At 63.4% G+C, this 55540-nt stretch carries 54 protein-coding genes (2 of these 54 running past the window's edge); 25 read left to right on the forward strand and 29 right to left on the reverse strand.

Annotated features, from left to right (window positions below):
* Both OOT43_RS09415 and OOT43_RS20680 read left to right on the forward strand, forming a co-directional pair.
* Positions 1 to 28: the 3' end of an addiction module protein gene (locus OOT43_RS09415; protein WP_266024651.1), read on the forward strand. It extends 173 nt beyond the left edge of the window; only the last 28 of its 201 coding nucleotides appear in the window; its start codon lies beyond the left edge, outside the window; it ends in the stop codon at positions 26 to 28.
* Between the two features lie 1505 nt (positions 29 to 1533).
* Positions 1534 to 1806: an HVO_A0114 family putative DNA-binding protein gene (locus OOT43_RS20680; protein WP_449406836.1), complete on the forward strand. Its 273-nt coding sequence runs from the start codon at positions 1534 to 1536 to the stop codon at positions 1804 to 1806.
* Here OOT43_RS20680 and OOT43_RS09420 read toward each other — a convergent pair.
* Positions 1713 to 2531, reverse strand: a complete 819-nt coding sequence (locus tag OOT43_RS09420; RefSeq protein WP_266024652.1) for a shikimate dehydrogenase family protein — start codon at positions 2529 to 2531, stop codon at positions 1713 to 1715. The two genes, OOT43_RS20680 and OOT43_RS09420, sit on opposite strands and share 94 nt — an antisense overlap.
* Positions 2532 to 3090: 559 nt before the next feature.
* Here OOT43_RS09420 and OOT43_RS09425 point away from each other — a divergent pair.
* Complete coding sequence (locus OOT43_RS09425) at positions 3091 to 4041, forward strand: cyclase family protein (protein ID WP_266024653.1); 951 nt, start codon at positions 3091 to 3093, stop codon at positions 4039 to 4041.
* Positions 4042 to 4420: 379 nt separating this feature from the next.
* On the opposite strand, the gene OOT43_RS09430 is transcribed toward OOT43_RS09425, so the two are convergent.
* Positions 4421 to 5578 (reverse strand): GGDEF domain-containing protein, encoded by a 1158-nt coding sequence (locus OOT43_RS09430; protein WP_266024654.1) that lies wholly within the window; start codon positions 5576 to 5578, stop codon positions 4421 to 4423.
* 434 nt (positions 5579 to 6012) lie between these two features.
* Between OOT43_RS09430 and OOT43_RS09435 the strand changes: the two genes are divergently transcribed.
* From OOT43_RS09435 to OOT43_RS09465, 7 genes are all read left to right on the forward strand, one after another.
* Positions 6013 to 6369: a hypothetical protein gene (locus OOT43_RS09435; protein WP_266024655.1), complete on the forward strand. Its 357-nt coding sequence runs from the start codon at positions 6013 to 6015 to the stop codon at positions 6367 to 6369.
* A 24-nt stretch (positions 6370 to 6393) separates the two neighbouring features.
* On the forward strand, positions 6394 to 6552 hold the full coding sequence (locus OOT43_RS09440; RefSeq protein ID WP_266024656.1) for a hypothetical protein: 159 nt from the start codon (positions 6394 to 6396) through the stop codon (positions 6550 to 6552).
* Between the two features lie 152 nt (positions 6553 to 6704).
* Positions 6705 to 7238 (forward strand): winged helix-turn-helix transcriptional regulator, encoded by a 534-nt coding sequence (locus OOT43_RS09445; RefSeq protein WP_266024658.1) that lies wholly within the window; start codon positions 6705 to 6707, stop codon positions 7236 to 7238.
* Positions 7235 to 8509 carry a beta-ketoacyl-ACP synthase II gene (gene fabF / locus OOT43_RS09450; protein ID WP_266024659.1) on the forward strand — a complete coding sequence of 425 codons (1275 nt, stop codon included), beginning with the start codon at positions 7235 to 7237 and terminating at the stop codon, positions 8507 to 8509. Before OOT43_RS09445 ends, fabF begins: the two co-directional genes overlap by 4 nt.
* A gap of 194 nt (positions 8510 to 8703) precedes the next feature.
* Entirely contained in the window at positions 8704 to 9114 is a 411-nt protein-coding gene (locus OOT43_RS09455) for a GFA family protein (protein ID WP_266024660.1), read from the forward strand.
* Positions 9115 to 9214: 100 nt separating this feature from the next.
* The gene (locus tag OOT43_RS09460) at positions 9215 to 10120 is read left to right on the forward strand and encodes an alpha/beta fold hydrolase (protein ID WP_266024661.1); all 906 of its coding nucleotides are present in this window, start codon (positions 9215 to 9217) and stop codon (positions 10118 to 10120) included.
* Positions 10121 to 10264: 144 nt separating this feature from the next.
* Complete coding sequence (locus tag OOT43_RS09465) at positions 10265 to 10909, forward strand: LysE family translocator (protein WP_266024662.1); 645 nt, start codon at positions 10265 to 10267, stop codon at positions 10907 to 10909.
* 114 nt (positions 10910 to 11023) lie between these two features.
* On the opposite strand, the gene surE is transcribed toward OOT43_RS09465, so the two are convergent.
* Positions 11024 to 11995, reverse strand: a complete 972-nt coding sequence (gene surE, locus OOT43_RS09470) for a 5'/3'-nucleotidase SurE (RefSeq protein WP_266024663.1) — start codon at positions 11993 to 11995, stop codon at positions 11024 to 11026.
* Positions 11996 to 12460: 465 nt separating this feature from the next.
* Between surE and OOT43_RS09475 the strand changes: the two genes are divergently transcribed.
* The 4 genes from OOT43_RS09475 to OOT43_RS09490 all read left to right on the forward strand — a co-directional run bounded on the left by OOT43_RS09475 (position 12461) and on the right by OOT43_RS09490 (position 15160).
* A complete protein-coding gene (locus tag OOT43_RS09475) occupies positions 12461 to 13141 on the forward strand; it encodes an NnrU family protein (protein ID WP_266024665.1) in 681 nt (226 codons plus the stop codon).
* A gap of 126 nt (positions 13142 to 13267) precedes the next feature.
* Positions 13268 to 13612, forward strand: a complete 345-nt coding sequence (locus tag OOT43_RS09480; RefSeq protein ID WP_266024666.1) for a 4a-hydroxytetrahydrobiopterin dehydratase — start codon at positions 13268 to 13270, stop codon at positions 13610 to 13612.
* Positions 13613 to 13678: 66 nt separating this feature from the next.
* The gene (locus tag OOT43_RS09485) at positions 13679 to 14581 is read left to right on the forward strand and encodes a TIGR01777 family oxidoreductase (RefSeq protein ID WP_266024667.1); all 903 of its coding nucleotides are present in this window, start codon (positions 13679 to 13681) and stop codon (positions 14579 to 14581) included.
* A gap of 6 nt (positions 14582 to 14587) precedes the next feature.
* Positions 14588 to 15160, forward strand: coding sequence for an SRPBCC family protein (locus tag OOT43_RS09490; RefSeq protein WP_266024668.1), 573 nt, complete (start codon positions 14588 to 14590; stop codon positions 15158 to 15160).
* Here OOT43_RS09490 and OOT43_RS09495 read toward each other — a convergent pair.
* The 4 genes from OOT43_RS09495 to OOT43_RS09510 form a co-directional block, all read right to left on the reverse strand.
* Positions 15096 to 15956: an isocitrate lyase/PEP mutase family protein gene (locus tag OOT43_RS09495; protein WP_266024669.1), complete on the reverse strand. Its 861-nt coding sequence runs from the start codon at positions 15954 to 15956 to the stop codon at positions 15096 to 15098. The two genes, OOT43_RS09490 and OOT43_RS09495, sit on opposite strands and share 65 nt — an antisense overlap.
* Before the next feature lie 364 nt (positions 15957 to 16320).
* Entirely contained in the window at positions 16321 to 17229 is a 909-nt protein-coding gene (locus OOT43_RS09500; RefSeq protein WP_266024670.1) for an alpha/beta hydrolase, read from the reverse strand.
* Positions 17226 to 17987, reverse strand: a complete 762-nt coding sequence (locus OOT43_RS09505; RefSeq protein ID WP_266024671.1) for a hypothetical protein — start codon at positions 17985 to 17987, stop codon at positions 17226 to 17228. Before OOT43_RS09505 ends, OOT43_RS09500 begins: the two co-directional genes overlap by 4 nt.
* A 159-nt stretch (positions 17988 to 18146) precedes the next feature.
* Positions 18147 to 19322 (reverse strand): porin, encoded by a 1176-nt coding sequence (locus tag OOT43_RS09510; protein WP_266024672.1) that lies wholly within the window; start codon positions 19320 to 19322, stop codon positions 18147 to 18149.
* Between the two features lie 343 nt (positions 19323 to 19665).
* Between OOT43_RS09510 and OOT43_RS09515 the strand changes: the two genes are divergently transcribed.
* Together OOT43_RS09515 and OOT43_RS09520 are read left to right on the forward strand one after the other, a co-directional pair.
* On the forward strand, positions 19666 to 20961 hold the full coding sequence (locus tag OOT43_RS09515; protein WP_266024875.1) for an ammonium transporter: 1296 nt from the start codon (positions 19666 to 19668) through the stop codon (positions 20959 to 20961).
* Positions 20962 to 20980: 19 nt separating this feature from the next.
* Positions 20981 to 21307, forward strand: coding sequence for a hypothetical protein (locus tag OOT43_RS09520; protein WP_266024673.1), 327 nt, complete (start codon positions 20981 to 20983; stop codon positions 21305 to 21307).
* A 21-nt stretch (positions 21308 to 21328) separates the two neighbouring features.
* On the opposite strand, the gene OOT43_RS09525 is transcribed toward OOT43_RS09520, so the two are convergent.
* The 3 genes from OOT43_RS09525 to OOT43_RS09535 all read right to left on the reverse strand — a co-directional run bounded on the left by OOT43_RS09525 (position 21329) and on the right by OOT43_RS09535 (position 22308).
* A complete protein-coding gene (locus OOT43_RS09525; protein ID WP_266024674.1) occupies positions 21329 to 21643 on the reverse strand; it encodes a hypothetical protein in 315 nt (104 codons plus the stop codon).
* Between the two features lie 177 nt (positions 21644 to 21820).
* Positions 21821 to 22066, reverse strand: a complete 246-nt coding sequence (locus OOT43_RS09530) for a PIN domain-containing protein (RefSeq protein ID WP_266024675.1) — start codon at positions 22064 to 22066, stop codon at positions 21821 to 21823.
* Positions 22063 to 22308: a FitA-like ribbon-helix-helix domain-containing protein gene (locus OOT43_RS09535; protein ID WP_266024676.1), complete on the reverse strand. Its 246-nt coding sequence runs from the start codon at positions 22306 to 22308 to the stop codon at positions 22063 to 22065. Before OOT43_RS09535 ends, OOT43_RS09530 begins: the two co-directional genes overlap by 4 nt.
* Before the next feature lie 247 nt (positions 22309 to 22555).
* Between OOT43_RS09535 and OOT43_RS09540 the strand changes: the two genes are divergently transcribed.
* Positions 22556 to 23188 carry a class I SAM-dependent methyltransferase gene (locus tag OOT43_RS09540; protein ID WP_266024677.1) on the forward strand — a complete coding sequence of 211 codons (633 nt, stop codon included), beginning with the start codon at positions 22556 to 22558 and terminating at the stop codon, positions 23186 to 23188.
* A gap of 4 nt (positions 23189 to 23192) precedes the next feature.
* Complete coding sequence (locus tag OOT43_RS09545; RefSeq protein WP_266024678.1) at positions 23193 to 24044, forward strand: aldo/keto reductase family protein; 852 nt, start codon at positions 23193 to 23195, stop codon at positions 24042 to 24044.
* A gap of 15 nt (positions 24045 to 24059) precedes the next feature.
* Here the strand turns inward: OOT43_RS09545 and OOT43_RS09550 are convergent, their stop codons facing one another.
* The 10 genes from OOT43_RS09550 to OOT43_RS09595 all read right to left on the reverse strand — a co-directional run bounded on the left by OOT43_RS09550 (position 24060) and on the right by OOT43_RS09595 (position 36151).
* The gene (locus OOT43_RS09550) at positions 24060 to 24797 is read right to left on the reverse strand and encodes a class I SAM-dependent methyltransferase (protein ID WP_266024679.1); all 738 of its coding nucleotides are present in this window, start codon (positions 24795 to 24797) and stop codon (positions 24060 to 24062) included.
* A 52-nt stretch (positions 24798 to 24849) separates the two neighbouring features.
* On the reverse strand, positions 24850 to 26283 hold the full coding sequence (locus OOT43_RS09555; protein WP_266024680.1) for an amidohydrolase family protein: 1434 nt from the start codon (positions 26281 to 26283) through the stop codon (positions 24850 to 24852).
* A gap of 50 nt (positions 26284 to 26333) precedes the next feature.
* The gene (locus OOT43_RS09560; protein WP_266024681.1) at positions 26334 to 27266 is read right to left on the reverse strand and encodes an AraC family transcriptional regulator; all 933 of its coding nucleotides are present in this window, start codon (positions 27264 to 27266) and stop codon (positions 26334 to 26336) included.
* Between the two features lie 88 nt (positions 27267 to 27354).
* The gene (locus tag OOT43_RS09565; protein WP_266024683.1) at positions 27355 to 28542 is read right to left on the reverse strand and encodes a collagen-like triple helix repeat-containing protein; all 1188 of its coding nucleotides are present in this window, start codon (positions 28540 to 28542) and stop codon (positions 27355 to 27357) included.
* Positions 28543 to 28680: 138 nt separating this feature from the next.
* Positions 28681 to 29883: a hypothetical protein gene (locus OOT43_RS09570; RefSeq protein WP_266024684.1), complete on the reverse strand. Its 1203-nt coding sequence runs from the start codon at positions 29881 to 29883 to the stop codon at positions 28681 to 28683.
* Between the two features lie 143 nt (positions 29884 to 30026).
* A complete protein-coding gene (locus OOT43_RS09575; protein WP_266024685.1) occupies positions 30027 to 31232 on the reverse strand; it encodes a hypothetical protein in 1206 nt (401 codons plus the stop codon).
* Between the two features lie 288 nt (positions 31233 to 31520).
* Positions 31521 to 32429 (reverse strand): AraC family transcriptional regulator, encoded by a 909-nt coding sequence (locus OOT43_RS09580; RefSeq protein ID WP_266024686.1) that lies wholly within the window; start codon positions 32427 to 32429, stop codon positions 31521 to 31523.
* Positions 32430 to 32784: 355 nt separating this feature from the next.
* Positions 32785 to 33807, reverse strand: coding sequence for an NHL repeat-containing protein (locus OOT43_RS09585; protein WP_266024687.1), 1023 nt, complete (start codon positions 33805 to 33807; stop codon positions 32785 to 32787).
* Between the two features lie 550 nt (positions 33808 to 34357).
* Positions 34358 to 35980, reverse strand: a complete 1623-nt coding sequence (locus OOT43_RS09590; protein WP_266024688.1) for an insecticidal delta-endotoxin Cry8Ea1 family protein — start codon at positions 35978 to 35980, stop codon at positions 34358 to 34360.
* A 9-nt stretch (positions 35981 to 35989) separates the two neighbouring features.
* Positions 35990 to 36151 carry a hypothetical protein gene (locus OOT43_RS09595; RefSeq protein ID WP_266024689.1) on the reverse strand — a complete coding sequence of 54 codons (162 nt, stop codon included), beginning with the start codon at positions 36149 to 36151 and terminating at the stop codon, positions 35990 to 35992.
* A gap of 726 nt (positions 36152 to 36877) precedes the next feature.
* Here OOT43_RS09595 and pxpB point away from each other — a divergent pair.
* From pxpB to OOT43_RS09610, 3 genes are read left to right on the forward strand one after another with little or no spacing between them, the layout of a single operon-like run.
* Positions 36878 to 37573, forward strand: coding sequence for a 5-oxoprolinase subunit PxpB (pxpB, locus tag OOT43_RS09600; protein ID WP_266024690.1), 696 nt, complete (start codon positions 36878 to 36880; stop codon positions 37571 to 37573).
* Positions 37570 to 38562, forward strand: a complete 993-nt coding sequence (locus OOT43_RS09605) for a 5-oxoprolinase subunit C family protein (protein ID WP_266024692.1) — start codon at positions 37570 to 37572, stop codon at positions 38560 to 38562. Before pxpB ends, OOT43_RS09605 begins: the two co-directional genes overlap by 4 nt.
* 8 nt (positions 38563 to 38570) lie before the next feature.
* The gene (locus tag OOT43_RS09610; protein ID WP_266024693.1) at positions 38571 to 39368 is read left to right on the forward strand and encodes a LamB/YcsF family protein; all 798 of its coding nucleotides are present in this window, start codon (positions 38571 to 38573) and stop codon (positions 39366 to 39368) included.
* Between the two features lie 50 nt (positions 39369 to 39418).
* Here the strand turns inward: OOT43_RS09610 and asnB are convergent, their stop codons facing one another.
* From asnB to OOT43_RS09625, 3 genes are all read right to left on the reverse strand, one after another.
* Positions 39419 to 41266 carry an asparagine synthase (glutamine-hydrolyzing) gene (gene asnB, locus OOT43_RS09615; protein ID WP_266024694.1) on the reverse strand — a complete coding sequence of 616 codons (1848 nt, stop codon included), beginning with the start codon at positions 41264 to 41266 and terminating at the stop codon, positions 39419 to 39421.
* Position 41267: 1 nt separating this feature from the next.
* The gene (locus OOT43_RS09620) at positions 41268 to 43019 is read right to left on the reverse strand and encodes an ArnT family glycosyltransferase (protein WP_266024695.1); all 1752 of its coding nucleotides are present in this window, start codon (positions 43017 to 43019) and stop codon (positions 41268 to 41270) included.
* Positions 43020 to 43145: 126 nt separating this feature from the next.
* Complete coding sequence (locus OOT43_RS09625; protein ID WP_266024696.1) at positions 43146 to 43565, reverse strand: Rap1a/Tai family immunity protein; 420 nt, start codon at positions 43563 to 43565, stop codon at positions 43146 to 43148.
* A 203-nt stretch (positions 43566 to 43768) separates the two neighbouring features.
* On the opposite strand from OOT43_RS09625, the gene OOT43_RS09630 reads away from it, so the two are divergent.
* Positions 43769 to 44293, forward strand: a complete 525-nt coding sequence (locus OOT43_RS09630) for a DUF4136 domain-containing protein (protein WP_266024697.1) — start codon at positions 43769 to 43771, stop codon at positions 44291 to 44293.
* Positions 44294 to 44665: 372 nt separating this feature from the next.
* On the opposite strand, the gene OOT43_RS09635 is transcribed toward OOT43_RS09630, so the two are convergent.
* Both OOT43_RS09635 and OOT43_RS09640 read right to left on the reverse strand, forming a co-directional pair.
* Entirely contained in the window at positions 44666 to 44854 is a 189-nt protein-coding gene (locus tag OOT43_RS09635) for a hypothetical protein (protein ID WP_266024699.1), read from the reverse strand.
* Positions 44855 to 45288: 434 nt separating this feature from the next.
* Complete coding sequence (locus tag OOT43_RS09640) at positions 45289 to 48567, reverse strand: FG-GAP repeat protein (RefSeq protein WP_266024700.1); 3279 nt, start codon at positions 48565 to 48567, stop codon at positions 45289 to 45291.
* A gap of 402 nt (positions 48568 to 48969) precedes the next feature.
* Between OOT43_RS09640 and OOT43_RS09645 the strand changes: the two genes are divergently transcribed.
* The 3 genes from OOT43_RS09645 to OOT43_RS09655 are packed head-to-tail and all read left to right on the forward strand — an operon-like array spanning position 48970 to position 52842.
* The gene (locus OOT43_RS09645; RefSeq protein WP_266024701.1) at positions 48970 to 49881 is read left to right on the forward strand and encodes an AAA family ATPase; all 912 of its coding nucleotides are present in this window, start codon (positions 48970 to 48972) and stop codon (positions 49879 to 49881) included.
* A 13-nt stretch (positions 49882 to 49894) separates the two neighbouring features.
* Positions 49895 to 50860, forward strand: coding sequence for a DUF58 domain-containing protein (locus tag OOT43_RS09650; protein ID WP_266024702.1), 966 nt, complete (start codon positions 49895 to 49897; stop codon positions 50858 to 50860).
* Complete coding sequence (locus OOT43_RS09655) at positions 50857 to 52842, forward strand: transglutaminase TgpA family protein (protein WP_266024704.1); 1986 nt, start codon at positions 50857 to 50859, stop codon at positions 52840 to 52842. Before OOT43_RS09650 ends, OOT43_RS09655 begins: the two co-directional genes overlap by 4 nt.
* Here the strand turns inward: OOT43_RS09655 and OOT43_RS09660 are convergent.
* The 4 genes in view from OOT43_RS09660 to cobU are tightly spaced (each overlapping or abutting the next) and all read right to left on the reverse strand, a layout consistent with a single transcriptional unit that may run on beyond the window.
* Positions 52834 to 53559: an adenosylcobinamide-GDP ribazoletransferase gene (locus tag OOT43_RS09660; protein ID WP_266024705.1), complete on the reverse strand. Its 726-nt coding sequence runs from the start codon at positions 53557 to 53559 to the stop codon at positions 52834 to 52836. The two genes, OOT43_RS09655 and OOT43_RS09660, sit on opposite strands and share 9 nt — an antisense overlap.
* Positions 53556 to 54149 (reverse strand): alpha-ribazole phosphatase family protein, encoded by a 594-nt coding sequence (gene cobC, locus OOT43_RS09665; protein WP_266024706.1) that lies wholly within the window; start codon positions 54147 to 54149, stop codon positions 53556 to 53558. Before cobC ends, OOT43_RS09660 begins: the two co-directional genes overlap by 4 nt.
* Entirely contained in the window at positions 54146 to 55186 is a 1041-nt protein-coding gene (cobT, locus tag OOT43_RS09670; protein WP_266024707.1) for a nicotinate-nucleotide--dimethylbenzimidazole phosphoribosyltransferase, read from the reverse strand. Before cobT ends, cobC begins: the two co-directional genes overlap by 4 nt.
* A protein-coding gene (gene cobU, locus OOT43_RS09675; protein WP_266024708.1) for a bifunctional adenosylcobinamide kinase/adenosylcobinamide-phosphate guanylyltransferase crosses the window boundary here: on the reverse strand, positions 55183 to 55540 show its 3' portion. 158 nt of this gene lie beyond the right edge of the window; only the last 358 of its 516 coding nucleotides appear in the window; its start codon lies beyond the right edge, outside the window; its stop codon occupies positions 55183 to 55185. The genes cobT and cobU overlap by 4 nt, the downstream gene beginning before the upstream one ends.

The raw sequence follows: 55540 nt of genomic DNA on the forward strand, positions 1-55540 counted from the left end.
ACGAAAGCCCGCTGCCTTCCTGGGATGAGGTAAGGCAGCGAGTCACGAACGGCCGATGACGGCCTCTGTGCTTCTTACGCGGGGGGGCGGAACAGGAAATGGCCGAACTGCTCTAAATTTAGGCGGGCCGACAAGAATGGCGCATAATCGGTCACCGCTGAGTAGCGAGGATAAGATCATGTTGAATAGGACTGCAATTTTCTTTTGTTTTTGGACCGTTGCCCTTTCTTTTACATCGGGGAACCTGGCGGCTGCCACGGCCGAATGCGAGGCTTGCGTCGATGCTTTTCATTCGACGGTATCAGACTGCGGTGTGACCTTTAAATCCGATATGATCAAATGCAAGGCCGAAACAGATAAGCCGGCCCGAAAGCTGTGCAAGAAGACCGCTCAAAAAGCGCATACTGCTTGTATGGCTGAGGCCACATCGACCAAGAAATCCTGCAAGGCGACCTATTCTTGCAATAAACCTGGCAATACGAACGGCAAGATCGACAAGAACGGATGCACGATAGGATCGACCTGTTGGCATCCCCCAATGAACCATTGCATGTCTAAGTCCCTCTGCGATCTACCGCAGTACGCGGGACAATGCCTTTGTACCAATTGAGCCCATGTAGGATTGGCTGAGATACGAAGCCTAGCGATCATTGGGTGTGTGCCTACCGATTTCGACGCCAGTTTCCGGCCGGACCGGGCGGGTTGACTCCCGCGCCTCGCCTCACTCCCGTGGTACCTACATTCCCGACAGCGCCGGGCTGGTTTATCCCCGCATCCCGACGGATGTTGCCGGCGGCACCGGTCTGGTTTACGCCGGGGTAACGTGAAACCGCCGGAGGACAGCAGGGCACCAATCAGGTGGAGCCGGGGCGACCGCTTCGGCTCCACCGTATGCCGTTCGCCCACCGGGCTCCAGGCCGAGCGGTTGGGCGGCTGTAGGGCAAACCCCGCTTCGTCCACGTAGGCCAACTCGAATTCCCCCGCCTGGGCCTGCTGGATCAAGCCAGCGATCTCGGCCCGGGCTCGCTCGAACCGCGCCGGGTCCCGTTTTTTTCAAGCTATAGCGCGTGCGCTTCCACACATACACCAGACTCTTCAGCTCCGTGCACAGCGTGGTGCGGCCAATCACCACCCCATACTCCCGCTCCGGCCGGGTCAGCAATTCCCGCGACGACAGCGCTTCCTGCTCGGCCCACTGTCCCAACTGCCGGCGGTGCAGGTCGGTCAGTTTGCTCGGGGCCCCGCTTCGCAGCACAGCCCTTGCCGTTCCGCCACCGCACGAACGCTCTCTCCGTCAGCCAACCGCAAGATCGTTTCCACCCGCTCCCTCTCCCGCCAATCTGATCCCTTCTTACAAATCGCTTCCGAACTTGCGCGCTTGCTCTCCTCCAACGCGATCGGTCCCACCCTTGGCATCATGCTCCCTTAGCTCGCTCCTAAAAATCAAAAGTCTATCGCAACCTCAGTTGTCGCGATGTGCTTATCCCAAGATATGGTTCACTTCGATGAGATCGCTTGCAGAGGTCCTGATCGATGAAAACAGGGCGCTTGCTCAAGGCGATCAGAGACACCAAACCTGAATCGATCAAGTCTCTTGCGGCAGCGACGGGCAGGAAGCCCGGCAACCTTTGTCGAACGCTGAAGACGATGTCTCATTACGGCCTCGTAGAGATGAAGCGTGAAAAAATCCTCTCCGCCCCCCCTGCCTCGGCTCACTCGCCCAAGGCTTCTGCAACCGCCCGCTGGAACACAGGCTCGTCCGGCTCGATGCCGGTCCATTGTTCGAAGATCTGCATCGCCAATTGAACCAGCATCTCAACGCCCTCGACGATGGGGCATCCCTTGTCTCGCGCCATCGCCAAGAACGGTGTAATGCGGGGATTGGTGATCACGTCCACCACCGTCAGGCTGCTCGGAATGCTTTCCCAGTCCACCGGCACTCGCTCCAAGTCGGGGGCGCAGCCAAGGTGGGTCGCGTTCAGGAGGATCTGCGTGCCGTCGGGAATGACGACGTCATCGGACCATTGTCGCCATTCCGCTGGAACCCCCGAGGCTTTTTGCACCAGATGGGCAACTTCCACACCCTGAGCTTCACGGCGGGTGATCAGGGTGAGGTGCGATGCCCCCGCCCAGGCCAGTTCCATGGCCATGGCCCGCCCTGCTCCACCGGCACCCAGCATCGCGACCCGCTTTCCTCTGACCGGGGTCACCTTCTCGATCGCCTTGACGACACCCTTCCCATCGTTATTGTGGCCAACCCAGCGGCCGCCTTCCACAGTCAGGTAATTGGCGGCGCCTATTGCCAGCACATCGTCATCCGAGGCATCAAGATACGGGAGGCACGCGACCTTGTAGGGGACGGTGACACATGCACCGGCAAACCCCAGGGCCTTGACCCCGGCCACAGCGGCCGCGAGTTCGCCTTCCGAGGCGACATCGCATTTCCAGAACTGCCAGGGAAGACCATAGTGCGCGTAGACGGCGTCGAACATCCGGTCGATCGGGTTTTCGGCCACGGGGTGACCGAGCATCCCCGTCATTTGCTTTTGCGGAGGTAGAATGGTGTGAGACAAGCTCGTTGCCCTCTGTCGTAGACTGGAATCTCACTATATATCACTGACCGCATCGCGCAGGCGTGGCTCTGCCCCCCCTTTGATGCGTTTTCAGGATGTCGCGCTCCCGCTTCAGGTTCGACACCTCCCGATACAACCGCTTCAACTCCTCGTAAAGGGGCTCCGAACTCACCGTGTCCTGCCCGGAACGGCGGGGCTGCCGTCGATTCGCGCGATATAGCCGAGCCCAGACCGGCTCGACGAGCGGCGCCGACTCGGGGTCCAGGTCGGCGCTTGGAGCGATGCCCGGCGGCGTAGATCCGGCCAGCGACCGCAGCCGATAAAATTCCGCGCGCGGCAAGGCTTGCCATCCGCTCCTGGAGTTCCTGCAAGGAGATTAGGCAACCGCGCTGGAATTCATCTGCACTATCCCCCTGATTGAAACTTGGGCACACTCTCTCCGCAAATCCCCGAACAGACCGTTACTGTGGTCAACCCTCAGCCGAACAGCGTGCACGAAGATTCCGGTCGGTTCAGCATGAATGCCTTTCGCCTGTTGCCCTGTGCCTTGGTTTTCCTGAGCGCATGCGCGTCGACGACCGAAACGGTGAAAATTTCGCCGTGCGCCGCGGAAGCGGAGAAGCAACCCGCAACCGATCTCTGGTCGTTCTATGAAACGGGCCTGAAAAAGGCCAAGTACATTGACCTGACGCATGTGCTCACCCCGACGGTCCCCGTCTGGGAGGGATTCGGACCGTCACGGTTCCTGCCGGCCGTCAATCCGGCGAGCGGCACCGCGTACCGGTACGGTACCGACGGGTTCGAGGCGACCCGCTACGACCTCGCCACGGATCAGCTGGGCACGCAATTGGATCCGCCCGCGCACTGGGCGCCGGAGTTCCCGGCGATCGACGAATTGCCGCCGACTTACGCGGTACGTCCGCTGGTGGTCGTGTCGATTGTCGGCCAGGTATCCCGAAACCCGGCCTATGCCCTGCAAATCGGCGATCTCTTGGACTGGGAGCGGCGGAACGGCCGCATTCCGGCGGGATCGGTGGTCATGGTGCGGAGCGACTGGTCGAAAGCCTGGCCCGATCCCAAATTGGCAGCCGACAAGAATTTCCCGGGCGTGTCGCTCGATGCGCTGCGCTGGCTGCATGAACAGCGCAAGATACTGTTTCATGGCCACGAACCCTTGGACACCGATACCACCCCGGACCTCGCCGGCGAACGTTGGCTGATGCATCACGGCTATGCGCAGGCCGAGGGTGTCGCACATCTGGATCGGGTTCCGGAAAAGGGCTGTCTGGTGACCATCGGATTCCCGGAGTTCCAAGGGGGTCTCGGCGGCTATGCACGTTATGTGGCCGTTTGCCCGTCCGACTGGGGGCATGGCGTTACGGTTGACCAGGTCCAGGAAGCGCCGCTCCCGAGAAGCGAAAAACGTTTGCAATGGGACCCGTCACAGGGAATGCGGATCCGCAGGTGACCCCACTTGGGCTAAATATCCATCGTCGGCAGCCAACGGGATGCGAGGCACGTATGACAACCGATTGCCACCCGGGCCAAATGGCGGATCAAAAAAGGACCCGGCCCATGGGGATGCGCCGGGTCCAATTACGGAGATGATGCTCTCAACGTGAGCTCGCAAGGTCGGCCGACACCGCGAGTCAATTTCAGTGTAGCCGGGTTTGCGGATTTGCCCAGGCTTGGAGGCGTCGCCCTCGCTCGGCGTTTGGGCCGGGCCTGGCGCACTGCGTCCGGATGAAAAATGATCGCATCACGGAAATTCTTGCACGGCTCCAGGGGAAGTCTGCCGCCTGAAGGTTCGATGGGCGGCGGCATGACGGACGGGATTGAATCCACCATCAGACGACCGCCACGCGGTTGCGCCCGGTCTGCTTGGCGATGTAGAGCGCGCGGTCGGCGTTGTGCTTGATCAGGGACAAATCGTAGGGTGGCCGATCGATACAGGCAACGCCGATGCTCACTGTAAGCGGTATGTCTTCTTCGCCGTAGCGGAAACCGGCGCGCATCGTCGCGAAGCGCAGGCGATCTGCGATGCGCTGTGCCAGTTCCTGCGCGGTTGCCGGCAGCAGAACGCCGAACTCCTCGCCGCCGTAGCGGCAAAACAGATCGCGATGCCGCAGGCTTTCTTCCATGGTCTCCGCAACCCTGACGAGGGCGGCGTCGCCCGCGGCATGACCGTAACGATCGTTGACCTGCTTGAAATGATCGATGTCGATCATGAGCAACGAGACCGGCTCCCGCTTTGTGCGGGCCCGGAGCAATTCCTCGGTGGCGAGGTTTTCGAAGACGCGCCGGTTGTAGATCCGGGTGAGCGAGTCGAACGATGCCAGTTGATGCAGTTCGGCGTTGAGCTCCTCGGCGACGATCAGTCCGAAACACAGGGAGCCCAAGAGGTTTCCTATCAGGATGGCGGAATACGTCAATTGCTGCACCCAGTTTTCGTCCATGGGATGGACTATCGGTGAACCCAGGATGAGCGGATTTACTGCGCGTATCGCCAGGACCACGCTGATCGCGAGAGCCAGGACACCGGTCACCCGGTAAATCGACCGGCCGGAGGGGGGAGCCGATCGGAGAAGGGCGTACGTGATCATAAAGAACACCGCAGCGGCCAACGCGCTGTTCGTAATGATGCGGAGTTTGTTATAACCGGCGTAGAGGGTGCAGGCGTTACTGACTGCGGTAAACAAGAACACGCCAAGCAGTGTGAACCTGCTGTAGATGCGCTCCCGCAGTTCCTGCACCGCGACGAAGACCAGGATGGTTCCCCCGATCCCGAGCGTGGCCGCCCCGCCCAGCGCGACCGGTCCCGGAACCAGATCTCTGGCGGCAAGGACGACGAGTGCGAAATTCATCCCCATCATCAGCCCTCCCAACGCCCACGAATGCATGGCGCGGGTGATTCGGCCGGGATATTGGGGAGCGACCAGGACGATCATGCCGGCCTTGCCTACGGAAGCCAGCGTCAGGAGGGTATAGAGGGTGTAGGGATCCATATCAGTCCGGATAAGGCGCGCTTGCAGACGAAACGCCCCCGTCAGCCTCGAGCCGCCGGCTGGCCACATTCGACCGCGGCGAAATGCGCGGAAACCGGCTCACCGCTTTCCTGGAAGCCTTACCGGTCGAAAAAGGCCGCCTCACAGATGGCCTGTTCGAATTTTCGAAGTGTGAAGCAGTTGCCGACACGACTGGCAAGATAGCGAGCATTGGCGGATAGGTTGTTGCCGAAAGGCTCGATGACGCACTGCGAAGTAACACCGTTGTCGGCGCTGGGAGACACCCGACGCATCGACCTAAGTGTATCCGGTTCGCAGTTGCCGGGCGATCCTGCCGCGCCCTTGAGGAGCATTCGGTGTAGGATGAACCACGTTCCGGGCCGGTCCTCGCGCCGGGTTTCGGCATGTCCTCGTCTACGGCCCATGGAGAGTTCATGAAAACCCTGATCGCGGTTTGCACAGTTTTGACGCTTTCCGGCTGCGGGGTCGTGCTACCGGCCAAGCACAATTCCCGCGATCTCGATAAGCTCCAATCCGGCATGACGGAACAACAGGTCGACCAGGTGCTCGAATCCCATTTTGTCACGCTGCACGAAGGGAATACGGCGGAAGGCAGGAACACCGTGGTCCGCTTATATGACCTATACGGCAGAAATACAGCCGTTTGGAACCTGCTCCTGGGCATTCCGACCTTCACCGTCACCTGGTGGCTCGTACCGGACACCAAGGCTTACGAACTGGTCTTCGTCGATCATAAACTGAAACGATGGGCTCTCGATGAGCCGGAGTGAGGGGCAGACTTTGAGGAGGTTTCCATGCCGAACGAACCGACTTTGAAGAAGCACACGAAGAAGGTTTTCAAAGAGACGGTCGACATCTACCGCAAGGATCTGATCGCCCTCTTGAACAACCCGCTGCCCATCGCCATCGCGGTGGCGGCGATCGTCTTGTTTCTGCTCGCGATCGGATCGTGAGAACCGCCCCGCCGATCGGGGGATGCGTCCGAATTCGGTGAGGAGTTCTCCCTGCCGTTCCGGCTGAACTGAGCGACCCATGGCGATCCTCACCGCCAGGTGCGCCGAGTTACTTGCATGTTGCTAGCTATGCGACTATAGTAACTTGCATCATGCAACGAACCAGCTTCAAGAACATGGAATGCCCGGCTGCGCGTGCCCTGGAATGTGTCGGCGAATGGTGGAGCATGCTGATCCTGCGCGATGCTTTCCAGGGGCTTACCCGATTCGACGAATTCCAGGCCAGCCTCGGGATCGCCCCCAATATCCTGACACGACGGCTGAAGCACCTGACCATGAACGGCTTATTGGAGCGCCGCATGTACAACCCGCGTCCACCCCGATACGAATACCTTCTGACGACCAAAGGCCGCGATTTCTTCCCGGTGCTGGCGGCGATGCTCGCCTGGGGCAACAAGCACCTGACGCCCGAAGGGATATCGGTCCAACTGGCGGACCGCCGTTCCGGCGAACTCGTTGAACCGGCTTTGGTGGACGGCCGCACCCTGGCGCCGATCACCCCGGAAAACGTGATGCTGCGGGCGGGGCCCGCGGCGAGCGCAAAGGTTCGTCTTCGCGCCCGCGTCTCGCGGGCCCGATTGGCGAACACCGCTCTGCCTGACCGGAACCCGGAAAAGCCGGCATGAGCATGCGCCGCGTCGTCGTCACGGGCATGGGGATGGTCTCTCCCCTGGGCTGCGGTATCGAACAGGTGTGGTCGCGCCTGATCGCCGGGCGTTCCGGATTGCGGGCGCTGCCCGAAGAACTGGTGGCCGATATTCCGGCAAAGGTGGGCGGTGTCGTACCGATCAGGGTGGAAGACCCGGCAGCCGGCTTCGATACCGACCCGGTGGCCTCGCCCAAGGACCAGCGCAAGATGGACCGATTCATCCTGTTCGCGCTGGCCGCGGCCGAGGAGGCGATCGCCCAGTCGGGCTGGCTGCCGACGGACGCGAGTTCGCGCGAACGCACCGCCACGGTCATCGCCTCCGGCATCGGCGGCTTTCCGGCGATCACGCAGGCCGTACGCACGACGGACCGCCGCGGCGTGCAGCGCCTGTCCCCGTTCACCATCCCGTCCTTTCTCGTCAACATGGCCGCCGGGCATGTCTCCATCCGCTTCGGCTATCAAGGCCCCATCGGCGCTCCGGTGACGGCCTGCGCGGCGGGTGTCCAGGCCATCGGCGACGCCGCCCGGCTGATCCGGCAAGGCGAAGCCGATGTGGCTGTCTGCGGCGGTACGGAGGCCTGCATCGATCGGGTGAGCCTGGGCGGGTTTGCCGCCGCGCGGGCCTTGTCGTCGCGCTTCAATGACGAACCGGAACGCGCTTCCCGGCCTTTCGACGGCGCACGCGACGGCTTCGTGATGGGAGAAGGCGCGGGGCTGCTGGTCATCGAAGCACTGGAACATGCCCAGGCACGGGGCGCCCTGCCCCTCGCCGAATTGGTCGGATACGGCACCAGCGCGGACGCCTATCACCTCACCTCCGGCCCGGAGGATGGCGCCGGCGCCCGGCGCGCCATGCAGGCCGCCTTGCGGCAGGCCGGCCTCACTCCGGCGGACATCCAGCACCTTAACGCCCATGCCACCTCCACCCCCGTGGGGGACCGCTGCGAGTTGGAGGCCATCAAATCGCTGTTCGGCCGGAACCCAGGCGTCGCGGTCAGTTCGACCAAATCGGCGACCGGCCATCTGCTGGGCGCAGCGGGCGGCGTCGAAGCAATCTTTACCGTACTGGCGCTGCGCGACCAAATCGTGCCGGCGACGCTCAACCTGGAACGTCCCGACCCTGCCAGCGAAGGCGTGGATATCGTGAGCGGTGCGGCCAGGCCCATGGCCCTCGAGCATACGATGTCCAACGGCTTCGGTTTCGGCGGCGTTAACGCCAGCATCGTTCTGCGGCGCTGGCAGGTGTGACATGTCCGGTCCCTGGCAACAAAAACCGGTAATGAAATCTCCGCAGACCTTGACATGCCGCCGGACGGATCGAATCGGGAGGCTTCAAGGATCGATTGGCCGCGATCATATATCGGCCTCGAATGATTTCCTTTTGCTCAGCACACCCTTTCGTCACTTCAGCGGTCCCAATTCTTATCGTTACAGGAGGTTGTATGTCGGTCATCCTTAAAGGCAGCTGCCTTTGCGGCGCGGTGAAATATGAAGTCAGCGGTGATCCTCAACGCTTCTATCATTGCCATTGTTCCCGATGCCGAAAGTCGTCAGGAACCGGGCATGCGACCAATCTGTTCCTTTCGCATGCGGATTTGGTGTTTACTGACGGCAAGGCCTTGCTGAAGCAATTCAAAGTTCCCGAAGCCAAGCGGTTCACCCGGCAGTTTTGTAGTCACTGCGGAAGCCAGGTCGCCCGATTCGTTCCGGAAATTGATGGCGTTGTCATACCAGCCGGCTCACTGGACGACGAAATCCCGATCAAACCGCAGGCGCGGATCTTCTGGGACTCAAGAGCCGATTGGTCTTGCGATGGGGATACGCTACCGCGTCATGCTGAATATCCGGACTAACTGCGTTCCCGGAGCATTGGCGCGACGAATCGCAATAGACACTTCAGCAGCAAGAGGCGGCCCAACGGTGGAAATAATCCGCAGGATCCAGACATTTCAGATGAAGCGACTCATATTATTGATTACATTGGTTCTGCCATGCCTTTCTCTCCCGATTCACGCCGCAGATATGCCCGAAGGCGCGGAAAGCCGATTTGTCCAGGTGAACGGCATTCGACTGCATTACGTAAGAATGGGAGCAGGGCCCCTTGTCGTCTTGCTCCACGGCTGGCCTGAAACCTGGTACGAATGGATTGGCGTCATGCCCAGGCTGGCGCAAACCCATACTGTTGTGGCGCTGGACTTGCGGGGACTGGGTCTTTCAGAAAAGACGCAGGACGGCTACGACAAGCGTACTGTTGCTGAGGATATCGACGCTCTGATCAAGCAGATGGGAGCAAAATCCGCGGTTGTCGTGGGACACGACATGGGAGGCAAGGTCGCTTACATTTTAGGGTTATCGCACCCGAAGTCCGTGTCGAAGCTGGTACTCGTCGATTGCATGCTGCCCGGAACGGAAAACATGGACCCCTCGAAAGGCGGCATGTGGCACTATGGTTTTCATATGGCGCCGAATTTTCCGGAGTTTTTGACTCAGGGAAGGGAACGCGAGTACATCGCCGCGCAAATGACCCAATGGCTGCATCGCAAAGATGCGATTCCTGAGGAGACAATCGACGAATACGCCAGCCATTATGCCGCTCCCGGCGGTATGACGGCGGGCTTCAATTATTACCGGGCATTGCGCGAGGATGCCAAATTCGCAGCCTCCCTGGCAAATAGGAAATTGTCGATGCCGGTACTGACGATTGGCGGTCGTTACGGCGTGTCCGACAAACTCTTTCAAGCGTTGCGGCCGAAAGCCCAGAACATTACCGGCATGATCGCCGAACACAGCGGGCATTTCGTGCCGGAGGAGGAAACGGACTTATTCGTCGACGCCTTGAATAAGTTTCTCCGCCGATGACTGGCCCAGTAATCTCGGCAGGCCGCGCGATCATTCGCCCGCCTTCCATGAGTTGCAGTACAGGCCGACGCTCCGGCAGGCCTGGACGGCAAAGGCTGCACCCGCCGACGGCTTCGATGATTCGGCCCAACCGAGGTTGCCACAATGACTGACCTGCTTCCGCCCTGGCCTCTGTTTTCCGCTTTCCTGTTGGCAAGTCTGGCGCTCGCGGTGACGCCCGGACCCGGAGTGCTCTACGTCGTGACTCGCAGCCTGGTCCAAGGGCGCGGCTGTGGGCTGGTTTCGGTTGCCGGCGTCGCGTTCGGGAACCTCGGCAATGCAGTCGCCGCTTCCATCGGCCTTGCCGCCCTGTTCGCGGTGTCTTCCTTCGCCTTCTCGGTGGTCAAGTCGGCGGGCGCGCTCTACCTCATCTACCTCGGCATCCGGATGTTCCGTTCCTCTTCGGTAGAAAACCCCGCTTCGAAGCCTGAAGTTGCGCCGCTGGGCCGTGTCTTCCGGGAAGGTTTCGTCGTCGCGCTGCTCAATCCCAAGACCACGGTTTTCTTCGCGGCCTTTCTTCCACAATTTCTGGCCCCAAGTGCGCCGCCCATGCTTCAGAGTATGGTGCTGGGCTCCCTCTTCGTCGCAATTGCCGCGGTCACGGACAGCGCCTATGCACTTGCCGCAGGAATGGTCGCGCCTATGCTGCGTGGTAACTCCGCCCGCCGCATGGGGCTACGTTTCGGCAGTGGAATCTTCGTCGGCCTGGGTGTTTTCGCCGCACTCGCAGCGGCTCGCTCGGACGAATAGGCACCCTCCCGTTTCAACGATGCAGCCTGAATGGCTCCAGCCACAAGTCCCTGACGGCGGTACCCGCCGCGCGCATCGCATAAGAACTGACCAGCGGATTCCGTAAGGAGAGTTTTACTTCGCTTTAAGCGCCTTCTTGAGATAAGCGGTCAGTTGAATGGCTTCCATCGATGACACTTGGTAACCATTTTCCATCGGTGTCAAGGTGATGTATCCCTGGAGGCTTTTCAATGCCTCGCTCTTGCGATCAGTAGTGGGATTGGCTTCGTCCGCCGTATGCACTGACACGGCGACGCCCGGCAGATGCACATTGCCAAGGCCGTAGCTTGCGGCTATCGGATCGGTGCTCAAATCCGCCACAAAATGAACGTCCATGCTGTCGAAGTTGCCAAACCGAGTGACGGTCCACGGCAGCATGCTGCTCTGGCCGAGTTCGAACTTCGGATAGTTGACATTCAAGGCGTATCCTTTCGGCAGCGGAGGCTTTCCGGGGCGCCGGCTATCAAGTTTCTCGACCAGTTGTACAGTCAGAACCGCCACTTCGGCGGCGAGAGCATCGTTTTTGGTGGTGTTGATATCGGCGCTCACAGCAATGGCCGGAATTCCCCGAGTCAGTGCGAACTGCGCATTCGAGACGGTTCCGGAGGAAATGACGATGCTCCCGAGATTCTGCCCTTCGTTGGGGCCGGAGATGATCAAATCCGGCGCTCCGCTCCAGCGTTGGGGCGCCACGACATCGAGCCCATACATCAGCGCCATGATCGGGGTTCCATCCACGTAGTAGGCGTCATTCAAGCCCGAAATGGGCCCTAAGCCGGGCGCGCCCGCGGACGCTGCACTACCTACACAAGCCTTGGCCAACGGGACAATCGGCGTCAGGAAGTTTATCGCAGCGCCTTTACCACTTTGGTTCTGGCAGGGAACGCTCATCACCACGTTATGACCCGCCGCCTCCAACGCCGATTTCAATGCCTTGGCGTTGGCACTCAGACCGTCGTCGTTGGACAAGAGGATGTTCATGGCGCTGGCGGACCAAGGCATGGCTGTGGCGCCTGCAAACAGCAAAAAGGCCAATGGGTTTTTCATGAAGTCTGAATCTGCCCGTGAGTCGTGAAAGAGGGCGGAAGCTTAAGGAGACGCTGTGAAGATTTAATGACGGGCGTGAAGCAGAGGCGGCGCCAAAAGAACGGACAGCCATTTACTAAGCGTAAAGAAATGAATGTCGCATCGCTCGTCATTCCGGCACGGATTGCCGGAATCCAGAAGCCAGGGATGGCAAGGCCGATACGTCCATGTGACCTGGACCTCGGCACTCCCTGCCGAGGTGACGAATGATTTTTCTTCTTTAACGTTTAGTAAGCGATGTTTCTGTTCTATTTGCCCGGCCAAAAAAAGTAACCGATGAAATAGCTGTCCGGGCGCGGTATACGGGACTCTCCGCCACCCGTATGTCGATCAATAAAGCTTTGTCGGGAGCGTTACATTAGACTTGTCCGGGTATCCGCTTGCGCGTTTGGAAGCTGGAACTGAACCCCTTTCCAGGAGAATCCCATGCTGAACCTTGCCCTGGCCATGCTGTTCTTCGTCGGCATCCACTTCGTCATTTCCGGCACCGGCCTGCGCGACCGGCTCGTCGCCTATCGGGGGGAAAAAGCCTTCCGCGCCGCATTTTCGGTGCTGTCGTTATTGGCGCTCGCGTGGGTCGTTCAGGCGTACCGGCAGGCCCCCTATATCGAAACTTGGGGCCAGCTTTCCGAGTTCAAGCCGATCGCCGCAGTCCTGATGCTGGTCTCCTTCGTCTTCGTGGTCGCCGGGCTCACCACCGCGAATCCCACGGCGGTGTCCGGCGAAAGCGTGCTGAACGATGCCGACGCCGCCAAGGGCATTCTCCGGATCACCCGGCATCCGTTCCTGTGGGGACTCTCCCTGTGGGCGCTGATCCACGTGATCGCCAACGGCGACGTGGCCGCTCTGTTGCTGTTCGGTTCGCTGCTGGCGCTGTGCCTGTTCGGCACGCGATCGATCGATGCCAAGCGCCGGCGGGCCTATGGCGACCGCTGGGAGCGCTTTGCCGCCGCCGCCTCCAATATCCCTTTCATGGCCATCAAGAAAGGCCGCAATCGACTCGAGCTCGGCGAGATCGGATGGCAGCGGCTGGGCATCGCGGTAGCCTTGTATCTCGCCATGCTCCACTTCCACGCGAAGATTTTCGGCGTTCCGCCGCTATTCTGAGCCGGCGGGCAAACACACGGCGGGCCGGCCTGCCCCTTGCCTGTGCGGTTCGGGTCCACGTAATCTTGGTGCTCCGGCGGTCCCCGCCGGCCTGCCCGAGCCTATACAACAGCACGAGGTGTCATCATGGATACCTGTTCTCTTACAGCGAAACAATGCACTCCTTGCCAGGGCGGCATTCCCCCGTTGACCGAGGAAGAAGCCGGAAAGCTCCGCGTCCATGTCCCCCAGTGGGAGTTCAAGGATGCCGCAACCAAGCTGAAAAGGACGTTCCGGTTCAAGAACTTCATGGAAGCGCTGGACTTCGCCCGGAAGGTCGGCGAATTATGCGAAGCGGAGGGCCATCACCCGGACATCGGGATCGGGTGGGGCTACTGCAGGGTGGAATTCCAGACCCACAAGATCAACGGACTCCACGAGAACGACTTCATCATGGCCGCCAAGGTAGATGAGCTGTCGGGGGAAACCTAGAAGGCCCTGCCCCGTCCGCAGACTTCCGGCCGAACCCGGCTCACCCGAAATCATGGGAGGTCCGCCATGCAAATCTTTGTCACCGGAGGAACGGGCTTCATCGGCAGAAGCTTGTGCCGTCATCTGTCGGAGCGAGGGCACCGACTGACCGTTCTCAGCCGGCAGGCACCCGACACGGTGCGACGCCTGTGCGGCGAGACGGTAATGCCGGTTGCCGGCATCGACTCGCTTTCCCCCCAGGCCGGCTTCGACGCCGTGGTCAACCTGGCCGGCGAACCCATCGCCGACAAACGCTGGACCGAAGCGCGCAAACGCCTGTTGTGGGAAAGCCGGATCGGGCTGACCTCGGAACTGGTCGATTACATCGCGCGGGCCGAGACCAAGCCCCAGATCCTGGTCAGCGGTTCGGCGGTCGGTTATTACGGCAACCGGGGCGATACCCTGCTCGATGAGGAATCCGCGGGCGGTGACGACTTCGGCCACCGCCTGTGTGCGGCCTGGGAGGAGGCGGCATCCCAGGCGGCCGGACATGGTGTGCGGGTTTGCGTGCTGCGGACCGGGCTGGTCGTCGGCCGGAATGGCGGCTTTCTCCAGCGGATGCTGCCCTTGTTCAGGCGGGGGCTCGGCGGCCGCATCGGAGACGGCCGCCAGTGGATGAGCTGGATCCACATCGACGATCACGTCGCCGTCACCGAATACCTGATCGGAAATGCACACCTGGAGGGCGCGTTCAACGCGACCGCACCCAATCCGGTCACCAATCGCGAGTTCACCGAATGTCTGGCGCGCCTCCTCAACCGGCCGGCGCCATTGCCGGTGCCGGCGTTCACGCTGCGGCTGGCCTTGGGCGAAATGGCGGAGTTGCTGCTCGGCGGACAGCGGGTGATACCGAAACGCCTGCAGCAGGAGCCGTTCCGTTTCCGCTACGAGCACCTCGAAGACGCGCTGCGCGACGCCCTCGGGCGTTAGGCCCCCATGCCGGCAGACCACTTCGATCTGGTGACTCGGTGGCGCCTCGATGCGCCGGCGGAAAAAGTCTGGCAGGTCTTGTCGGATGCAGAGCGATGGCCCGAGTGGTGGCCCTGCGTGGAAGCGGTCGAAAAGATCGATCCCGGCGGAACGAACGGAGAAAACTCGCTCTGGGCCTATACCTGGAAAACGATGCTGCCTTACAGGCTCCGGCTGGAATTCCGCATGACCCGTATCGCTGCGCCTGTACTGCTGGAAGCGGATGTGAGGGGAGATGTTGCCGGACGGGGGCTTTGCCGGATTTACCGGCAGGAGCATCGCACCGTCGTCCAGTATGAATGGAATGTGAGGCTCTGCCGATCCTGGATGAAACGGCTAGCCCCCCTCGCCCGCCCCGTTTTCCTCTGGAATCACCGGATGGTGATGCGGCAGGGCGAAGCGAGTCTGGCCGCACGGCTCGCTAGTGACGGCGGAACGCTTTCCCCGGACCCGCCAGCTAGACACGGCGGCGCCGTCACTGCGGGAGCTTGTAGCGCGCCTCCTCGGCATAGTATTCAGGAAAGCCGACCGCCGCGTTGAGGTCTTCAAAGCCCAACACGTTGGCGGGCTCGCCGCGGCGGATGCATTCGAGCGCCTCGCGCATGGCGCGGATGGAGACGTTCAGGAGCGTCAGCGGGTAGACCGCAATCTTGTAGCCGATAGCCTCGAGTTCTGCCGGCGGCAGCACAGGCGTCTTGCCCGCCTCGATCATGTTGGCCATTTTCGGACCCTCCACCTCCGCGCAATACCTTTTCATCTCGTCCGCATCGAGCGGCGCTTCGAGAAACGTGATGTCCGCGCCCAGTTCCCGGAAAGCCTGGCAGCGCGCGATGGCTTCGTCGATGCCAGCGGGACCGCGGGCGTCCGTGCGCGCCATGATCAGGATGTCGGCGCCGGCGTTGCGGGCGTCCACGGCGGCCCGGATGCGCATCAGGGCTTCGTCGCGTCCGACCACCGCCTTGCCCTGGGTATGGCCGCAACGCTTCGGCGCGACTTGGTCCTCCAGCATGATGCAGGCGAAGCCGGCCCGGGCATAACCCTCCACCGTCCGCTTGATGTTCAGCGCATTGCCGAAGCCGGTGTCCCCGTCGCCGAACATCGGGATGGACACCGCGGCACAGATGGCCCGCCCCTGGTCCGCCAATTCCCCGTAGGACAGAAGACCGGTATCGGGCAGGGCGAGCCGGTCGGCCGAAACGGCGAACCCGCTCATGAAGCCCATCTCGAAGCCCGCCTGTTCGATCAGGCGGGCGGACATGGCGTCGTGGCAGCCGGGCATGATGCGGATCCCGGGACGGGCGAGTATCTGGCGTAATTTGGCGGCGGGCGAGGTCATCGTGCATCGGGCCTGGGATAAGGGAAATTGAAAATAGCGCCGGGAGCCGGGCGGCGCAAGAGCGGAGCCGTGATGATCGGTGACACGCCCCATGAACGGTACCAGGAAAGGGCGCGACGGCGGCAATCCCTTCTCAGCACCCGCGTCAACTATAGTTGTGCGGAGATTCGCCTTTGCGGCTCACGAGGGCAACAGAAACGGGGTATTCATCCGCCCCGACCGTCTGCAGCCTGCAGCAGGACAGGCAAAGTTTCCCTCCGGCCACCACCCCGTAAATGCCCTACGTCGGTGAAGGGGCGAGATTGGACCTACCCGGATCGATCATGGCCGTTGCGGTCGGCTCCGTTTACGCCCCTCCAGTCCGTCATGTGCAGCTGCCGCACACCGACCAACTCCCTCCCGCGAGCGAGCGTGAAGGTCGGGTTCTTTCCGGCGTGACTCTTGGCAGCACCGCCACCCGTTCCGGTAGATAGCGGTCGCTTTGGCGCCGGGGGACGGCGACCCCGAGCCTGCGCGCGAAGTTGTCGGCGATCTCCGTGTCCTTCCAATAGTCCCCGTGGCCGTTGCCGAAGGCCTGCCAGGGACTTTGCGTCGGGAAGTCCGGCGGATTGCCGTTGAGGCCGACCGCCTCGAGGTAGACCTCCGGCTCATGACCCATGGCGCGGGCCAGGGCCTGGCCGGGCGGGAAGGCTCCCCGCAACACCAGATCGTGCGGGGAATACAGGACCAGACGCTCGCGGACGATGTTGCCGGCCCGCCGCAGGGGCCGCCCTTTCCGGACCAGTTCGACGGGAACCGCCGCCGCCATCAACTGGATCAGCGCGATGCTGGGCCTCGGAGCGACGGCGCCAGCGGCGAACAGATCCAGCATTTCCAGGATCAGCCTGCAACCGAGGGAGTGGCCGACCAGGACGAATTCCGTCACCGGATGGGTGCGGGCGCTGGCGGAAAGGAATTCGGCAAGGCGCCGAGCCGAGAGTTTGGCGTCGGGAATCTCCGTGGGATAACTCAAGAAATCGAGCCATTGGAAGAAACCGAAGTCGGCGTCGCCCGGCCAGAAGAAACGCCCGACCCGCCCGAGCCCGTAAGGGAGGTGGTCCAGAAATTGCCGGAACGCCGCGCAGGCCTCGCACTGGCTGTTGTTGTAGCCGTGGACCAGGAGGATCACGCGATGCGCGCCGCGCAGCCAGCCCGCCGGATGTTCGGCGACCCTGACGACCGGCCCGCCGACGGACTGCCGGCGGACCGAAAGCTCGCCGTCCGCCGCGATCATCGCGGCCGGTTCCGCAGGCTTTCTATCGCCGCGACCAGGTCACGCGCCACCGGTGCGATGAAACCGCCGAGCACCGCTACGATCAGGGCATAAGCGAAGTGCGCGCCGGTCCAGAACTCCCTGCCGCCGTAGACCGTCAGCGCGGCAATGATGATGACCGTGCTCAGCATTACCGACAGCCATTGCAGGATGGCGCGCCAGCGCCCGCCCATGGCGATCTGGACGGCGTCCAGGCTCCGCTGGATATGTTGCGCCACCCGGTTGCGCTTCTGCAGATAGCCGTCGATGGCCGCCTGGTATTCCTTTTCGCCCTCCTGGTCCTGTTCGGCGGGGCGGCCCTTGCACAGGCCCTCGATATCCTCGGGATCGGCCCGTTGGGCCAGAATCCGCATCAGGTCGCCGTAGCGCTCCGGGTAGTCGAGCACCGACTGCACTGCGGCGTTGATCTGACCGGCAAACTGCTCCACGGGCAGATCGTAGAGCGCCTTGGCGTCCCCCGCCGTGGCGAGGTCGATGAGGCTGCGCAAGGCATCCTCCGCCCGGCTCGGCCCGACCATGGCGCGACCGGCGCTCGCCATGAACCATCCCTCGAACCACCGGCGCTGGAATGCGCGCCGGCTCGGCAGCAGATCCTTGACGAGCTGGAGCAGCGCCATGGTGACGATACCGACACCCGACAAGGCCACCAGCAACGCGAAACCGTACCGATCTATCGCCTGGAGCGCCATTTCGATCGCGCCCGCTGCTTCGCTCCCCATATTCCCCCCTTGTGGCGGAAACCACTCATCGACCGAGAAAGGACAGAGTCGGGACCCAAGCATAAACCCGCCCGGCCCATTCTTGAAACGGGACGTGATACGTTCAGGCCGCCGGCTTGAATGGATTACGCCCGCCTTCACCGGGCGTGAAGCAGCGGATCAGAATGACACGATGACATCGGCCGACAGCAGGATCTGCGAAGTCGCGTTGCCGTCGTCGAAGGGGCGGGTGCCGTCGGACCAGTCGTAGCGCAAATTGGGCCGCGTGGTCAGCCAGGGGAACGGCGACCATTTCACCCCGGCGGTCACGGCGTAATAGCTGCCGGGAACAAGTCCCATCGTCGGCGCCCGCGCCGGCGACAGCACACGGGTGCCGCCGTCATCGCGGAACCATTCGCCGCGTAGGCCGAGCGACAGCTCCTCCGCCAGATCGTAGGAAAGGTACTGGACCAGGCCATACCAGCGGGTGGTTTGCCCGTCCCCGCTGATCCAGCCGTGATCGTGCTGAAGGGTGGCGTGCAGCTGCGGGGTAAGGTCGTGATGCGCGACCAGGCTGTAGAAGTTCAGCTCGCCGCGGGGCACGGTGGTTACGGTGCCGTTCGAGCCGTTGATCGACAGCGAGGTCTCGCCGGAATAGCTGGTCCAGGTACCGCCGCCGACGAAGGCCCAGTTCTCCAGGCTGTGGTCGAATACGCCGTCCCAGCCCGCGAACTGGCTGCCGGTCACCGCGGCCGCATCCAGCAGCAGGTTGTCGGTGGGCTGGTAGCTGAAACGGATGCCGGTGTGGGTGAACGGCTCCCCGTACTGCATGGTGTAGGAATGGGAATAGAAGAAGTTTTCCGGCGCCATGACGGATTCCACGCCGACCACGGTATAGAAATGGCCCAGCTTGACGCCGAGGCCGCGCCCCACGGGCACTAGCGCTTCCAGGTAGGCCTGGGGCACCGCCAGGTTGTAGCGGTTGTTGTTGCTGATCTGCCGGTCCCAGCTTCCCTGGGGATCGCCGAAGGCCTGGCTGAACCAGGCATCGGTGCCGTACATCAGGTCCAGCCTTCCGCCCAGGTCGAAGCTTTCTCCCTGGCGATCGACCGCACGTTCGAGGTAAAGGTAAACCTGGTTTGGCTGAAACTCGTCCGCCCGGTCGGAGAATGTCACCGGACCGTTGTAACCGGAGCCGGGTTCATCGAAGTTGTGGGTGAGTCCGGCGTCGATCCAGCCACCCAAGGTGAGCCGCAGGCCTTGCATCCAATCGGAATCGTTCGGATTCATGCCGTCCGGCAGCATTTCGAACACCCCGCGAGCCTGTTCCAGGCCGGCTCCGGATACCGGCGCCATCCCTCCGCCGACCCATAATAGGGCAGCTCCGGCGAGGGTCGGTCCTCGCATTTGTAAGGAGAAAAGGTTCACCATGGTGCATCAAGCGCAACGGTCGTTCGGTTGCTTCGCAGTTCAATAATCCGAAACGCCCAAGCATGACGCGTACCATGATTCAAGCAGTTGAAATCCAATGCGTCGGCCGGATTCCGGCGCATGGGTGATGCGAATCGCGCCGTTATGGTGCATAGTTGGCAAGAATTCGCACGATGATGGTGCCATCATGCGCACCGTTATAGCACTGATGCATCAATAACGTGACTGTTAGCCGGACACCGGGTCCGGCCCCGAGGGGAGGAACATGATGAGGTTTCTAGTCGCCACGATGAGGGCCCTTGCCCTGTTGAGCCTGAACTTGCCCGCGCAGGCCGCGCCCGAAGGGCCGAACGCGGCGGACACCGCCTGGATACTCACCTCGACGGGATTGGTGCTGTTCATGACGATGCCGGGTCTCGCCCTGCTCTATGCCGGGCTGGTGCGGACCAAGAACGTGCTATCCGTCATGGTGCAGATTTTCACCGCGACATCGCTGGTCTCGGTGCTCTGGGTGATCGCCGGCTATACCTTGGCGCTGACCGACGGCGGGGATCTGCAGGCCTGGATCGGCGGCGGCAAGCGCCTGTTCCTGCTGGGGCTGAAGGCGGATTCGCTGAACGGCAACCTGCCGGAGGTGGTGTACTGCATGTACCACCTGACCTTCGCGATCTTCGCGCCTGCGCTAATGATCGGCGCGATCGTGGAACGCATGAAGTTCTCGGTCACGCTCTGGTTCACCGGTATATGGACCCTGCTGGTCTACGTGCCGGTCTGCCATTGGGTCTGGGGCGAGGGCTGGCTGGCGCGGATCGGCGCCATCGATTTCGCCGGCGGCGTGGTCGTGCACACCACCGCCGGCGTGTCCGCCCTGGTCGGCGCCTGGATGCTGGGGCCGCGCCGGGGCTATCCGCGCACCCTCCTGCCGCCCCACAACCTGACCCTGACAGCGATCGGCGCCGGAATCCTGGCCGTCGGCTGGCATGGCTTCAGCGCCGGCAGCGCCCTGATGGCGACCGGTGCGGCGGGCATGGCCATGCTGACCACCCACATCGGCGCCTCGGTTGGCGCACTGGTGTGGATGGCGGTGGAATGGCGGAGTTTCGGCAAGCCGACCCTGCTCGGCGCCCTGACCGGCATGATCGCCGGGCTGGGCGTGATCTCGCCGGCGGCCGGATTCGTCGGACCGATGGGCGCCATCGCCATGGGCACGGCGGCGGGCCTGATCTGCTTCGGCGCCATTCACTGGATCAAGCGCTCGCTGCGGATAGACGACACCCTGGATGTCTTTCCGGTGCACGGCGTCGGCGGCATGATCGGCACCGTGCTGACCGCGCCCTTCGCCGCCGAGGCGCTGGGCGGCGCCGGCATCACCACGGGTCTGACGATCGGCCAGCAGACCCTGACCCAGATTCTGGCGGTGGGCTCGGTCGCCGCCTGGAGCGGCCTGATCAGCTGGATATTGCTGAAGATTCTGGATCGCACGGTCGGACTCCGGGTCACCCCGGACCAGGAAACCGAGGGCTTGGACGTCGCCCTGCACAACAGCAAGGCCTATCACTTCTGACAGCCCGATCGGAGCGCCCATGAGCAGGATTCTGATCGCCCTTTTCTGGCTGGGCCTGATTCCATCGCCCGCCGCCGTCGCGGACGAGGCCGCAGACATCGCCAAGGTCGAAGCCGCCGCGTGCGCGGGAGCCAGCGTGGGGCAGCGCCTCCAGGAGGAAATCCAGAGCCACAGCCGGCGCGACCTGGGTTGGCGGGTATTCGCCGAGGCTGACCATCGGGACCTGGAGCGCAGCCTGCGCATATCCAAGGCGATGGAGGCTCGCTACCGGTGGCGGATCGACGCGGCGGGGAAAATCGAGCCGGTCTCCGACGCCGCCCGGCAGCTTTGCGCCGCCCCGCCCTGAGCCCCGCCGACGCGAAGCCGGTCAGTGACCGCCGGACACGGCTGCGGCATGTATCCGGGTCCATCCCCGCGGCACAGGATTGCGCTGAAAAAACCCGGCGTCCGCCGTGAGTGCCTGGCGCGGACGCTCGCTGAAGACGCCGCTGACGTCGCACAGAGGAACGACCCGGTCCTCTCCGCCGACCAGGCCGCGCGCCACGACGACCCCCGCCGACACGCCGCCCCTGGCGATGATGTCGTGCGGCCGAAACCCGAGGATCATGCTGCCGTCCTTCAGCATCACCTGAGTCGAAAAGCCTTGGTTGATCAGCCGGATCAATGTATCGATATGGTTCATGCCTTGCCGTCCTGAAATCTTGTGTTTGCCTTATGACTTTCGTCGCCCCCTGGAGCTCCCGATTTTACGGGGCTTCGGGGCGGCGTTTTTCGAGGGGTTTTCCGTATGGGCTTGCGCGCCTTTTGCAGGATCGACTGCCAGCATCCAAGTACCCGCATGCGTAGCGGGCAAGACCATTCAGCGCGCGGCCTCGACAAGGGATGTGGCGACCCTTGGAAAATTCTTGAGCACCTTCTGGTCGGCGGTCACCAGAGGAACCGCGAGCCGCCTGCGCAGGTAGAGGGTGAGCACGTTGCGCAGCTCGCTGCGCCAGAGCAGGGGGACGCGCCAGTCCGGCTCGTGCTCCAGAAGCCGTTCCGCCAGCGGAGTAAATGCCGTCGGCAGATACAGGTAGGCCAGGATGTTGGCGTCCACCACGATCATGGACGGCCCTGATCGATGGCCTCAGCAATCTCGTCAGCCTTGAATTGACCAAGCTGTAACCCTTCGCGTATTCGCCGGGCACGGGCGAGGTGTTCGCCCGGACTGATACGGAGCGGCATCAGGGCATGCTCCAGGCAGGCGATCACCTCGCTGTTCAGGCTGCGGTGATGCGCCTGGGCCGCCTCTTTGAGGCGATCGTAGATTTCATCGGGGATATTCTTGAGGGTCAGGCTGGCGGCCATGGCGGTCTCCGTCGAGAGACACCAGTATGACACCAATATGGTGGCTCTGCGTCTGAAGGCGCCACTTCGTCCGCATGCTATCCCTGCGGAAAACTCGCCGGCGCCGATATTGCGCTCCGCCCGGTCAGTTCCCTGTTTCCGGGATCGCTCACCACAGCGAGCCCGTCGCGGCCCAAAAAGCATTGCCTCGTATAACCCAGCTCCATAGTATGATTAATCCCATCCCCCCAACTGCGCCGGCATAGCGGTGAACGAAATCATGGAGACCCTGGATCAAATTTCCGCCGAAACCCTCGGACATTACGAGCACAACGCCAAGGAGTTCTTCGAGGGCACGCGCGATCACGACGTCAGCCAGAATATCGCCGCCCTGCTCTCCTATATCCGGAACGAGCCGCCGTTCACCGTGCTGGACTTCGGCTGCGGACCGGGACGGGACCTGAAGACCTTTGCCGAGCTGGGCCATCGAGCCATCGGCCTGGACGGCGCCTTCCGTTTCGTCGAGATGGCGAAGGATTACAGCGGCTGTGAAGTCTGGCACCAGGATTTCCTCAAACTCGACCTGCCGGACGGGCATTTCGACGGAGTTTTCGCCAACGCGACGCTCTTCCATGTGCCGAGCCGCGAACTGCCGAGGGTTCTCCGCGAGCTGCACTCCGCGCTCAAACCCGAGGGCGTGCTGTTCGCCTCGAATCCGAGGGGACGGAACGAGGAGGGCTGGAACCGCGGACGCTACGGCGCCTATTACGATCTCGATACCTGGCGCGGGTTCCTGGCATCGGCCGGGTTCCTGGAGCTGGAACACTACTACCGGCCCGCCGGCCTGCCGCGCGACCAGCAGCCCTGGCTGGCCAGCGTGTGGCGCCGCACCGGTGGTTGATCCGATGCAAAAAGATGGCTTTCTGGTGTCCGCTTACGGCGTCCGTATGCCCGGCATCGTCTACGGCACGGCCTGGAAAAAGGACCGTACCGCGGCCCTGGTGGAACAGGCCGTCTCGCTCGGATTCCGCGGCATCGACACCGCCTGCCAGCCCAAGCACTACGACGAGCCGGGTGTCGGCACCGGCCTCGCGGCGTGCATGAATGCCGGGCTGAAACGGGCCGACCTCTACCTTCAGAGCAAGTTCACCCCGGTCGACGGCCAGGACCCGGAGCGGATGCCTTATGACCCGAAGGCTACCCTGGCCGAGCAAATCGCCCGGTCCTTCGAAACCTCGCTGAAGAATCTTGGCACACCTTATCTGGACTGCCTGATCCTGCATTCGCCGTTGTCGGGTGAGCGGGAGACGCTGGAAGCATGGCGGGCGATGGAGACGGTCTTCGACGGCGGCGGCGCCAGGCAGCTGGGGATCAGCAACTGCTACCGGCCCGAACTGCTGGAACGCCTGTACCGCCTGAGCCGGGTCAAACCGGCCGTGGTGCAGAACCGCTTCTATGCGGAGACCCGGTACGACCGCGAGATCCGGGAATTCTGCCGGCACAACCGGATCGTCTATCAGAGCTTCTGGACCCTGACCGCCAACCCTTCGATCCTGGCCCATGCCACGCTGGGGGCTCTGGCGGCGACTCACGGCCGCACGCCCGCGCAGGTCTTCTTCCGCTATCTCACCCAGATCGGCGTCGTCCCTTTGACCGGAACGGCATCGGAAGCCCACATGCGGGAAGACCTGGCGATCTTCGAATTCGAGCTGACGCAGGATCAGTGCGCCGCGGTCTCCGGCCTGCTGAAAACCTGACGCCCCCAGGGGCTGCTATTTCAGGCACTCGATGAAGATCACCGGCGGATGGTCAAGGAAATCCGCCCAGAAATCTTCGCCGAATTCCGCCTTGCCCTCCGGGGACAGCCTGGGGGCATGCCAGCGGATTTCCCGGAATCCGGCGGCACGGAACGCGGCCTCATGGGCCGGCACGTCGAGATAGTAGTTCTCTATCTCGAGCGGGCCGTCTTCCAGGAAAAAAGTCCAGGTCACCGGCATGCCCTGGCGGATTTCTCCCGCCACTCGGGTGTCGAAGCCGTAGCGGCGGTAGGAGGGAAGCGCCGAAAAGTCCATGGCCGGATTCGAATTGACCGTCACGAAGCGCCCCCCCGGCCTGAGGCAGGCCGATATCCCGGCGCACATGGCTCCCAACTCGTGCCGGTCCGCCGCGTAGTTCAAGAGGTAAGCCGCCACCGCCAGGTCGAATTCGGAAGGCAGGGACAGGTTCTTGCCGTCTCCCACGCGGTAGTCGATGCCCAAAGGCTGCTCCGTCTCCTGCTCACGGGCGAGTTCGACCATGCGCTCGGACAGGTCGACGCCCAGCACTCGGGCCGCGCCTTGGGCCCGCAGCCTCCGGGTGTAGAAACCCTCCCCGCAGGCGACGTCCACGACCGCCTGGCCGGAAAGGTTTCCGATCAGGTCCAGCAGCGTGAAGGTTTCAATGCAATTCCGCCAAGGCTGCAGCTTGGCCCGCTTGTATCGTTCGGCGATGGGATCGTAGTCGGTACGCACGATGAGGTTTCCTCCATAACGATTGATGGCGTTCCGCCGAAGCCGGCCGGGCTCACTCGTGCCCGGCCGGTGGCAGGCCACGGCGGTCGCCCAAGGCGGCCCGGACTCTGCGTGCCGCCGCCTCCGCGGCCTGCACGGCATTCTTGTCCTGACCTTCGGCGAGCTTACCTTCCGATTTCAGGGCACGGCCGTCAACGAAGACGTACTCCACGTTCGCCGGCTGCCCGTTGAGGACGATCTGGCTGGGCCAATCCCAGCGCGGGGCGATGTTCGCGCCACCCGGATCGAGGACGATGAGGTCCGCCCGCTTGCCCGGCGTCAGCGAGCCGGTGATCTTGTCGAGCCCAAGCGCTTCCGCGCCTCCCAGCGTCGCCATGCGCAAGGCGTCCGCAATGCCTGGATAGCCCGAGGCGCTCTCGAGACGGGCGCGCTGCAGCCCGACGGCGGCCTTCATGTCGGCGAACATGTCCGGACCGTCCCCGGTTCCGCCGTCCAGGCCCAGGCCGATCCTGAGCCCCGCCCCATGCATTTCGGGCAGGCGCATGATACCGGAGGCGAGCCGCATGTTGCTGAGAGGATTGTGCGCGACCGCGACCCGGTGCCGCGCCAGCAGTTCCACCTCCCGATCCGTCAGGTGAATCGCGTGGTCGGCCAGCATCTGCCCGTCCAGGGCGCCGGACAGCTCCAGCGCCTGAATCTGCCCCTGCTGCGGGTCTTTCGGGCTTTCGCCGAGATGCACGTTGAGCGGCACATGGAGCTTTTCCGCACAACGCACCGCCTCCTTCAATTGATCCAGATTCGCCAGGGTGGGGTGAGTTGCGACCTGAAAACCTGCCGCCAGACCGTTGCCGACCAAGTCCTGTTGGACGCGAGCGGCCTCGCTGCAACCGCCCGGCGGGGCGACCCAGTAAGCGAAAACGAACCGCAACCCTGAGTCGCGCAACGCGCCAAGGTTACCGTCGACGAACGCCGGATTGAAGGCATGGGACCAGTCCAGGACCGTCGTGACCCCCGTCCCGATGAGTCCGAGGGTAGCGAGCCGTACCGCCGCATAGGCATCCTGCTCCCCGAACGGAACCCGGCCCATGGGATAGACGCACGCATCCAGCCAGCCATAGAGGTCCCGGTCGGCGGCGCAACCGCGAATGATGGATTGCCAGAGGTGGTCATGCGTATCGACGAACCCTGGCATGACGATCTTCCCGCGCGCGTCCAGCGACTTGCGGCCGCTGCCGTCCAGCCCCTTGCCGACTGCGGCGATCCGGCCGCCTTCGAGCAACACGTCACCGCCCTCGACGATCCCCAGCGGCCCGTCGCCCAAAGCCGGATCCATGGTGATCATCAAGGAAGCGTTCCGGATGAGCAGGCCGGACGAACCCGGCTCCGTCTCGGCCAAGGTTCGGGTGGGCTCCGGCCCCGAAGCACACCCGAACCAGGAAGAGGCCAACGTCAGGCAGAGCAAGACCCACCGAAATGAACCGTTCATGGGACGATCCGAAGGTTGTTCAAAGGGCGCGGTCCTGCGCGGGATCTCGATTAAGCCGAGCTCCGGCGCTCCGTCGACTCACGCTCCTGCGCCATGCAGTCGTGCGGACGGGCGATACGGAAACTACCGGGCGCAACGCCGAACGTGCGCTTGAAAATCTTGCTGAAGGCGGACACCGACCGATAGCCACAACGCTCCGCCACGTCGTCGATCGTCATCCCGGTCTCTCTCAACAAGCCCGCTGCGGTTTGCATGCGCCAGGTTGCCACGTACTCGATGGGCGGGCAACCGACGAGTTCGGTGAACCTGTTCGAGAACGCTGTTTTCGACAAGCCGGCAAGGGAGCACAGCGACTCGAGGGTCCAGGGCCGTCCCGGCTCCCGATGGATCCGGGTGAGCGCGGGCTCGATCCTGTGGTCCTGCATCGCCGCGAAGACGCCTTGGTGCACCAGATTTTCTTCGATGCAGTGCCGGAGTACCAGCACGAAAATGCTGTCGCAGAGACGTTCGATGATCGAATTGGTACCGAAACGCGGTGTGATGGATTCCTTGATGATGAGTTGGAGGAGCCACGACAGAATCTCGCCAGCCTGGGATTTTCTTATGAGGATTTCCGCGGGCAAGGCGGTCCACAGGCTGGACCGGGGCATGCCGAGTTCGATGAAGCCGCAGACGAAGCCGGTCTCGCCCTCATCGACCGAAGTTGCACGGACATTGCTGAAGTCCGTGGGGATTTCCGATGGGCTGTAGGAAATGACGTGGCGCGGCGCGTGCGGCAGAAACACGATCAGATCGCCCTCTTCCAGTCTCAAGGCGGGCTGCCAGGCCGGTGCATGAACCCAGCCTTCGCCCTTGCTCAGCAGATGAAACCAGATGGCGGTATCGGAATTGTGGTCCATCAGCCAGTCGCCGCAGACACCGCCCCAATAGGTCAGCCTGGCCCGCAACCGCAAGCCGTCGACCAAGAGTGTCAGTGCGTCCAAGTCTTTACCCAACGTCGATTGGCCAAGAACCGATCGTCACGCGGCGACCGAAACCGTAGTCCCCCGGATGAATGAGATAAGGTAGGCCTCACTGACAATTGGCGCCCAATGCCACAAAATCGGCGTTGTAAGAGGTGACGCAAGCCAGGGTGATGGGACCCTTGATCATCGCTCCACTCACTTGGCTGCCGCTGATACGCACGACCGTGGCAGATGGGTTGGCTTGAAATGACGAGAAGCCATGAAGTACGGAGTCGCGGATCGTCCAGGAACCGATCCATTGAGTTGAGCCGACCAGGGCCCTGTCCGCAGTCACCGTGACCCGTTCCAACGTCATTGTGGAACCGGATATATCCGCGACGCCGAAAGCCCCCCCTCCTTGGTTGTTCACCGTGATGGCGACATCCGTCAACACCGGAGAAGAACTGCTGCCCGTCATCAGAACCCCATTGGCCGTCCCGCCGGAGGCGTCGACGTAGACGCTGACGTGCGTCAGTCTCGGCGAGCCGCCAGTGGCCGCAATGCCTGCAGCTGAAAGGCCGATGCTCTCCACCGTGAGAAAGCGCAATTCCGACTGATCGGCGAGCTGGACCGTCCCGTTGTACGACTCCATGGTAATACGCGTGGTTGACTCCCCCGAGCCCTCGATGTCGACACAGGGCAACATCCTCACGGATTCAGGGTAGACGCCGGGCAAAACCTTGACCAGATAACGCTTCGAGCACGCGCCGGCATTGTAGATAGAGGTTGGGAGGGCGTTCAGGGCGGCACCGATGGACGTGAAATCCGGCTTAGCCAAGGTACGGCCGGTGCCGTCGTCGGTGGCTGCGCCGACAGTGAGCCGGTAGGCGTAGACCGGGCCGGGTCCCGCAGGGCCTTGAGCGCCCATATCGCCTTTGGCGCCGGGCTGACCTTGGGGACCCGGTGCGCCGGGTTCGCCCTTGGGGCCGGGATCCCCTTTGGGGCCCGGATCGCCCTTCAACCCTTGAGCGCCTGGCTCGCCTTGAGCGCCCTGTGGGCCTTGCGCCGCCAGCAGGTACCAGTCCGCAGTGCTGTTGGCCGGTTTCTTATTGAGATTCCAGCTTTGGGCAATGTAACTTTTGCCCTTGTAAACCACCACATCGCCGGCCATATAAGGCTCCCAGTGATGCCAGGCGCCTCGAAAGTTCTGTACTGGCACGGAGATGGGCTGAGCCTCCAGCGGCGTCGCCATGGTCACGGGCGCGAGGGCCAATAGCAGCGGTTTAAGGCATGCATTCAGACGGTCTCGGAACATTGTGGGCTCCAGGGTTGTAACGGGATGATAGAGTTTGTCAGCAAGGGTTGATCCGCCATGCCATAGGCGCCCCGCTTCGATTCGGGATTTCGGCAAACGTCTGCGTCCGGCCAGTCCTGACGACGGACATCAAGCGCCTCACTGACAATCAGCGCCCAAGGGAGCAAAATCGGCGTTGTACGAGGTGACGCAAGATAGGGTAACGCCGCCGGTTGAGGTAACCTGCCCATCAAATTCGCTGCCGCTTATGTGGATTGACGAGCCGGTACGCGACGAGTCAACGACGAGCCTTCCATGGATGACCGAATTGCGAACCGTCCAGGAATCGCCAGTCTCAAGAACTCCATGGAGGGCGAGTGCGGCGGTCACCGTCGCCCGTTCCATCGTCATCGATGCGCGGGGGCCAACCGACACGCTGATACCGGGCTCACCCGGCGCCGGAACCGCCGTGACGGAGACATCCTTCAACACCGGCCAGCCTCCGCCTACAACAATCCCCTGAGCGCCCCCTTGGGAAGCGGACGCCTTGACGGTCACATGCGCCAGTTTCGGCGAGCCGGAATTGGTAAAAATACCCCTGGGATCGATGCCGATACCTTCCACCGTGAGAAAGCGCAGTTCCGCCTGATCGGCGAGCACGACCGTGCCATCCGGACCTGCGTCTGCGGTAATGCGCGTAGTGAACTCCCCGGAGCCCTCGATGTCCACGCACGGCCGCATTACCACCCGCTCGGGATAGACGCCGGGTAGTACCTTGATCAGATAACGCTTTGAGCAATCGCCGGCGTTGTAGATATTGTCAGGGATGGCGTTCAGGGCATCGGCAAGGGTGGTGTAGTCCGGGGGCGCCAAGCTGCGTCCGGTCCCGTCATTGCCGATGCTGCTGCCAACGATGAGCCGATAGGCGTAGACCGATTTGGGCCCCGCGGGACCTTGATCACCCGTATTGCCTTTGGCTCCGGGCTGGCCTTGGGCACCCGGTGTGCCCGGTTCACCCTTGGGGCCGGGATCCCCTTTGGAACCCGGTGCGCCCATTTGCCCTTGAGGCCCCGGCACGCCCTGAGTACCCTGCGGGCCTCGCGCTGCCAACAGGTACCAGACCGCTGCGTTGTTGACCGGGTTCTTATTGCGGTTCTGGCGTTGGGCGATGTATCCCTGGTCTTGGTAACCGACCACGTCGCCGGCTTTATAGGTCTCGCTGTCGCTCCAGGTGCCCCGGAAATTTTTGATGGGTACCGGGAGCGGGAGGACGGCCTGAGCCTCCAACGGCATCATCAAGGCCAGGGGCACCAGGGCTGACAGCAAAAGTTTCAGGCAGGCATTCAGACGAACTCCGAACATCGTGGGCTCCAGGGTCGTATTGGGATTAAGGGCTAGTCAGTGCGGGTCGATCCACCACGCTATAGGTACGCCGCTTCGATTCGTGGTTGTCGCAAGAGGCTGCGGGCTCGGACCGCGAACCGCGCCGGCCTCGGTAACGAGGCCTAGAGGGGCGGCGGCGTCAACTGACAATTGGCGTCCAATGGAGAAAAATCGGCGTTGTAAGAAGTGACGCAAACTAGGGTGACGTCGCCGGCAGTAAGCTTCCCATCAAGTTCGCTGCCGCTTATTCGGACGAACGAACCGAACTGAGATCCGCCAAAGTCGAGCGCGCCATGCAAGACTGAATTGCGGATCTTCCAAGAGCCGCCGCTTTCCAAGAGCCCTTCCAGAGCGGTACCGGCAGTCACCGTCGCCCGTTCCATTGTCATATATGAACCAGAGGCGAACTTCACGCCGATTCCGCCACTCCCCTGCCCCGGCACTGCCGTGACGGCAATGTCCCTCAACGTTGGAGAGGAGTTGCCCTGCATTACGATCCCACGAGCGGGCCCATTGGATGCGGTCACCTTGACCCTGGTCTGGGTCAAACGCGGCGAGCCGGAATCGATACGAATGCCCGTTGGGTTAGCGCCGCTACCCTCCACCGTCAGAAAGCGCAGTTCCGCTTGATCGGCGAGCACGATCGTACCCTCCTCGCCTGTTGCCGCTGTGATGCGCGTGGCGAACTCATCGGCGCCTTCAATGTCCACGCACGGCAGCATCACCACCCGCTCGTTATAGACGCCGGGCAATACCCTGACCAGATAGTGCGCAGTGCACTTGCCGGCGTCATAGATATTGGTTGGGATGGCGTTCAGGGCGGCACCGATGGACGTGTAATCCGGCTTGACCAAGGAGCGCCCGGTATCGTCGTTGTCGATACCGCTGCCGACAACGAGTCGGTAGGCATAGACCGGCTTCGGCCCGGCGGCGCCTTGATCGCCCGTATCGCCTTTGGCACCGGGCTGGCCTTGGGCACCCTGGGCACCGGGATCACCTTTGGGACCCGGATCGCCTTTGGGGCCGGGATCACCTTTCGGGCCTTGCGCGCCGGGCACGCCTAGCGGCCCTTGCGGTCCTTGCGCCGCCAGCAGATACCAGACCGCTGCGCTGACGGCTGGGTCCTTATTAATGTTCAAGCTTTGGGCAATGTAACTCTGCCCCTGGTAACCGACCACGTCGCCGCTTGCGTAGAGTGCGCTGTCGCTCCAGTTGCCGCGGAAGTTCTTGATTTGCACCGAAACGGCCTGAGCCGGCATCGTCACGGTTAGGGGCGCTAGGGTAAACAGCAGGAGTTTCAGGCACGAACGTGATCGATCTCGCAACATCGGGAGATTCCTGGACAGAGGTTGAGTTGAAATTTCCGGCGCTTGTATCGACATCAGTGCGAGCGCCGGCTGCGAATTCCTCGCTCCGACGCGATGTCCACCCACGGGCCCTGGCGACGCGAAGAATAACCGCGTTGGCAATGTGGCGACATGCTCGATCGTACTCAATGTATGCGCGATCGTTCAGATTTGCTGCCCGACCTGAACCTTAGCGTCAGAGGGAACCCTAAGAAACCGAGGCAAGAACGCCAACGAGATGCGCCCCGAAGCGAGCGCCATGACAATGGTTTAAGGATGCCGTGGCGCCGCGTTTTCATACAGGCCACTGAGGCGGAATTTTCCGGGTGAAACACCAAACGCCCGCTTGAAGGCCTTGCTGAAGGCAGATGCCGATTGATAGCCGCAGCGCTCCGCCACGCCTTCGATGGTCGCCCCTGCTTCCTTTAAGCAACCGGCGGCCATTTGCATGCGCCACATTGCCAAATACTCGATGGGAGGACAACCAACCAACTCAGTAAACCTGTTCGAAAACGAAGTTTTCGATAGACCCGCATGGGAACTGAGGGAGCCGAGCGTCCATGGTCGCCAGGGCTCACGGTGGATCATCGTGAGAACCCCGCCGAGATTACGGTCTTGCATCGCCAGAAAGATGCCTTGGTTCATAAGGTTCTCTTCCATACAGTGCCTGATCACCAGCACAAAAATGCTGTCGCAGAGGCGCTCTATGATCGATTTGCTGCCAAAGCGCGGACTGCCGGATTCCTGGATAATGAGCTGCAGCAGGCACGACAGAATTTCGCCGGCCTGGGATTTTCTGACGAGAATTTCCGCAGGCAGAGCAGACCACAAATTCGCCTGAGGCGTCTCCAGCTCGATAAACCCACAAATGAATCCGGTCTCTCCGTGCTCGACTGTAGTCGCCCTAATGTTGCCAGACTCCGTAGGAATTTCGTTGGCACTATGAGAAATGATGTGTCCGGGAGCATGAGGCAAGAATACGATCAGATCGCCTTCTACCAGTTTCAGCGCCGGCTTTTGGGTGGGCGAGTGAACCCAGCCCTCACCTTTGCTCAACAGGTGAAACGAAATCGCGGCTGGGAAATTATGTTCCATTAACCAGTCGCCACAAACGCCGCCCCAGTAGGTCAGCTTAGCCCTCAGCCTCAAACCTTCGACCAACAACGTAAGTGCGTCCACGCCGTACCCCCACGAATTCTAAGAAATCGGACTTTCACACATTCCATTTTATTCAATCCAGACCGCCGACCGGCATTATTCTGGGCGCAGCAAAGCGGAGCTCCCCTGGACATTATTGGCAATTGGAGTCCAAGAGTACCATGCTGGCGTTGTAGGAGGCGGCGCAGGTCACTGGACCATGAACTTCGCCGTCGAGCAGGCTGAAGACCGCCCGGAGATAATTATTGCCAAGCGAATTGTCAAACCTGTGGCTAAACCGACAGCGTGGGGGCGTGCACCCGGATGGCTCTGCAGGCCTCCAGACCGCATGGAGCGCAGCTAGGCTGCGCTCCGGCAGATCACCGCCAATCGGCGATCAACGGATGATAGTAGGGGCAGACAGTTGCTTCGGCACCTTCACGCCGTTCGTTGTGACGTAAAGAATGCCATACGCTCTGACCAAATGCTCATCAGGAAACGACACGTAGAGTTTCGATCTGGTCTGGTCCAAAGCGATTCCCCAGGGCCTCGAGGGAAGATTGTTCAACAAGGGTTTCGCCAGCCTGGTTTTAGCCGTGATCTTAATGGTCTGATCGCCCTGGTCGACATAAAAAACGTTGTGGAACCCATCAACGGTAGCGGCAGAAACCGACCCGGGTGTATCGATCGTGTGCGTCTTGAGCCAGTCGAGATAGGCTCCGCCGCCAATAGCCTGATCGGCCAAATACATTTTCGATTGGAACTCTTGCAGCGTTCCATCTCCAACCAAAGCAAACATCGAAACATCAGTGATATTCGGATTGCTTACGCCGGAACTAACACCATCCCCTCCAATAATCATGATTTGTCCATTGTCATAAGCGAACGCGTAATGCTTTCCGCTATCGACTGTCATGAGCGGAATAAAATTCTTGAAGTAAGGTAACCCGCCACTTGCCGCCGCCTGCTGATAGGCGGGCGACAAATCATTCCCATAGACGTGCAGCACCACCCAGCTGTTCATTGCATTCCCCACATTCGCCTGATATACGACGTTATTCGGATCGATCGTCATCTGGGTCGGACTGTCGGCAACCGGCCAACTGGTGATGAGCTTGCCTTGAGCGTCGAATATATCGATTTTTCCGTCCGCGCCGACCCGGCCCACATAGACCGATCCATTCTTGTCCACAACCAAAGTGAAGGGATTCGACCTGGATACAAAAGTGGCACCCGCCCTCGAGCCTGGCTGAGCAACGAACACCTTCCCGGCCAAAGGATCAGCAATATATAAATATCCGTTATTGGGATTCACAGCCAGCCCATATGGCGACTGCAGCAAGCCCGCCCAACCGGCAGTCGCCGTCAAAAAAAGCAGAGCGGCAGTTATAATAGCTCCAGCAAATCTATTCGAGTTCATGGCAAATTCTTAATTAGGTTCGGAACTGCAAAAAACACTGAAATGTCGCGCAGAGGAGAACACACCCCGGACCGAGAATCCCTCGCTATCGACGTGCCTCTATTTCCCCGATATGGCTTCATTAGGCGGCGCGTAGGATAACGGCGTTTCCGCTGCAGAAACATGCTCAGTCATCCACATTTTGTGCGTGATCGTTCAAAATTCTCGGCCAACCGGTCCGCCCGGCCTGAGTGGATTACGCCATCACGACGCGAAGGATATGGAGCAGACTTGACTCCGGTAGGTTGCCTCGCGCCCGTGACGTCCTTCGGCCAGTCGTCCGCAACTCAGGCCCGGGTCACGCCGCTCGATGCTAGTCCGGCACCGTTTCATCGCAACTCTTGCAATCTTACCCGATTGAAAATCGCCAATTGACCCTACCCTCTTCCCCTATAAAACTCCAGCAAGCCCCTTAACAAAGATATTATTCTGGTCGTGATCAGCCAACTCCGACAAGACAAATCGCCGCGCGATCGCCAGAGCTTATCTCCTAAATTATTAATAGCCCTAATCAAGTCAAAGCCAATTTCTTCAGTTGCTTTTGATATCTACGGCGGAGCAGCGGCCAATTTTCCTTTCGGAATTTTTTACGCAGTCTCCTGACCTCCACCTGCTCCCCCTGCAAACCATCCAGAAGACCCTCTATCTCCTTCGCCAAATTTAGTTTCGAAACAACCATTGGACTGGCAATATAAGCAATTCTTAACATTTCGATATCGATGCTGTCAGCATCATTAGGATTGATGATCTGAAATCCAAAAACGACGCAGTCAGCTGATTTATAATGTTTGCTTACCCCATTTATCCATATACTGCTAAGCCGTTCCGTATGCTCCATGCCACCTATATTCGTCTTAAAAGACACGTCAAAGGCGCTACCTTTCCCATCCCGCATGCAATTTGAATCTCTGCCACCCAAGCAGTGGCCGATGGCGCCCGTACTCCAACCGTCTTGAAAAACAAACTCCAACCCATTGACCACATCACCCGACCACCCTTTGGCTTGGACAATCGGATTATTCGGAGGAATTCCCCACACTCCACCCTTCGGTGGTTGCTCCGAAACCCCGCCATTCTGATTTCCCAACCTTGGAGTAACCGTCCAACCATTTGGGCCCTGGCCAGGGGCGTAGGAGACCTGCACCGCGTCAATCATATTCCACGCCCAAACCCTGACATATTCGATCGGCCCCGTCGGCGGAATCGGGAGGCGTATTGGCCAACTGTCATCAGTTGTGCCGTACGGATCTGAATATATCTCCCTCGTAAGATGAGAATAGATATCTACCGGATCCGGGTAACTCGTAAGATCAAGCAGCGGCCATATCGTCACATAGTCCATTACCGACAATTGCATTTCGCGCGTATAGCGATTCAATGACCTGAAGGGCTCGGCCCATTTTCTGTTATCAGGAGTGCTGTTGCGAACCTCGTACCACCCCTTTTGGTACTCACGACCACAATAGCTGACCGCATCGGATATCGTTTGTGTAAGCAGTTCAGCTTGCTTCTTCACGTCATCCGGACTCATGCCCCACGAAGCGCCCATTTTGACGCCATCTCTGAGCAAGCCGATATATAGGTTCATAAACTGCGTATAGATCGGCAACAACACCAACTCATAGCCCGAGGTCCGAAAGACCGGTTCCTGACTTGCAAAATCCAACGTAGCCGCTACATATGCTGACTTTGCCAGATTCGGATCGCTTGAGCCGACATACATTTGATACAAAGCCAGCTCCTTCACAAGCCCTTCAAGTGTGCTAATCATCAACCTGTGCATTGCCTCATCGAGCTTTCGCTTGACCAGCTCTTCTGCATATTTCTCCATGGATTTCCAAACCGCCAGAGGGTCCGTCTTGTTTTCTTTCGGCATCAGAATTGAGAAAAGAAGGGCAAGCACGGTACCTCCGGGGACAAACTCTTTAATGCCCACCTGGATGACGGCCAACAGCCCATTATATATGGTAGGCCAGGAATAGCTCGTGTCGCCGAGGACTCTCAAGTTCTCTTCTGTGCCAAGCCAGCTTTCTGCAGCGCTAGACCATGGAGGTGTGCTGTAAAGAGCAGCCCCTACCGCCAGTGACGTAGCTGAAAATTTACAAAAATCCCGCCTTCCAAGCTTAGATGTCATTTCGCCACCTCATGCGCTGATTAGTTTATTGTCTTGGTTCGTCAAGCCTATTGCGGACTCATAAAAAACAACCGAAAGCGCCTTCCGAACGTCCACATTAATACCTTGGGAGCGATGGTTTCGCCCGATCAATTCGATACCGTAATATCCAAAGCCGTGCTTGTCGAGCATGCCGTTTCTCTCGTTCCGAGCCAACATTATGTCGCCCCTGGCCGACGATAGGTTCCGCCGCGCTCAACCTCCTGTTTTGGGCACAGTTGCATACTGAGCGGACGCTATCGTTACCACTATTTAGCCATATTAGTACTGCGGTTTGATTAAGATATGTTTACACGGGATATGAGCCATATTCACCTAGAGAGGCCGGTACACCTCAACTTGATGGGAATCGACTCACTTATCGTGCGATCTTTGCGGCGCTGCCGCTAAAATATTCATAGAACCAACCAGTCCGGCAACAGATGGCGATGAACTCGACCCTGGCCATGTCACGCAACCGCCTGACGCGATAAGGCGGCAATTCGATCCAGTGGGCGCTTTTGCAACCAAAGGGTAACCACATCGCGTGCGCGGTAACATGCTCGATCGTTCAGGGTTTGTGTACGGTCGTTCAGATTTGGCGGCCCTGGACACCCATCGGCCTAAAGTGATCGCAGTTTTCAGGGGCAATACTTGTTGCCGGACTAGACAGATACGGCCCATAAATGCCGGAGCACCCCGACGAAATTGCTCTGCAATCCATCAGGGCATAGCGCTTTTTTGGCGAGCCACGATGGCAAACCGGACTCTTTCAATGCAGCTGCCCAGCAGCCGCTCCGTAAGCCATCGTTTCAACTACTCAGCTACAGCCGCTCCCTTCCAATAGGTATACTCGGCGCTTCCGTTCCTACGCCGTCTATGCGCCCAGCCATACCCGCCATTCTGCCCTTAGGTGACAGCGCTCTGCTGGTCGTCTTCGGCGCCCGGATAGATCCGGCGCTGAGCCGGCGCTCGGTCGCGCTCTCGCGTGCGCTTGCCAGCCTTCCGGGGGTGACCGATCTGGTCCCGGCCTATGCCAGCGTCGCTCTGCATTACGATCCATTGGTTTGGACTCGAGATGGCTTGACCGAGGCCGTAACGCCCTATCTCGAAGAGGTTGAGAGGGACGGTGTCCCCTTCGAAGACCGGCGGCTCGACATCCCGGTCTGCTACGGCGGCTCGCATGGGCCGGATCTGGACGATGTTGCCCGCCATTGCGGCCTTACGCCGGACGAGGTGATCGCCCGTCACAGCGGCGGCGAATACCTCGTGTATTTTCTCGGCTTCACGCCGGGATTCGCCTATCTTGGCGGCCTCGATCCGGACTTGGCGACGCCCCGACGCGGCACGCCGCGTTCCAGCGTACCGGCGGGAGCGGTAGGGATCGCAGGGGAGCAGACCGGCATCTATCCGCAGACCAGTCCTGGCGGCTGGCGGCTCATCGGCCGCACCCCCCTGCGCCTGTTCGATCCGCTGCACGAGCCACCTTGCCTTTTGGCTCCGGGCGACCGGCTGCGCTTCGTGCCGATCGGACCGGACGAATTCGAGTCGCGCATGAGAGGGGAGGCGTTGTGATTCGGGTCGAGCATCCCGGCCTCCTGAGCACACTGCAGGACCTGGGCCGGCCCGGTTGCCAGCATCTGGGCGTGACGCCGGGTGGCGCCATGGACAGCTACTCCGCCGCCATCGCCAACGCGCTGGTGGGCAATCCGCCGGCAGCCGCGGTGCTGGAAATGACGCTCCAGGGCCCCCGGCTGAGCTTCGAGCGCGGCGCCTGGGTGTCCCTCACCGGCGCCGATCTCTCGGCGGAACTGGACGGTAGGCCGCTCGCCTGCTGGCGACCGGTGTGGCTGCCCGCCGGCTCGCGGCTTCAGTTCGGCCGGCCTCGCCTGGGCTGCCGCGCCTATCTGGCGGTGGCCGGCGGTTTCGAAGTCACGGCCGTGCTGGGCAGCCGCAGCACCGACCTTCGGGCGGGGTTCGGTGGGCTGGGGGGACGGCCGCTGGGCAAGGGCGATGTCATCGAGGCGGGCGAAAGCGGCTTGGCCCTGCCGGACAACCCTTCACGCCCTTGCGTACCGGCCTGGTCCGCGGCGTGGAACAGGGCGCTGCCGCTGGAATGCCCGGCGCGGCTGCGCCTGATTCCAGGGCCGGACTGGCAGGACCTGCCCGACGAAGAACGGCGCGTACTCGAAACGGACGCCTTCCGAGTCAGCCAGGCGTCCGACCGGATGGGCTTGCGCCTGGAAGGGCCGCCGCTACATCCGGCCTCCGCAGCCGAAAGGCTCTCGGCCGGCGTCACCTTCGGCACGCTGCAACTGCCGCCGGGCGGCCAGCCCATCCTGCTGGGGGTGGACCGCCAGACCACCGGCGGCTATCCGGTGCTGGGCACGGTGGCGAGCGTCGACCATCCGCGGCTCGCGCAGTTGAGACCGGGAGAGACCGTCCGTTTCGAACCGATTCCGGTGGAACGAGCGCAGACGCTGTACCGCATCCGCGCCCTCCAGCTCCGCCGGCTGCGCACCAGCCTTGGCCTGCGCTGGCCATTGAACAGCCCATCCTCATGAGAACTCGCATGGCACGAACCATCGACCTCAACGCCGACCTCGGCGAAAGCTTCGGCCCCTGGCGCATGGGCCAGGACGAAATCCTGCTGGAACTGGTCACCTCGGCCAACATCGCCTGCGGCTTCCATGCCGGCGATCCGGACGTCATGGCCGAAACGGTGCGCCTCGCCGTGAGCCGCGGCGTCGCCCTCGGCGCCCACCCGTCGCTACCGGATCGCCAGGGCTTCGGGCGCCGAGCCATGGCATTGCGTCCGGACGAAATCCGTAACCTGGTGCTCTACCAGATCGGAGCGCTGGCCGGTTTCGCCAGGGCCGCCGGCGGGCGGCTGGTCCACGTCAAGCCGCACGGCGCGCTGTACAGCCAGGCCGCGTCCGATGCGGCCATGGCCGAAGCGGTCGCCGCCGCGGCCCGAGCTTTCGACGCGAACCTCATCCTGGTGGGACCCGCCGGGTCGCATCTCGTCCGGGCCGGAGAAGCAGTGGGCTTGGCGGTCGCGCGTGAAGGCTTCGCCGACCGCCGCTACGAGCCGGACGGCACCCTGACGCCGCGCAGCCGGCCGGACGCGCTGATCGAGGAACCGGCCGAAGCCGTCGCCCAGGCCCTGGGTATGGTGGAGCGCGGCGAAGTGACCGCCCGCGACGGGACGGTCATTCCGATGCCCGTGGACACCCTCTGCCTGCACGGCGACGGTCCGGACGCCACGGCCTTCGCCCGGCGCCTGCGCACGGAACTGGCGGAAAGGGGCATCGCAGTGGCGGCATTGGGCGAACGCCCTCCGAACGCGTTCAGCCGTGAATCGGGTTAGCGGAAGCCTAGCCCGACCTGCGATTGCTGAAAACAGAAGCCTGGGCGCCGCTACGCCGCCGCCTTCCACTCGAGCCACTCGCTCACGACGATCAGGGTCCAGAGCGCGCGGGCATGGTCTGCGCTGCGGCGTTCGTGTTCGCGCAGCAGGTCCAGGGCGGCGGTGCGGTCGATGCCGATTTCTTCCAGACGCGGATTGGAAATCCTGGCGTCCGCCCAGTCGCGCAAGGGGCCGCGCATCCAGGCGCTGAGCGGGACGGACAGGCCGCGCTTCTTGCGGTAGACGATGTCCTTCGGCAGATAGCGCAGCGCCATGCGTTTGAGGAACACCTTGGTTTCCAGGCCTTGCACGCGATCCCGCTCCGGCAGGGTGGCGGCGAATTCGATCACATCCTTGTCCAGGAACGGCGCCCGCAGCTCCAGCGCGGAGCGCATGCTGGCGCGGTCGGCCTTGGTCAGCAGGCCCTCGGCCAGGGAGGTTTCCAGGTCGTGCTGCTGCAGCCGGTCGAGCATGGTTTCGCGGGGGCCCGCGACGCGCGCCACTTCCGGCGGAGTCACCCCCAGCCGCCGCAGCAATGCGGGCGAAATGCTGGACGTCCATAGGACGTGGCGCGCCAGGAAATCCAGCTCGTCGCCCTGGACGAAGCGCTTGAGCAGGAACGAGACCGTCACCTTCTTGTCGCTCACCGGCCAGGCTTCCACCGCCTTGCGTATCAAGGCCCGCATCCCGCCGGGCAGGCGGCTGTAGCGCTCGGCCATGCGGGCGCCGAAATAGGTGGGATAGCCGCCGAACAGCTCGTCGGCGCCCTCCCCCACCAGCGCCACCCGCACCTCGTCGGAGGCTCGCCGGGCCAGCAGGGCGGTGGGTACCCAGGCGGGATCGGCCAGCGGCTCGCCGGACTGGCGCACCAGATCGGCGATGGTCTCGGGGAAATCTTCGGGCCGTACCCAGATCGGGGTGTAGTCGACCCCTAAGGACTCCGCCACGCGCTCGGCGAAGACGCCTTCGTCGTAGGAGCTTTCGCTGAAGCGCAGGCCGAAGGCCTTGAGTTTGCGGTCCGGATGGACGCTGCGCATCACCGCCGTGACCAGGGAGGAATCGACCCCGCCGCTCAAGAACGCGCCGAAATCAACCTCGACCTCGCTTTGGCGGCGCACCGCCTCGCGGAACACGGCATCGAATTCGTCCAGCGGATTCTGGCGCGCCGGGCCGCGTGTGAAGTTCAGGCGCCAGTAGCGGGTACTCTCGACTCCCTTGACGTCGATGGCGATCCGCTCGCCCGGAAGCACTTTCCGCATGCCGGCGAAGGGACTGGCTGGAGCTTCGAAATAGCCCGCCTTGAGGAAGGCCTGCACAGCCACCTTGTCGGCCGGATACGGCTCGACGCTCCCAGCCACCAGCGCCGCCGCCTGGGAGGCGAAGCTGATTCGGCCGTCGCGACAAGCGTAGAACAGCGGACGCTCGCCGGCGCGATCTCGAGCCAGCAGCAGGCGCCCCTGGCGCGGATCCCAGACGGCGAGGGCGAAGGCGCCGACCAGCCGTTCGACGAAGCCATCGCCCAGCTCCAGGTAGAGTCCAGGGATCACGGCCACGTCGGTGGCGTGCTCGACGGTCCTGCCACGCTCCGCCAGCCAGCCGCGCAGTTCGGCATGGTTGTCGATCTCGCCGTTGCAGACCAACATCACGCCGGTCTCGGCATCCACCATCGGCTGCCTGCCGTCGTGGCAGCCGCGGATCGCCAGCCGGGCCATGCCGAACACCGCCGCACCGTCGCCGGCCACGCCGGAGTCGTCGGGGCCGCGGTGGGCCAGCGCCTTGACCATGGTTTCCACGCTGCGCCGCATCGCGCTCGTGTCGGCCGCGCCTTCCAACTGCACCAGTCCGCTGATCCCGCACATGTCAAAGCCCTTCCTTCTGGGGAGGCGCCAGCAACGCGCCCCAATAGCCGAACCCCAGTTCGATCTGGCTGGCGCCGTACTTTTCCGCGATCGTATCGAGCTGCTCCACGTCGTCCCCCCGCGCCATCAGAAAGACCGGGTGATCGCGGCCGGCCAGCCAGGCGTCCCGCTGCGCCAGCGGCACCACCCGTTCCGGCCAGGGCTCGCCGCGCTGGAGACTGAACAGCACATAGTTGCTGGTGAACTCCCGCCCTTCGTCGCTGACGACGGTGATCAACCGTTTGAGGTAAAACGGCAGCCCGTTGGGCAGGCAATCCAGGCAGGCGATTTCCACCTCGGCGGGCAGATCCGGCATGTGCGCCGCCAGCCGGCGACTCGAGCGGCTGTCGGCGTAGTCCGCGAGCAGACCGAAATTCAGGCTGATCAGCAGCGCCGGAAAGCTGAGAAAGGCGGCGAATGCCACCTTGAAATTGCGCCGCCGCCAGGCGAACGCGGCCAGCGCGGTCACCACGCCCAAGGAGACAACCATCGCCAGCAAACCCGGCTGGAGAAATTCCGCCGTCTTGCGCTTCAGCCCCAGCACCCGCTCCAGCCACAGGGCATCGGATGCGGCCGTGGCGAGGACAACAGCCACCGGCGCGGCGAAAGCGAACAGCGCGACGGTGCCGCGATGCACGATGACTGCGGCCCGCCCCTCGCCGTTCGCCAGCGCGAGTGCGAAAACGCGGGCGGCGAGTGCGCCGAGGGCGACGACGGCGGTCAGGATGTAGCCGGGCAGCTTGGATTGCGACACGGAGAAGAATGCGACCACCACGACGGCCCAGACGATGAACAGCCGGTCCGGCCGCGACCAGCGCCGCCGGGCCCGCCAAGCCGCCACGATCGATTCCGGCAGCAGCAGGCTCCAGGCGAAGAAGCAGCTCGCGATGATGACGGCGTAGAAATAGAACGGCTGGGTGCGGCGGAATTCGGTGGTGGTGAACCGCGACACCGACTCCTTCATGATCCCGTAATAGGGGAAATCCGGGCATTGCAGCGACACCCCGACGAACCAGGGCAGCACCACCGCCAGGAAGATCAGCCAGTTCGGCCAGGCGAAGCAGCGCCGCAAGGTGTCCTCGCGCCCGTCGACCTTGTTGAACGCCACGACGACGAGGCTGGGTACGATGAAACCGACCGGTCCCTTCACCAGGGTCGCGAATCCCGCCGCCAGCGCGCCGAGCCGGTACCAGCGGTCCCGCTGCCTGCCCTCGTATTCCTCCGCCAGATAGCAGGCGAAGATGGCGGAGCAGACGAAGAACGCCAGCGTCATGTCGAAGATGACGATCCGGGCGAAGGCCCAGTACAAAGGCGTCGCCGCCACCGCCAGCACCGCCAGGCTGGCCGTGCGCGTGTCGTAGGCCCGGCGGCAGAACAGGAACAGCGCGGCCAGCAGCGACAGCGCGAACAGCGCCGAAGACAGCCGCGCCACCGCCTCGGATTCGCCGAACAGTGCGAACGACAGGGCCACCGTCTTGAAATAGAAGGCCGGCTTGTCCAGGTAAGTCAGGCCGTCATAGGTCGGCACCAGCCAGGCGCCGCTCTCGCGCATCTCCCGCGCGACCTCGGCATTGCGCCCCTCGTCCGGGCTCAGCAGCGGCGCATCGCCCAAGTGTACGAACAGCAGGAATGCGGCGAAAAGAAAGGCGAACGCCGGCAGCCAGCGCTCCAAGCTCCGTGCCGGGGCGCCGGCGGTCGTAACAGGGATGGACATACGTTGGAATGGTTGCTCAATCGCGGATGGGAAATGAGGGCCCGCCGGACCGTTCCCGGAAGACGGACCGGCCGGGGACATCGGAGCGCCGGGGACGCGCTCCGGCGAAAACGAAGGGAACGGCCCTTAGGATTTGGGCTCGGAGGTTGCAGCCTCTTTCTTCTCCGGGCAAGGCCATTTGTCCGTGCCGAACTGGAACAGTACCTCGACGGCCGCTTCCTTTTGCTGCCCCGGATGCGCCTTGAGCCAGGCGAGGAACAGGCGGGCGACTTCCTCGCGGGACGGCTCCGGCTTGGGCAGACAGACGAAGTGCTCGGCATCCGGCCCTTTGCGCTCGGCCAGGTAATAGTCGTACGCGCCCTGCATGTAGCCATAGCAGAACTGGAGAGCGGCGACCTGGGCCGGATCGGAAGGCGGCGTCGCGCACAGATCCGCCAGATCCTTCGCGTCGTGGATGACGAAATCATCCGCCGTCACCGCTCTGGCCGGCGTTCCGCAAATATTCGCCGCCAATATCGCCCCTGCCGCAATCGCCTTGATATTCATGTTGTTCCGCCCCCTCGAGCCGGAAGGATGAGACCCGCCCCGGACCCTCCGGGACGGGCATAATTGCCGTGACATTCTAGCCGCTACGGCCGCAGAAAAAAGCCTCGGCAACGGAAGGGAAATCCTTCCGATGTTCTTCAAAACGATATGATAACCTCAGATCATCCCCGAACCGGGGGAATGCCACGCCTTCAGGAGAAAACATGAACATTCGAGGAACACTGCTCGGCGCCGTCCTGGCCATGACCGCCGCCTGCGCGGACCTGGACATCAAGGTACACACCGACTACGACCCGGTCGCGGATTTTTCGAAATACAAGACCTATTCCTGGATCAAGACGCCGCAGACCGGCAATCCCCTGATGGAGGAAAGGATAGTGCAGACGGTGGACGCCCAGCTTTCCGCCAAAGGCTGGCGCAAGATAGCCGCCGGCCCCAGCGACGTGGCACTGGGCGTGCAGGTAACGGCCCAGGAACAGGAACGGGTGGATACGTTCTACAGCGGCTGGGGCGGCTACGGCCACATGGGTATGGCGCAGTCCGAAGTCATCAAATACACCGTCGGCACGATCATCGTGGACATGTTCGATACCCGGACCAAACAGCCGATCTGGCGCGGCACCGCGACGGACACCGTCTCCGACGACCCGCAGAAGAACACCGCGCTGATGCAGGAGGCGATGGACAAACTGTTCAAGGGGTTCCCGCCGAAACCGGCGGGATATTGACGGCCGCCCCTATCGACCTGAGTAACGATCCACCGGCAACGCCGGTGGCTTTCGACGGCTGACCCCTCAAAAGAGCCGTCAAGTCGTCTCCCCTGCATGGACTCACGGCAGGCCATCCAGCCTGCCGCCCTTCGGCGTTGACCGGCACCACGCCGGTCCGCTCCTGCACTACCAGCCTCTCGCCGTGCAGCACCATCAGCCGTTCTTCGACCGCGAACGCGAGTTCGCACAAAGGCGTGGCTGGTGCGCTTCCCACAGCCAAGCCGCGAGCGGGTTGAGGATGCACAGGCGTCGGTCGCCGGGCTGGGCGAGGACGGCGCTTGCGCCCAATGTGGTTTGCAGCATGGCCACCCCCTGCCGGACGATAGGCGTTCAGAACGAAGCGGGCGGAGCAGGCGGGGTGGAAAAAGCCGAGGCGCGCTGCGACAGCATGAGGGTGAGCATCGCCGGCGGGGTGTAGGCGGCGATCAGTTTGAGCTTCTCCAGCACCTCGCGGCGGTCGGGCCGCTCGCAGGTGTCGGGCGCCGGCTCCGTGCCTTGGATTTCGGTGTTGTCGGTCATGTGGGCATTTCCTTATCGAGGTTGGTGAGAGACAAGGGATCAGCCGGTCGTTCCGGCTGAACCCGAAAAAACCGGTTCCGTTCTACATCGTTCCCGTAGGACCGATGCCGTAAGGCGATCCGCCACTACTACGGCCGGCTCGGCCGTCGAGGTAGCATTCCCTCCGATTACGCTGCGCTAATCGGAGCTACCACCGGTGGGCGGAGCCGGCAGGCGATCCGCCATTACGGCCGGCCCAGGCCGCCGAGGTAGCGCCAGGTGAGGCGCTGGACCTTGTCGGCCAGGAATACCGCCACGCCGTTGGCGACAAGGTCGGGGTCACCAACCGAATAGGTCTGTCCGCTGCTCAGAACCCGTAGGTGCGATTAGCGTAGCGTAATCGCACGTATGGGTATGGGTGGCATTCCCTCCTACCACCGGCAGGCGATCCGCGACTACGGCCGGCCCAGGCCGCCGAGGTAACGCCAGGTGAGGCGCTGGACCTTGTCGGCCAGGAACACGGCCAGGCCGTTGGCGAGGCTGGGGTCGGTGGCGGCGTAGGTCTGGCCGGTGCCGAGGTCGGTGATTTTGCAGCGGGCCAGGATGCGGGGGTGGCCCTGCCAGCTCACCCGTACTTCGGAACCGGGCTGGTCGGCGCGGATTTCGATGTCCCAGCTCATGGGTCTCAGGCCCAGGGCGGGCCGGTAGTCGCTGGCGTAGGCGCCGGATTTGTCGTCCCAGTTCTTGTGTGGGAACACCAGGGTGAGGTAGGGCGCGGCGAAGGGCGCCGGCTCGGCCAGATCGTAGGCGTCGTAGCCGGCTTTGGCGTCGGCCAGTTGGCCGAGAATGTTGCCGCTGTCCTTGTAGCCGAGCGCGGGGTTGTCCACCTTGAGCCGGACGTACCAGGCCTTGAGGCTGGCCAGGGCGGAGGCGTGGCTGCGCCGCGTCGCTTCGCGGGCGGCCAAGCCTTGGGCTTTCATGGCGGCACCCTGGGCTTCAACCGCCAGCCCGGCTTCTTCGGCCCTGACCGGCGGCGCCACCCAGTCCAGCCAGCCGAGGTACCAGGGCAGGGCCGAAAGAGGGCTTGCTTCAGATACCCTCACCCCGTTCCAGTCATGCCGGGCCGTCCTGCCCGGCACCCTTTGGGCAAGTGCAAATCCGTTCCCGACGGATTTGTCCCAGAGGCGAGAGGGAGGAAATAGCGCCGGCTCCGCCTGGCTGGTGGTACTGGGCTTCGCGGGGATCAGCAGCTTCAGGGTATGGCCGCTCGAGCCGGGCAGGGTCTTGACCCAGAACGACTGGAATACCTTGAGCGCGCCGGTCAGGCCGGGAGTCACGTCGTCGTAGGTGTCGTAACTGGTGCCGTTCCAGATGGAGAAGCTCTTGGACATGAGGTTGCCGATCTGGGCCGCGACCGGTGTATAGACCGCAACGTCGTCGACCAGCAGCCGGACGTTGGCCCAGTCGATGTCATAAGGCAGAGGATTACCCACCAGATTCATCAGGCCGGAGGCGCTTGCGGTACTGGTGAGGGTGATGGCGTAGCAGCCGTTGGCCGAAGCGCAGTGGGCGCTGGCGGTTACCGGGGTGGCGCTGCCGTTGATAACGATGGAGCCGTTGGCAGGGTTGGCGCTGCTCTTGAGCCAGTAGCCGGTGCCGGGGGCGACGGCATCGCCGGTGCCGGCGAACACGTAGGCGTCGGTGGCGGCGTCGCGGGTGTACAGGCCCCAGGTGTTGTCGTAGCTGGTGGTGGCCAGGTTGGAGTAGGGGCTGTTGCCGCTATCGCCGAACGTGCCCGCCACCGTGGCCGAAGCCGGGACGCAGGGCGCCGCCACCATCTTCCACAGCGAGGTCGCCAACGAGCCGGTGGCGGTGATGCCGGTGCCGAAAGCGCAAGGGAAGGTGTACATATAGGCCGAACCGGCGTTGGTGGCCGGGGAATCATCCGAATACGCACCCACCACGGCGGTGTTGCCCGAGATGGAGACGCTCGAGCCGAACCAATCGGATTCCGCCGGGTCGCTGGCCACGAGCTTCGCCTGCTGCGTCCAGGTGGCGCCGGAACGGGTAAAGACATAGGCCGAACCGGCGTTGAAAAGCGGAGAATCATCCCAATACGCACCCACCACGGCGGTGTCGCCCGAGACGGAGACGCTATAGCCGAATCGATCGTCTGCCGCCGGGTCGCCGGCCACCAGTTTCGCCTGCTGCGTCCAGGCGCTGCCGGAGCGGGTAAAGACATAGGCCGAACCGGCGTCGGTGGCGGGGGAATCATCCCCATACGCGCCCACCACGGCGGTGTCGTCCGAGATGGAGACGCTCCAGCCGAAATAGTCGGATGCCGCCGCGTCGCTGGCCACCAGTTTCGCCTGCTCCGTCCAGGCGCTGCCGGAGCGGGTAAAAATATAGGCCGAACCGGCGCTGCTGGCCGGGGAATCAGCCAGAATCGCACCCACCACGGCCGTGTTGCCCGAGATGGAGACGCTAAAGCCGAACCAATCGGATGCCGCCGGGTCGCTGGCCACCAGTTTCGCCTGCTCCGTCCAGGCTGTGCCGGAGCGGATAAAGACATAGGCCGAACCGGCGTTGACAAGCGGGGCATCATCCTGATGTGCGCCAACCACGGCGGTGTCGCTCGAGACGGAGACGCTATAGCCGAACCAATCGTCTGTCGCCTGATCGCTGACCACCAGTTTCGCCTGCTCCGTCCAGGTGCTGCCGGAGCGGGTAAAGACATACGCCGAACCGGCGTTGGAAAGCGGGGAATCATCCCCATACGCGCCCACCACGGCGGTGTCGCCCGAGATGGAGACGCTCCAGCCGAAATAGTCGGATGCCGCTGCGTCGCTGGCCACCAGTTTCGCCTGCTGCGTCCAGGTGCTGCCGGAGCGGGTAAAGACATAGGCTGAACCGGCGTCGGTGGCGGGGGAGTCGTCGTAAGGCGCGCCGACCACGGCGGTATCGCCCGAGATCGAGACGCTATAGCCGAAATTATCGCTTCCACCCTGGTCGCTGGCGACCACTTTCTGTTCGCTGCTCACCAGCGGATCGACCACGATCGGCCAGGCGGCGCCCTGGGCGTCAACGTGAATCTGCACGCCACCCTCGGCCAGGGCGAGATGGGCCGGCAGGGACTTGCCGGCGGCATCGACGACCTGCAGATCCTTGTAGTGCAGGACGGTGGCACCGGCGTCGTCGCGGAATTCGACGGCCCGACCGCCGGGGTCGAGCAAGGGCTTCAGGCCGCCCTCGATGGCCAGCCCAAGCACCAGGATATCGGCGCCGGGCGTGGGAGGTGCGGCCAGGGTGAAGCCCTGCTCCAGCCCTTCCGGACGATTCTCGTACCACTCCACAACGGCGCCGCGGCGGTATTCCAGCCGCTGCGCTGCCGCGACGGCTTCGGCCGGGGCCACGGGCCGGATCGCCTTCGAGGTGCCGTAGCCGGTGAGCTTCCTCCCCCACCGCCAGGCGGGCGAGGCTTTGGCATTCTCCAGCTTGCCCAGCGGGCCGACGGCGACCGCGCCTTGCTCGAAACGCAGCGCGAAGCCATGGTCCGAATTGAGCGAGGCGTAGCCGCCTTCCGCCGCCTCGATCTTCCGCAGCTCCGCGCTCACCGCGGCCTTGAGTGCCGGAGGTATTTCAACCGGCTTTCCCGCCGCCCCTGCCCCAAAGACCGGCGCGCCGAGAGCCAGTACCAGCCCGATGGTCCGCAATAGCCGAAATCCGTCGCACATACCCGAGGTCTCCTTATTTGAAGTTTGTACCGGGAAAACAATGCGAGAGGAATGCAATAAGTGATTTAGAAAAAATATATACAAACAGCTACTTGAGAGGCTAGCCCAGGCTGCGGGGTTTTTCAAGGGAGGCGGCGAGACGCTATTCTCGCCGATAGACACCCGGCTTGCGCCGTAGAATATTGATTTACATAAACGTTAATAACACATAGCACAAAACTCAAACGACGCGCCTCGTAACCGTTCAATCCCCTGGGCGCGCGGGCCTCCCGCCCGCTGAAGATGCGGCCAAGATGGCCGCGATCCCAGCAAAAAAGGCAAGGGTATGAACGGTTACTGCCCCCTACCACGAATCCGACGCGTGCTACTCTTGTTCGACAAATTCCCCCGACCGCACGATACATGGACCCCGCTTTCTCCCGCCTGCTCGACACCGCCAATTCCGTCATCCTCGGCAAGGAACAGCCCATCCGCCTGTGCGTCTGCTGCCTGCTGGCGCGGGGCCATCTGCTGATCGAGGACGTGCCGGGGGTCGGCAAGACCACGCTGGCACGCACCCTGGCGGCGCTGCTCGGCCTGAAATACCAGCGCATCCAGTTCACCAGCGATCTGTTGCCGGCCGACGTGCTGGGCTCTTCGATCTACGACGCCGCCACCCACAGCTTCCGCTTCCATCCCGGCCCGGTGTTCAATCCCATGGTGCTGGCGGACGAGATCAACCGCTCCACGCCCAGGGCACAGAGCGCACTGCTGGAGGCCATGGAGGAACGGCAGGTGACGGTGGAGGGCGAGACCCGGCCGCTGCCCGAGCCGTTCTTCGTGATCGCCACCCAGAACCCGAACACCCAGATCGGGACCTTCCCTTTGCCGGAATCCCAGCTCGACCGCTTCCTGATGCGGATCGAGCTGGGCTACCCCGATGCCCGTGCCGAACGCGAGCTGCTGATGGGGGAAGAACGCTATGCCCTGCTGCCGCAGTTGCCGGTCTGCCTGCCGGCGGAGGAACTGCTGACGCTGCAGAGCCGCGTCCGCGACGTTCATGCCTCGCCCGCCCTGCTGGACTATGTGCAGGCGCTGCTCCATTTCAGCCGGGAATCGCCGCTCTATCAGGGCGGGCTGTCGCCGCGGGCGGGGCTGGCCCTGCTGCACGCCGCCAAGGCCTGGGCGCTGATGGACGGACGTGCGGCGGTGCTGCCCGAGGACATCCAGGCCGTCCTGCCGCCCGTAGCCGGCCACCGGCTGAAACTCGCGTCGGGCGGAGGCGGCGTGGCCGAAGCCGTCGCGCCGCTGCTGCGGGACGTCGCCATTCCCTGAGGATGAGCGCGCGATGATTTCCGTGCCGATAGAGTGGAAGGAGCGCTTCGACCTCCGCCGCTTCTTCCGGGGCGAGAAGGCGGTGGACGGGCCGATCCGCCTCACCCACCGCCGCGTGTTCATCGCCCCCAACCGGCGCGGCTTCGGACTGGCCGTGCTGCTGGCCATCCAGTTCCTGGCCGCCATCAATTACAGCAACAACCTGGCCTTCATCCTGACCTTCCTGCTGGCCGGCATCGCCATGCAGTCCACGCTGTACGCGTTCCGCAACCTGGCGGGGCTGAGCGTGCGCCGCGGCAAGGCGCCGCCGGTGTTCGTCGGTGAACCCGCGCGCTTCGAGCTGCATCTGGACAATCCTTCCCGCATCCACCGGCACGGCCTCAGCGCCCGGCTTGCCGGCGCTGCAACGACGATCCGTTTCGACGTCTCTCCGGAATCCACGGCCACACTGACGCTGCACGCCGAAACCGAAACGCGCGGCTGGCTGCCGCTGCCCACGGTGACTTTCGATACTTCGTTTCCGCTCGGATGGTTCCGCGCCTGGTCGCCGATCAACCTGCGCCAACGGGCCCTGGTCTATCCCCGCCCCGCCCCCGCGGGGATCGAACCGCCTGCGATCCCCGAGCCGGGCAGCGGTACGCGATTAAGCCACAGCGAGGAGGAGGATTTTTACGGCTTCTCCGGCTACCGGCCGGGCGATCCGCTGAAGCGCATCCACTGGAAGGGGGTGGCGAAGGGCCAGGGGGTGCACGTCAAACAGTACGCCGGCGGCGGCACGGCGGAGCTGGCTCTGGACTGGCAATACACGCCCGGCGCCGACGTCGAGGCCCGGCTGTCCCGCCTATGCCGCTGGGTACTGGACGCCGAGGCGGCGGGCACGCCCTATAGCCTGCGACTGCCCGGCGTCGTGATCGAGAAAGGCCGGGGTGAAGCCCATCGGGCCCACTGCCTGGAAGCGCTGGCGTTGTTCGGCACATGACCCACCCTCCCCTCCCATCCGAACTCCTCCGGCGCAACCTGCCGCTGCTTTGCGCGGCCCTGGCGCTGGTGGTGAGCCCGCATGCGGCCGATCTGCCGCTCGACATCCCCGGGTTCGTCTGGCTGGCCTGCGGCTGGCGCCTGGCGGCGCTTTACCGCAAGGCGCCCCTGCCTTCCCGGATCAGCCTGTTCCTGCTGACCCTGGCCGGGGCGGGGCTGGTTTATGTGCACTTCCACAAGTTCTACGGACGGGAGGGCGGTACCGCCCTGTTCCTGGTCGGACTGGGCCTCAAGCTGCTCGAAATGCGCAGCCTGCGCGACCTGTACCTGGTGATTTACCTGGCGCTGTTCGTCGCAGTCACCGAATACCTGTTCTCCCAGAGCATCCCCATCGCCGCTTATACCTTAGGGGTCGTCACGCTGTTGATGAGTTGCCTGATCGGCTTGAACGGCGGGGAGAGCCTCAGCCTCGCCGGCCGGCTGCGCCTCGGTGCGAAGATGGTGATGCAGGCCGTTCCGGTCATGGTGGTGCTGTTCCTGTTCCTGCCCCGCATCGCCGGCCCTTTGTGGAAGCTGCCGGAGGATGAACCCGGCGGCAGGACCGGCTTGAGCGACTCCATGGAGCCCGGCGCGATCAGCCGGCTCGGGCTGTCGCGGGAAACCGCCTTCCGCGTCGACTTCGAAGGCGCCCTGCCGCCGCCGCAGGAGCGCTACTGGCGCGGCCCGGTGTTCTGGCAGTACGACGGGCGCCGCTGGACCGCCGGCTACGACGAACCGCTCCCGGCCCGGCGTCCGCCGCAAGCGGCCGGAGCAAGCTACCGCTACGCCCTCACCCTGGAGCCGCAACGGCGGCGCTGGGTGTTTCCGCTGGAGACCCTGGAAACCTTCCCCGCCGAGCTGACGCGCGTCGAGGACGGATTTCTCCTGGCCGCGGAACCGATCCGCGAGCGCCGGCGCTACGTCCTGTCTTCGCGTCCGGCGGCGATTTTCGACGCATTGAGCGAGGGCGAACGGCGGCGCGCCTTACAGATTCCGGGCATGCCCGACGAACGGGTACGGGAGCTGGTCAACGGCTGGCTGCTGGAGAACCCGTCCGCCGAAGCCATGGCCCAAAAGGCGCTGCGCCATTTCCGCGAGGAACCGTTCATCTACTCCCTGCGTCCGCCAGCCATCGCGGGCGATCCGGTCGCCGGCTTCCTGTTCGACACCCGGCGCGGCTTCTGCGAGCACTATGCCGGCGCCTTCGTCTACCTGATGCGGGTCGCCGGCGTCCCGGCGCGGGTGGTCACCGGCTACCAGGGCGGACACTGGAACCCGGTGGGACATTTCCTGGAAGTCGCCCAGGCCGATGCCCACGCCTGGGCGGAAATCTGGATCGACGGCGACGGCTGGACCCGCTTCGATCCCACCGCCGCGGTCGCACCGGAGCGTATCGAGCGTGAACTGGAATTCGCGGCCGGCGCCGACGGCGCGGTGGTGTTCGCCAGCCCGGTGGCGCAGGCATTGGGGGACCGTCTGTCCAGCCTGCGCGGCCTGATGCGCGAGGCCGGCCTGATGTGGGACGCGGTCGACCACGCCTGGGTGCAGTGGGTGCTGGCCTACGGTCCGGAGGACCAGGGCCGGTTTCTGGAGCGCTTAGGGGTCGTCGACTGGAACCGCCTGGTTTATTGGCTGACCGGCCTGCTCGGGCTCCTCGCCCTGATCTCCTTCGCCCTGCTATGGCCGCGCAGCCGGCCTGTCGCCGATCCGGCCCTGCGACTCTACCTACGGGTCGCCGGAAAGCTCGAACGCCAGGGACTCGTCCGCGCGCCCGCCGAAGGCATGCGCGATTTCGCGACCCGCGTCGCCCAAACCCGGCCCGACCTGGCCGAACCCTTCGGCCGATTCACCGCGCTGTTCCTAGCCATCCGCTACGGCGGCAGGGTCCAACCCGCCGCGCTCGAACGCCTGAAGGCGCTGGGGCGGGAAATCCCGTCACGCTAGCGCGGCAGCCACCAGCACCGCGGCTTCGGCGATCTCGATGCTGGCGCCGAGGGTATCGCCGGTGCAGCCGCCGAGGCGGCGCAGCATCATGGCCCGCAAGGTCCAGGCGGCCGCGGCGACCGCGAGTAGGGGCCAGGGCCCGAGCGCCGCCAGCATCGCCGCCGCGAACAGCACGGCAAAAAGGGCCGGCCGCCGCGGCAGATTCTCCGCCAAAGGGCCGCCCAGCCCGCCTTTGCGCACATAGGGCGTAGTGAGCAGGAGGGCCGGAACCAGCCCGCGCGCGGCCGCCGGCGCGACGAGCAGCGGCAGCCAGGTGAACCGGCCAGACAGATCGACGAGCGCGCCGAATTTCACCAGCAACAGCAGGACGACGACGGCGACGGCGATCGGCCCGGAGCGGGGGTCCTTCATGATTTCCAGGCTGCGCTCCGCATCGCCGTGGCCACCCACCCAGGCGTCGGCGCTGTCGGCAAGGCCATCGATATGCAGCCCGCCGGTGACGAGCACCCAGAGCAGCAATACCAAAGCCGAAGCCAGTGCGGGCCCGGCATCCTGCAGCAGCAGCCGGGCGGCCAGCAGGATCGCGCCGATCAACAGCCCCACGGCGGGATAGAACACGACCGACCGGCCCAGAGCGCGCGGGGAGAAATCCACAGCGCGCGGCACCGGCAGACGGGTCAGGAACTGCACAGCCAGCCAGAAAGGCGAAAGGTTCAAGGCCGCCCTCCGTGGAACACCAGCCGCGGCGCTTCCGCGCCGTCGCGGACGATGCGGCTCAGGCAGGCAGGGGGAACGTCGATCCCGAACAGGCGAGTCGCGGGGAACTCCAGCACCCGGCGCAGGACGGCGCGGATGGTGCCGGCGTGGGCCACCAGCAGCCAGTGCCGCTCGCCGGGCAGGTCCAGCAACTCCTCCCAGGCTGCGGCCACGCGGCGCTCGAAATCCGGGTAATGCTCGCCGCCCGGCGCGGGGTTGCAGTCCGGACGGCACTGGAAGTCCAGCAATTGCTCGCCGTAACGGTCGTACAATTCCGACCAGGGCCGCCCTTCCCATTCGCCGAAGCCCAGTTCGCTGAAGCGCTCGTCGACCCGGAGCTCCACGCCGAGCCGCCCCGCCAGTTCGCCGGCGAATTCGGCACACCGCAGGAGTGGCGATGTGGCGATGCCGGTCCAGGGCGGACGCTCCGGCAGCATCGCCCGCATCTGCGACCAGCCACGGGCATTGAGGGGGACATCGCATCCCCGGCCCAGGCACAGGCCGCCATCGACCTCGCCGTGACGCAGCAGATCGACGGTAACGCGGTTCATCCGCCCGACACCCCGGCCTCGGCGAAAGTCGCCATCTCGTTGTGCAGGGCACAGGCCGCCCGCAAGAGCGGCACGGCCACCGCCGCCCCGCTGCCTTCGCCCAGCCGCATGCCCAGATCGATCAGCGGCTCGCCGCCCAGCGCCTCAAGCACCAGGCGATGGCCCGGCTCGGCCGAGCGGTGGGCGTAGAGGAACCAGTCCGCGCAGGCCGGCTGCATGCGGACCGCCAACAGGGCGGCGACCGTCGCGATGAAACCGTCCACCAGCACCGGAATCGAGGCCGCTGCAGCGGCGAGATAGGCGCCGGTCAACGCGGCGATCTCGAATCCCCCCAGGCGGCGGAGGATTTCCGCCGGATCACGCAGGGCTTCCCCGTGCAACCGCAAGGCCGTTTCGATCACCTCGCATTTGTGGCGGACGCCGGCGCCGTCGAGCCCGGTGCCGGGACCGGCCAGCCGGTCCGGCCCGACGCCGAGCAGAGCGCAGGCGAGTGCCGCGGCGGAGGTGGTATTGGCGATGCCCATTTCGCCGCCGATGAAAAGCTGCGCGCCGTGGCGCTCTGCGCGCGAGGCCGCTTCCGCGCCGGCCGCCAGCGCCCGGTCGCGCTGGGCTTCCGACATGGCGGCCGCGCGGGTGAAGTTGGCGGTACCGCTGCCGGCGCGGGCGTCGACGATGCCGGGGCTTGCGAGCGGCTCGGCGACGCCGGCGTCGACCACCTCCAGCACCGCACCGATCTGCCGCGCCAGGACGCTGACGGCGGCGCCTCCCGCCACGAACACACGGCACATCTCCCGCGTGACCGACTGGGGATAGGCGGAAACGCCCTCCTCGGCGACGCCATGGTCGGCGGCGAACACGCTGATCCAGACCCGCTCCAGCGACGGCCGCCCGCTCGCCTGCATGGCGGCCAGGCGCACCGCCAGGTTTTCCAGACGGCCCAGCGATCCCGGCGGTTTGGTGAGTTCGGCCTGCCGCTGCAAGCCTCGGCGGAATGCTTCGGCGCAGGGCGGCGCGATATTGGGGACTATCCAGCTCATGGAGCGCCCTTCAGCAGCTGGGGCAGGCCGGCCGCTACCCACACCACGCGGTCGCAGCGCGAGGCGAGTTCCTGATGCAGCCAACCCGCCTCGTCGACGAAGCGGCGCGCCAGCGGATTGACGGGCACGATGCCGTAGCCGACTTCGTTGCTTACCAGGCAGACCGGGCCCGGCAAGCCCGGCAACACCTGCAGCAGTGCCTGCCGTTCGCACCGGAACACGTCCTCGCCCTCGGCCAGCAGATTGCTAAGCCAGAGCGTCAGGCAGTCCACCAGGACGAAGCGGCCGGAGCCGGCGTTCGCCTCCAGGCCGGCGGCCAGTGCCAGCGGCTCCTCCACGGTCAGCCAGGATTCG

Source organism: Methylococcus mesophilus, assembly GCF_026247885.1.
GTDB lineage: Bacteria > Pseudomonadota > Gammaproteobacteria > Methylococcales > Methylococcaceae > Methylococcus > Methylococcus mesophilus.

What these genes read in the sequence shown, in the direction of transcription:
- OOT43_RS09530 (WP_266024675.1), bottom strand. Translation starts at nt 22,066, where the DNA reads ATGATCGTGGTGGACGCCAACATCCTGGCCTACCTGTATCTGCCGACG.
- OOT43_RS09635 (WP_266024699.1), bottom strand. Translation starts at nt 44,854, where the DNA reads ATGACCGACAACACCGAAATCCAAGGCACGGAGCCGGCGCCCGACACC.
- OOT43_RS09460 (WP_266024661.1), top strand. Translation starts at nt 9,215, where the DNA reads ATGAAGCGACTCATATTATTGATTACATTGGTTCTGCCATGCCTTTCT.
- OOT43_RS09510 (WP_266024672.1), bottom strand. Translation starts at nt 19,322, where the DNA reads ATGGCGCCGGTATCCGGAGCCGGCCTGGAACAGGCTCGCGGGGTGTTC.
- OOT43_RS09620 (WP_266024695.1), bottom strand. Translation starts at nt 43,019, where the DNA reads ATGTCCATCCCTGTTACGACCGCCGGCGCCCCGGCACGGAGCTTGGAG.
- OOT43_RS09515 (WP_266024875.1), top strand. Translation starts at nt 19,666, where the DNA reads ATGAGGTTTCTAGTCGCCACGATGAGGGCCCTTGCCCTGTTGAGCCTG.
- OOT43_RS09590 (WP_266024688.1), bottom strand. Translation starts at nt 35,980, where the DNA reads ATGACATCTAAGCTTGGAAGGCGGGATTTTTGTAAATTTTCAGCTACG.
- OOT43_RS09475 (WP_266024665.1), top strand. Translation starts at nt 12,461, where the DNA reads ATGCTGAACCTTGCCCTGGCCATGCTGTTCTTCGTCGGCATCCACTTC.
- OOT43_RS09640 (WP_266024700.1), bottom strand. Translation starts at nt 48,567, where the DNA reads ATGTGCGACGGATTTCGGCTATTGCGGACCATCGGGCTGGTACTGGCT.
- OOT43_RS09655 (WP_266024704.1), top strand. Translation starts at nt 50,857, where the DNA reads ATGACCCACCCTCCCCTCCCATCCGAACTCCTCCGGCGCAACCTGCCG.
- OOT43_RS20680 (WP_449406836.1), top strand. Translation starts at nt 1,534, where the DNA reads ATGAAAACAGGGCGCTTGCTCAAGGCGATCAGAGACACCAAACCTGAA.
- OOT43_RS09555 (WP_266024680.1), bottom strand. Translation starts at nt 26,283, where the DNA reads ATGAACGGTTCATTTCGGTGGGTCTTGCTCTGCCTGACGTTGGCCTCT.
- OOT43_RS09490 (WP_266024668.1), top strand. Translation starts at nt 14,588, where the DNA reads ATGCCGGCAGACCACTTCGATCTGGTGACTCGGTGGCGCCTCGATGCG.
- OOT43_RS09585 (WP_266024687.1), bottom strand. Translation starts at nt 33,807, where the DNA reads ATGAACTCGAATAGATTTGCTGGAGCTATTATAACTGCCGCTCTGCTT.
- OOT43_RS09595 (WP_266024689.1), bottom strand. Translation starts at nt 36,151, where the DNA reads ATGCTCGACAAGCACGGCTTTGGATATTACGGTATCGAATTGATCGGG.
- OOT43_RS09440 (WP_266024656.1), top strand. Translation starts at nt 6,394, where the DNA reads ATGCCGAACGAACCGACTTTGAAGAAGCACACGAAGAAGGTTTTCAAA.
- OOT43_RS09500 (WP_266024670.1), bottom strand. Translation starts at nt 17,229, where the DNA reads ATGATCGCGGCGGACGGCGAGCTTTCGGTCCGCCGGCAGTCCGTCGGC.
- OOT43_RS09505 (WP_266024671.1), bottom strand. Translation starts at nt 17,987, where the DNA reads ATGGGGAGCGAAGCAGCGGGCGCGATCGAAATGGCGCTCCAGGCGATA.
- OOT43_RS09630 (WP_266024697.1), top strand. Translation starts at nt 43,769, where the DNA reads ATGAACATTCGAGGAACACTGCTCGGCGCCGTCCTGGCCATGACCGCC.
- OOT43_RS09625 (WP_266024696.1), bottom strand. Translation starts at nt 43,565, where the DNA reads ATGAATATCAAGGCGATTGCGGCAGGGGCGATATTGGCGGCGAATATT.
- OOT43_RS09570 (WP_266024684.1), bottom strand. Translation starts at nt 29,883, where the DNA reads ATGTTCGGAGTTCGTCTGAATGCCTGCCTGAAACTTTTGCTGTCAGCC.
- OOT43_RS09650 (WP_266024702.1), top strand. Translation starts at nt 49,895, where the DNA reads ATGATTTCCGTGCCGATAGAGTGGAAGGAGCGCTTCGACCTCCGCCGC.
- OOT43_RS09485 (WP_266024667.1), top strand. Translation starts at nt 13,679, where the DNA reads ATGCAAATCTTTGTCACCGGAGGAACGGGCTTCATCGGCAGAAGCTTG.
- OOT43_RS09465 (WP_266024662.1), top strand. Translation starts at nt 10,265, where the DNA reads ATGACTGACCTGCTTCCGCCCTGGCCTCTGTTTTCCGCTTTCCTGTTG.
- OOT43_RS09645 (WP_266024701.1), top strand. Translation starts at nt 48,970, where the DNA reads ATGGACCCCGCTTTCTCCCGCCTGCTCGACACCGCCAATTCCGTCATC.
- pxpB (WP_266024690.1), top strand. Translation starts at nt 36,878, where the DNA reads ATGCGCCCAGCCATACCCGCCATTCTGCCCTTAGGTGACAGCGCTCTG.
- OOT43_RS09430 (WP_266024654.1), bottom strand. Translation starts at nt 5,578, where the DNA reads ATGGATCCCTACACCCTCTATACCCTCCTGACGCTGGCTTCCGTAGGC.
- OOT43_RS09565 (WP_266024683.1), bottom strand. Translation starts at nt 28,542, where the DNA reads ATGTTCCGAGACCGTCTGAATGCATGCCTTAAACCGCTGCTATTGGCC.
- OOT43_RS09495 (WP_266024669.1), bottom strand. Translation starts at nt 15,956, where the DNA reads ATGACCTCGCCCGCCGCCAAATTACGCCAGATACTCGCCCGTCCCGGG.
- OOT43_RS09610 (WP_266024693.1), top strand. Translation starts at nt 38,571, where the DNA reads ATGGCACGAACCATCGACCTCAACGCCGACCTCGGCGAAAGCTTCGGC.
- OOT43_RS09455 (WP_266024660.1), top strand. Translation starts at nt 8,704, where the DNA reads ATGTCGGTCATCCTTAAAGGCAGCTGCCTTTGCGGCGCGGTGAAATAT.
- asnB (WP_266024694.1), bottom strand. Translation starts at nt 41,266, where the DNA reads ATGTGCGGGATCAGCGGACTGGTGCAGTTGGAAGGCGCGGCCGACACG.
- OOT43_RS09535 (WP_266024676.1), bottom strand. Translation starts at nt 22,308, where the DNA reads ATGGCCGCCAGCCTGACCCTCAAGAATATCCCCGATGAAATCTACGAT.
- OOT43_RS09445 (WP_266024658.1), top strand. Translation starts at nt 6,705, where the DNA reads ATGCAACGAACCAGCTTCAAGAACATGGAATGCCCGGCTGCGCGTGCC.
- OOT43_RS09520 (WP_266024673.1), top strand. Translation starts at nt 20,981, where the DNA reads ATGAGCAGGATTCTGATCGCCCTTTTCTGGCTGGGCCTGATTCCATCG.
- fabF (WP_266024659.1), top strand. Translation starts at nt 7,235, where the DNA reads ATGAGCATGCGCCGCGTCGTCGTCACGGGCATGGGGATGGTCTCTCCC.
- OOT43_RS09435 (WP_266024655.1), top strand. Translation starts at nt 6,013, where the DNA reads ATGAAAACCCTGATCGCGGTTTGCACAGTTTTGACGCTTTCCGGCTGC.
- surE (WP_266024663.1), bottom strand. Translation starts at nt 11,995, where the DNA reads ATGAAAAACCCATTGGCCTTTTTGCTGTTTGCAGGCGCCACAGCCATG.
- OOT43_RS09425 (WP_266024653.1), top strand. Translation starts at nt 3,091, where the DNA reads ATGAATGCCTTTCGCCTGTTGCCCTGTGCCTTGGTTTTCCTGAGCGCA.
- OOT43_RS09525 (WP_266024674.1), bottom strand. Translation starts at nt 21,643, where the DNA reads ATGAACCATATCGATACATTGATCCGGCTGATCAACCAAGGCTTTTCG.
- OOT43_RS09420 (WP_266024652.1), bottom strand. Translation starts at nt 2,531, where the DNA reads ATGCTCGGTCACCCCGTGGCCGAAAACCCGATCGACCGGATGTTCGAC.
- cobT (WP_266024707.1), bottom strand. Translation starts at nt 55,186, where the DNA reads ATGAGCTGGATAGTCCCCAATATCGCGCCGCCCTGCGCCGAAGCATTC.
- OOT43_RS09575 (WP_266024685.1), bottom strand. Translation starts at nt 31,232, where the DNA reads ATGTTGCGAGATCGATCACGTTCGTGCCTGAAACTCCTGCTGTTTACC.
- OOT43_RS09545 (WP_266024678.1), top strand. Translation starts at nt 23,193, where the DNA reads ATGCAAAAAGATGGCTTTCTGGTGTCCGCTTACGGCGTCCGTATGCCC.
- cobC (WP_266024706.1), bottom strand. Translation starts at nt 54,149, where the DNA reads ATGAACCGCGTTACCGTCGATCTGCTGCGTCACGGCGAGGTCGATGGC.
- OOT43_RS09480 (WP_266024666.1), top strand. Translation starts at nt 13,268, where the DNA reads ATGGATACCTGTTCTCTTACAGCGAAACAATGCACTCCTTGCCAGGGC.